The following is a 57671-nucleotide window of genomic DNA, read 5'->3' on the forward strand; positions in this document are numbered from 1 at the left end:
GTAGCCTGAATATAAGCCCGACCATGAGCAATCTGCCGGAGAATTTTGTTTTTCTTCTGTTTACCGGCCTCTGTGGTAGTTTCAGGGCCTGCTGAGATAGGATTTTTTTCAGTTGTTGTTGCTTCGTTTGCCATATTTATGTTTTATGTTTTTTGAGCAGATACTTTTCTGCCGCTCATTAAGGTTATTCTGACATTTCCTCTGACTGTGCGTGAATTAGTCTTTGTTCTTTGGCCTCTGCTAGGCAATCTTTTTTCATGCCGGCTGCCACGATATGATTTAATTTCTTTTAATCTTTTGATGTTTCCCAGGACTTCTCTTTTTAGATCGCCTTCAATTTTATAATTTTTCTGGATAAATTCTCGTAATTTATTTTCTTCATCAGCGGTTAAATCCTTTGTTCTTTTATTTTTATCAATTTTAACCGCAGCTAGAATTTTTTTAGCTGTTGTATTTCCTAAGCCATAAATATAGGTTAAGGAGATTTCTATTCTTTTTTCCTGAGGTATGGTGACACCTCCAATACGGATCGGCATATTGCAATAATTTAAAATTAAAAATTACAAGGTTAGCCTTGTCTTTGCTTATGTTTAGCAATTTTGCAAATTACCCAGACTCTTTTTTTGCGTCTGATCACTTTGCAGTCTTTGCAGATTTTTTTTACTGATGTTCTGACTTTCATGGACTAAAAAAATTAAATACAACTATTTAATTACATGCTACTTAATTTTTAGTTAAAATCTGTAAGTGATACGGCCTTTTGATAAATCATAAGGCGTTAATTCCACTCTAACCTCATCGCCAGGCGATAATCTGATTTTATTCATTCTCATTTTGCCAGACAGAAATCCTAGAATTTCTTGTCCGTTTTCCAGCTTAATTTTAAAGCTGCCCGCTGGTAAAAGCTCTAAAATTCTGCCTTTCATTTCAATAAAATCCTTGCCAGGTTTGGGGGAATTATTGTCGTTTGCTACCATAGTTTAGGTGGTATTTTTTTTATTTTAAACATTAACTAAAAAATAGATTCATTGCAAGAATCTTAGATATGCAAAAAATCAATAATCTTATGACTAATTATATTAGCTTAAATTAGTGATAAATTAATTATATAGGATTTAAAATAAATGTCAAGTTTTTAATAATGCGAATCTGCGAAAAACTTAGAATTTACGAATTTTTATTCAAGTACGGCTTTAATTCGTCGGATGCCGGCACTTGATGATTCTTCTTTTTTTATCTTAAATCTACCCAATTCCCCAGTATTTTTTGCATGGGGTCCGCCACAGATTTCTTTGCTAAAATTACCGATTGAATAGACTTTAACCTTATCTCCATATTTATGCTCAAAAACACCCATGGCGCCTTGTTTTTTAGCTTCTTCAATAGTCATTTCGTCACTAGCTACAGGTATTTTTTGGGCTATTTGCTCATTAACTAAATCCTCAACTTCCTTGAGCTGTTCAGGTGTCATTTTCTTATCATAATTAAAGTCAAAACGAAGTCTTTCAGCCGTGATATTACTTCCCTTTTGGAGCACTTGCAGACCCAAAACCTGCCTTAAAGCCGCCAGCATTAAATGGGCAGCAGTATGTAATTTAGTAGTCTGTTCAGAGGTATCTGCTAAGCCGCCTTTAAACTTGCCTGCTGAAGCAGTGCGGGAAAGCTCCTGGTGTTTTTTAAGTTGGTCATTAAATTTTTTTCGTAACAATTCTTCATCAATTTTTATGCCACTATTTTTAGCTTCTTCAATGGTCATTTCTAATGGGAAACCATAAGATTGAAAAAGGTCAAAAGCATCTCCATTGTAAAGTCTTTGTGCAACTTCATCTTCAAGAGATATAAATTCTCCATTTTTTTGTTTTTTTCGAGCTATGGCTGTAAATTTATCCAAACCAAGTTCTAGGGTCTTTTGAAATTTTTCTTCTTCTTGAACTAATTGGTTTATTATAAATTCCTTATTTTCTTTAACTTCAGGATAAATATCTTTATACATATCAATCACGACTTCCGAGATTTTAAATGTAAAAGTTGTATTAATTCCTAATTGTTTGCCATAGCGGACTGCACGACGAATCAAACGTCGAATTATGTAACCCTGGCCAACATTTGATGGACTAATGCTTTTGTTATCACCCATTATCATTGTGGCTGCTTTAATATGATCAGCAATTATTCTAAATGCTCTTTCATTATCTTGATATTTTTTATTGCTCAATTCTTCAATCTTTTTTAATAAAGGTAAAAAAAGTTCAGTCTGAAAAACATTTTCATATCCATTTAAAACCGTAATTGTTCTTTCCACGCCCATGCCAGTATCAACATTCTGTTGTTTTAATTTTTCATATTTTCCGTCAGCTGTCAGATTAAATTCCATAAAAACATCATTCCAGATTTCAATTAAACGGCCGGTTTTAACTAAATTGCTAAATTTATCATCTAGGGCGCCTGCTTGCGGATTAGTATCATAAAACATTTCAGTATCTGCGCCACAGGGTCCGGTTGCGCCTGCGATCCAAAAATTATCTTCTTTGCCCAAGGGAATTATTCTAGTGGTATCATCAACATGTTCATTTTTAGCAATTTCATGGGTAATCTTTTCTTTTTTAAAAATATTTTCCCAGACTTTTAAAGATTCATCGTCTTTAGGAATGCCTTCTTCACCTTTAAAAACCGTAATAAAGATTCTTTGAGGATCTAAACCCAGCCATTTTGGATCAGTTAAAAATTCCCAAGACCACTGGATGGCTTCTTTTTTAAAATAATCGCCAAATGACCAATTGCCCATCATTTCAAAAAAAGTTAAGTGGCGATTGTCACCAACTTCTTCTATATCAGAAGTACGAATACATTTCTGGACATTAGTTACTTTTTTTCCGCCTGGATGAGTTTCACCCATTAAATATGGCACCAAAGGATGCATGCCAGCAGTGGTAAATAAGACGGTTGGGTCGTTTTCCGGAATTAAAGAAGCGCTGGGTATGACCTTATGCCCTTTGGAAACAAAAAAATCAAGATATTTTTGTCTTAATTCTTTAGCAGTTAACATATGGATATTATATTAAAATAAGCTGGTTTTGACAAGTTTATCTTCTATTGACAGAAATTAAGATTTACGTTAATTTAAGATAATCATTGGTCTTTAAATCTAGAAAGGAGGATGACATGGAAAATCCAGCATCTTTGGCACAAAAATATGGCCAGGTAATCATGGGCTTTTTAACTCAAGCGGTCATAAAACGCGAAGAGTTAAAATCTAAAAAGCCTAAAAATAAGGGAAATCTAATTGTCCCAGCAGGTTTTGAACCAATAATTGGGAAGATTCAGAGCGCCTTTGGCGGCCTGGGTATATCAGATACATTGAGTGAAGAAAAAAACGCGCCTATAATTTCCGCTAAGTCACTTGCTGAACAGATGAGAGAATATCTTCATAAATTTCAGATTGAATTTAATTTTGAAATTTATGAGAATGTCTTAAGGGATTTTTTCAACTTAGGGATTTTAATACCTGAGCAAAATCACTGGCGTGTAAATACTGAATTTTTTACTCACAAAGCAACTGAGCAATCCTGTATTTCACTGCGTCAAGCCTTAGAAACCAGAATGAAGGGTTTTTTGAACAACCATCTTGTTCGGGAAATTATGTTGGCTTTATGCCAATTGGCTGGTTTAACAGCTGAAGAATTAGCATCCATTCCTCTCCATCTGAGGAGATCTGCGTTTTTCAGGAATATTGGAAGAGGAATGTTGCTTTGGAAGGTTAGATCAAAAGGTATCACCTACGATCCTTTTATGAGGACAATGGATAAATTGGTTAGGCAGGATATTTTGATTGAAGGTTGTGATGATACCAACACTGAAATCGTCATGATTAATCCTAGCCTTAAGCCTTTTTCCATAATTGTGGAAATTATTAATAGCCTGGTATTTGCTGAAAAAGCCACAAATGTCGTGGAAATTGAAGTCTCCAATGGCGCCATTACCCCATTTAGCAGCATGGTTAATATGGGTAATCTGGGTAAGGATCCAAGAGATATTTATCTTTTTTCAGGCTTTGAATTCAATTTACAAGGCCTCTAAAATGAAATAAGTCCCGCAACACGGGACTTTTATTTTTAGCAAAATTAAAGCTCCAGACCGCGTTGCAGTGTGGAGCTTTGTTTTTTCTGGCAGAGATTAATCAATAGGGACTCTCGCTAGCACCCAAACTGTTTTGGCATGCTTATTGGGAGACGCCCACGTTTCTCTTTTGAATCCTTTAAGATCCTTTTCTTTTCTTTCAAGAAAGTTAGCCAGGTTTTTTTTGGCATCGGCTTTGGCTGCTTGAAGCGCTTTATGCCTATCATCTTTCTTCTCAGCAAAACCCATGGCATAAAGATAACGATGGCCATTGCATTCGCTGATCAGGATAATAGCCGTATACTGGCCATCTTCTGATTGCAGTTGCTTGGCCACGTTTTCAAAAGGCAGAGGTTCTGCCGGAACTTTGGCAACGACGTAAATCGTTTTGCCATTTTGATATGGGCGAGGTTCATTGCTTATTGGATAAACCTCTTTGCCAAAATAATATTCCAGCTTTTTATGCGCGTCGAACTGGGCCGCGCATATTCCATAAGCATGATCGATAAATTCAGGGGGGCAAATTTTTCTGGGAATGTCTGGGTTGCGTTTTGGGCTTTCAGTTGCTTCTCCCAGAGCGAAAACGTAGTTTTGATTTTCCCTTGTGCCCTGCCAAATGATAGGCACTAAAGTTTTTGCCCCAATTGTGACCATGAACATTTCCTGGGGCTGGTCGCTTAGATCAGTGGCTGATACCAAGCTGGTAAGTAAAAGAACGGTCAGAAATATCATCTTTTTCACGGAATATCCTCCATTTGGTTAAATTTTAGGGTATAGAAGATTATAGCATGGATTGTTAGTTTTGTCAATAATTTTAGGTCAAAATTAAAGCCCCGAGTTTTGCTCGAGGCTTTTATTTACTTTGTTAGCTATTTACTTGAACTGGTTTACAGCCGCATTTACGTTCGCAAGTGGAACGGAAATCAGCACAAAAACAGACGCGGGATCCATTATTCTATGAGGGTTTTCTCTCATTGAAGCATCTGAAAATAAATTTGTTCTGATGTTTGCCTCAATTTTTAAAATGTAGTCTCCCTTTTTATTCTTTGCCTGGCAATAAATGCCGTTTATAGCACCTGCCATGTTTCTTAAGGCATAGCCGCGAGCAGCAGTTTCCCCGCTTGCCCAGTAAGCTTCTCCCTGAAATTTTGGATTTGGGAAAGCAAAGCCAATAGCGTAAAGGGTATCTCCAACCCGAAACACATTGGCAATATAATCCTTTTGTTTAGGCTCTACATTCGGCAGCGGATGATAAAGCGTCCACCAATCTTTGGGAACTGCTTTATGATTTTCATAGTGCTCAATGTTTATTGCGTCAGCTGCTTCTATGGCCTGTGCTTCGCTTATGGTTTGTTCCGGTCTTGTCACAGGATCGGCAGCATAAGTTGGAAGCGGCGGTGGCGGTGGAGCCGGTGGTAAAGCCAGTGCCTGGCCCGAAGGATTGCTTGCCCTTAAACAAGCTCCCAAGACCCAAAGCTGTTGACCATCATGCCAGGTTTCAATAACCTGGAAATCTTTGACTTCAGCCACTTTAAGATGGGTTCTCAAAAGCTGAATTGATTGGGTAGTCGCTTCCATCAACGCATTGATGTAGGCTTCGTCACTTTTTTTGACCATGACGGCTGTGCCCACAGACCAAACAATGTCATCGCCCCACACTGTTTTTTGCAGCCAGGACGGCGCTTTTGTTTCTTCCTGCGCTAAGGCAAAAAGCGCCAACATTGAAATTATCAAACAACCCAAAATCACTATTTTTTTCATGGAATATTTTCCTCCTTTATTAGTTTTCCATGTTTTTTCAACTAAAAAATGGTATCTTAGACTATAACATACCATTTGAGTTCTGTCAAGCTATTTAGTATCTTTTAAGGTTAATATTGGATAAAGACCAATTAGTAAAATCAGGCCTAAAAGGATAAATAAATAATTGAATTGAGAAAAATATGTAAGGATAACAGCCATAATTGGCGCTACTAAATACGCCAATGGGATTGTAGATCTAAAGGAATTAATTATATCAATATTTTCAACATCAACTTTTTTGAAAAAATAGGTTTCTCTCATGATTTCTACTATGCTAGCGCCTGTTCTGCCTAAAAATAAAATTATGCCCCAAAAAATCAAACTCACTCCAGTAAAATATCCCATTATAATAGAAGAGATAGCCATTAAAATCATGCCAATAATTAGCATTTCTTTCTCACCCCAATATTTGTCAGCTAAATACCCGGCAGGATATTCAAATACCACGAATGGGATTAGCATAAAAGTGAAAATAATGCCGATTTGTTCCCAGTTTAAGCCAATATTTTGATTTAAATAAATCGGTCCATAAACAACTTCTACTGCATAAAAAAGCTGAATTAAAAAGGAAACATAAAAAATTTTACGAAAATCTTTGTTTTTTAAGATTTGGGTTAAGGTGTTATATAGTTTGAATTGTTTTTTAGCATAATGATTGCCAAAATCTTTAAAACGTAAATAAACAATGATAAGCAGTACTAGGTTGAGGATTAAACATATATAAAAAAGAGGGATAAAATTAAAATAATGTAAAATTTCGCCGGCTATAAATGGTGAGACAAGCCAACCCAAATTGTAAATAGTAAAATAGGTTCCTCTGGTTATGCCAGTTGTTGAATTTTTGGTAATAGCTTCTAAGAAAATATCCAAATTTATAAAAGTTAATATTAGCGAAACTATAAAAAAAATAAAAGCTAAGCCGATTAAAAGCGGGCTGGCATCAATGATAAAAATAATAAAACAAAATATACGGAGGATAATGCTGACGATTGCGGTTTTAAAATTACTATATTTAGCAATAAGATTTGGATATAAATTGGTAATAATAAAAGTAATTAAATAAGCAATGAAAAAAATCAAGCCAACAAGTGCCAAACTTAGATATTGGTTTAAATAAGTTGATTGCGTATAGGCGAATAAAGCATCGCTGACAGCAAAAATAAAAATAGCCAGATATAATAATCTGAATTTATGATTTGTTCCTATGGTTCGTAATGTCATGTAAAATGATTAAAATTTGTTAATAATCCTACAAAACTACAAATCTATATACAAAAGTTACAAAAAGTAATTTGTGAATTGAGTTATTTTACTAACCCCGAAATTTTTGTATAATTTGTAGATTATTCGTAATTTCGTAGGGTTTTAATAATTATGCCTCCTCCAAGCACTTCCCCATTTTTATAAAAAACAGCTGACTGTCCAGGTGTGATCGCTCTTTGTTTTTTTATAAATTTAACTTGATAAATTTTATTATTAACCTTGGTAAGAATGCCTTTTTCATTTTTATGCCTATAGCGAATCCTAACTTCTAATTTGGCAGGCAATTTTATTTTTTGCAGCCAATTAACTTCTGTTAAATACATTATATCATTAAATAAGGCTGGATGTGTATTTTCTTTGGCAACCACAACTTGATTTTTGGTAAAATTTAAATCAACCACATACCATGGTCCGCCATTTAAATCCAAACCTTTGCGCTGGCCAATGGTATATAAAGCAATGCCTTGATGTTTACCTATTTTTTTGCCTTCAGTGTTAATAATAGCTCCGGATTTTAATTTTAAGTAGCGCTTCAAAAATTCCTCTGGAGTTTTTTCAGGGATAAAACAAATTTCCTGGGAATCTCGTTTGGCAAAAACAAGTAGATTTAATTTTTGAGCGATTTTTCTAATTTGCTCTTTTTTGTACTGGCCAACTGGAAAAAGACAATGTCTTAAAATCTCTGGAGTTAAACGATATAAAAAATATGACTGGTCTTTGACTTTATCCTTGCCTTCCAGTAGATGAAATCCTTTTTTGTCTTTTTTGACCTGGGCATAATGACCTGTTGAAATAAAATCACAACCCAATGCCTTAGCTTTTTCCCAGAATAAACCAAATTTAATAAACTGATTGCAGCGCACGCAAGGATTTGGGGTTAATCCCCTCTTATACTGGTCCAAAAAATCAGTGACAATATATTTTTTAAAATCTTGATCTAAATTAAAAGTGTAAAGCGGAATTTTTAATTTTTCAGCCACTAATCGCGCATCTACCTTGGCATCAACTGAACAGCATTTATTGGCAATGGTTTGTTTTTCAGCATAATGAGGGTCAGACCAAAAATGCATAAAAATACCAATGACATCATAGCCTTGTTTTTTTAATAAAGCGGCGGCAACTGAGGAATCAACACCGCCAGACATGCCGACAGCGACTTTTAATTTATGTTTTGTCATATATTAATTTTATCGGTTTTGTGACTATTTGGCAAAATTTTTAAATAGATTTTTAGATTATAGCGTTATAGATTATAGTTTTTTCTAAAGAAAAAACCGCTGGGCGAACCATGCGGTTTTAGATTTTTATTTTTTGTATGTACCCATAGTAATATGAGCTTGTATAGCGCTTAAAGATCTGGCTGAAAATCCAGAAAAGCAGTTAGCAATTTCCTTTGGGTTACAGCCAGATTTTAATAGTTCGATGGCTTGTTCTTTGGTGATCAGTTCTTTGTCCGTAGTTGGCTTAATTTCTTCAGGTTTTCTCAAAACCTTCTTTTTCCTGACTTTATTTCGTGGCTTCTTTTCTATTTGATTATTATGCTGGGTGTCTTCGAACTCAAGATCTTGATCTTTTTGCATTTGAGTGGAAGAGCCGAGAAAGATGCGCTCGGGAAGTTTATCCATATTTACATTATTACGGAGACAATTTGCCAGGCTTGTGTAAATAATATGATAAACTTTCTTGAAATTTTTAATTTGATTTGTGTTAATTCTTAAAATAGTGTCTTGGGAGTTTTTTTTGATTGAGAATATTTTATGAGCTTTTCTGATGATATGCTCATAATTTACTAGATGATACAAATCAGTTTCCATTGGCGTGCCGTTTGTACTGATGTATTTGTATCGTTCTATGTGATTTACGTAGTATGGACGAACTAATAACAAAATTATGGAATAGATAACATTTTGAATTGCAACGTCATTACCATACCGATTGAATTGGAATTCATTTACAAGATGATATATGAAATTGTCCTGATGATGAGTAATTAGAATTTCGAATGAGCTTGGATCAAGAATATTTTCGCCTTTTTCTTTATATAATGCATCTAATTTTTTTGTGTACTCACTGCTGTCCGGATAGCAAAACAACAAAGGAGTTCCTTGGCAAAATGATCTTCCCCAATCGCCGTAAGATAAGTAGACCATTATAGTTGTCGTAAAGAGATCTCTTGCTTGAGAGATGCTCAAATCAATATCACTTGTGTTGATTATTCGCTCAAATGATTGTAGTAGTTCATTAGATGATCTTAGCCCATTTGTAGATTTTTCTGTCTCCATACACTTTAAAACCTGAGCATTGCTGATTAGCAAATCTTGCTCCCAGCTCTCTCTCCTTCCCAAAGTGTTGATGATAAGAGCAGAATTACCGTGTGCTAAAAGTTGTCTGTTCGCGATTAAGCTAATTGATTTCAAAATATTTGCATTCTTTTTGCATTTATAATCTAAACTTATAATGCGAAAAAATCTTTCATCTGTATCTTGAAAATATTCGTAGTCCCAGCAATTTTCCACTGTTACGCCGAGATTTTGATTTTCAATTCGTTGGGCAACAATTGGGTCTTGTTCAAGTATTGTAATATTTTTTCTTAAGATACCCAATTTATCGTAAACTTCTTTAATTTCAAGTGCTTCAGGCGTTTCTAAACAAACAATTTTTAATTGGGTTGGCTTATATGATGCCTCCTTGATTAAATGTTTGTTAATAAATTCACGAATTTTTTCCCTAGATAATCTCTTGGCAGGATCATCATATGATTCCATAGGTTATATCCTCCTTTTCTTTAGTTTTCAAGGTTCTGCTTGATTAATAAAATTAGCAAAAATGACAAAATTTGTCAATAGAAAAGGCGCTTCGTATGAAGCGCCTGATTTTAGTAAGTTCCCATTGTGAGATGTGCTTTTAAAGCAGCAATTTGCATTATTGTCCAGCCATCGTAACTTTGGGTAATTTCTTTGGGAGAATATCCCATTTTGAGCAGTTTGATTATTCTTTGTTTGCTGGGATAAGTCCCCATTGTTAGATGAGCAGAAAATGCTGCTAATTGCATTTTGGTAAAACCAGTATGCTTCTTTAGAATTTCAATTGGTGTTTTGCCTTGGCGTAAAAGCATGATTGCAGTATTTTTATCAATTTTTGTTCTAGCCATTAATTCCTCCTTTGAATTCAGATATTATATTCTTACATAAAATTATTTTTCTGTCAATTAAAAAACCGCCTCGGCATTATGCTTCGGCGGCTTTGTTTCTAGGCCATAAGACCAGTAGAGTAATTATTCCGCATGGGCAGATAAACATCCAAATCGGATAAATCATGATTGAAAATTTTATTGTTTCAATCGCAAAGATGTTTACCAGATTTCCTGTGGAAAAAAGAGTCCAGGCAAGCTTATCTTCTCCTTCCGGATTTTTATAAGATTTACGCATGGTTGGTAATCCACCTAAAGTATCCATGGAAAGATTGATGAGCAAAGCGATTAGTGGATTTTTAAAACTGATCCAAAGGACGATGCTTAAGGCAGAAATAATCAAACAGTAACGGTCAAAGCGATTCCAGCCACCTTCTCCATAAGGGATTGAAAGAAAAGCAATTGTTAAGGGGCCGATAATATAGCTGACTGGCACCCAAATTGTGTTACGTGCGCCTGAAGAAAAATAACTGGCTCCAAGCATTAAGCCGACTGCTGACCAAATCCACCAGCTGGCGCGATTTGGTTTGGTCTGTTTTCTCAAAATAGCAATAATGTATGGAAGAAACGCGCAGAGTGAAATGATGCCTGCTAATTTCCCAGCTATTACAGATAGATTCATGATTAACCTCCTTTCAAGGAACTTTAATTTTTTACCTTATCATCGTTTTAATATTTTGTCAAACATACTTTGAAATTAAAAACCGCCGCATAGAGTGCTGTGCTAGGTGGCGGTTATTGACAATTGTATGCTATTGTTTTAATTTTCATCTAGGTCAAGCTTAATTGCCTGCAGCAGGTCTTGGGTTAGCGCCAGCGACGACCCTTAAAAAAGAACTGCGAATGCAGACAAACCGTATTCTGGATATTCGGTTGCTTGAACTAAGGTTGCTGGCACAACCCCGCGGATAATCTTTAAAAAAAGATATTGAAGCGGGGTTTTAAATTTCTACTAATTGATAATCATTTTTTGACTTTACGCCAATGCCCAGTTCAACTGCGTGTTTAATTTGAGTTAATGCCCAGGGATCAGTGCCTAGTTTATTATTTGCTTTATAACTTTGAATAATTTTAATTCCTTCAATATCAATGGCAACCATGTCATTTGAGGCCATTAAAACTTTGGGTTCTTCAAGCTTGCCTTTGTCTGGTCCGCCTTCAGTAAAACATTTTCGGCCATCCATGATGATTAGAGAGGGTTTAATAACAGAGGCAACCTCAGCAACTCTTTCCTGTAGATGATTTAAATGTAAGAGGCTTCTTTGTGAAGGCTTGAGCATGCCAATATTTATTTTTAAAGCGCCTGTATAAGCAGCCAAGAAATGAGTTTTTAAACAAGGCAGTAAAATAATCTTATCTACCTCTTGAACTATTTTAGGAATCTTGATGCTTTTAAAATATTTTCCGCCGGGAACATTAACTTTAACCCAATCCCCTGTTTCAAAATTATGCCAAGTGACATTAAATTTTTGCATCACTTCAGGCGCGCCAATATCATGGCAAACCTTTTCAGTATTTAAAAAATAGGTGCATGATTCACCTACTATTAATTCTTTTGGCTTAGCTTCAGAAAATATTTCAATCACAGCTTGAAGGAAATCTATGGATGTTGAACCAGGAAAAGGATCAGAGGTATTGAAATTGGGTTTTAATAAAACTCGGTCAGTGGGTTTGATGAAATCTGAAAGATTGCCGATGATTGGCTGGATTAATTTATGGATGTCGGTCTTAAGTGAGTCTGATGATTTGGTTTTAGTTACTAAATACATGTAAGGAATTTTTAATAAATAATTTTTAATTTTTAAATAATGAACTAATTTATAATGTATTAATTATTATATTAAACATTAAAAATTCACTAAAAATTAATAATAAAAAATTAGAAAATAGTACGTTCTTTTGTCGTTTTAATAATTTTTAATGCTTCTTCAGCAGTATTTACCACAGTAAAAATTTTGCGGTCCTTAGGCATAACTGTTTTGTATTCTTTGATCATTTCTTTATCAATCCAGTTAACAAATGGCTGCCAAAAAGCCTTGCCCACTAAAATAACAGGTATTTTTTGCATTTTACTGGTTTGGATTAAAGTTATTATTTCAGTAACTTCGTCTAAGGTGCCGAAACCGCCTGGGAAAAAAATATAGGCTTGGGCTGAAGCAGCTAACATAACTTTGCGGGTAAAGAAATAATAAAAACCTTTGCTTTTGGCTACATAGGGATTTGTTCTTTGTTCCATGGGTAACTGAATGTTTATGCCCACTGATTTTGCAGGATTAATGCTAAAAGCGCCTTTATTGGCTGATTCCATAATGCCTGGACCTCCGCCAGTAATGACAGTATAGCCGTGTTTTGCCAAAATTTTTCCTAATTGTTCTGCAACTTTGCCCCATTTTGTATCAGTGCCTAAATGAGTGGAGCCATAAATTGTCACTTCTTTATGGAATTGGGATAAAAATTCAAAACCTTCCACAAATTCCGACATAATGCGAAAAATGCGCCAGGTAATATCGCTCATCTTTTGTAAATGAATTTGTTGTTCCATGGGGTGGAGAGGGACTTTGATTTTCTTTTTGGTTGGCATAGGGATTTAGGTTATACAAGGTTTTATTATGTTATATAAAGTTTTATGAGGTTTCTAAACCACTGATTTAAATTCACTGATAACACAGATTCTAATTTTCAATTCAGTGCAATCTGTGAAAAAAATCCGTGGTTCATATCTACATTATAGCATTTTTCTATTTCCTTTTAAAATTTTTGGTAAGCCGGTCTGCTGAAGCTAATATACTAATTGATTACTAATAATACTAATTATTTCACAGGTGATATTAGTATCATTCGTATAGCATTGGTACATTAGTATCATTATTTCCGTTTGAAATTTTTGGCGAGTTGGTCCAAAGTTAATTCCATAATAAATGGCCGGCCGTGCGGACAAGTATTGATTTTATCCATCATGACCATGACATCTTGGAGCAATTTAATCTGTTCAGCTGGCTCTAATTTGTCTTGGAATTTAACCGCAGTTCTGCAGGCAGCGTATTTTATTACTAAATCTTTTTTCTCATCAATTGATTTGGCCGAATTAAAATCATGCTCTTCCAGATCATTAATCAGGCCCAAAATTGTTTGTTTAATATCCAGTTTGTCTAATTCCTGCGGTACGGCATTAACGATAAATGAATTGTTACTAAAAATTTCAATATCAAATCCTAAATTTCTTAAAAATTCTAAGCTTTGATTTAAAATTTCAATTTCGCGATGCGATAATTCAAGAGTTAAGGGCAATAAAAGTTTTTGGCTTTTAATATTATCAGTTGCAAATTCATTTTTAAATCTTTCATACAGAATTCTTTCAGCCGCGGCATGCTGGTCAATGATGAGCACGGCGCTTGGCGCTTCTATCATTAAATAAGAGTTATGTATTTGCCCAATCAAGCGCCAAGCGCCGATCAACTGCGGTTCTTTTTCTTCTGCAAATTCCCCATTTAAAATCTGTTTGGAAAATTCCAAAGCCTGTGAAACCTGGCTGGGCTGGGAACGAATATTTTTAAAAGTCGGCTGATAAGAAATTGAAGGCTTATATGTTTCTTGAGCTTGTGATTTTAAAGTAAATTTCCTGGTAGGAACTGATTTATCCTCAAATTGCTGAGTTAAAATATTTTCAGCCAGACATTTTTGCACTGCTTTCATAACTGTAAGATAAACTTCCTGTAAATTTTGGAATTTGACCTCTGTTTTGCGCGGGTGAACATTAACATCAACTAATTGAGGTGGTAAATTTAAATTTAAAATAAAAGTGGGATAAAGTTCTCTAGGAATTAATGTCCCAAAGCCTTCTTTAACTGCTTTGGCAATTATAAAGTCATCAATGGCGCGTTTATTAACAAAAATAAACTGAGCCTTACGATTGTTTCTGGCAATTTGCGGCTTGCCAATAAAACCAGAAATCTCAATTGTTCCCTTTTGGTTTATAGCCAATAAATGTTTGGCAATATCCTGGCCTAAAATTTGTTTTATGCGTTCTGACCAAACATTTGTTTTGGGCAAATTAAAAATCAGCTTGCTTTTATGAGTTAAATTAAAGCTGATTTGCGGATTAATTAAAGCAAATTGGGTGATGAATTCTAAAATATTATTATATTCAGTGTTGGCTGACTTTAAGAATTTTTTACGCGCCGGTACATTATAGAATAAATCCTTGATAGTAATTTTAGTTCCTTGGGGACAACCACATGGCCCAATCTCTAATTTTGAATCTCTAATTTCTAATTTTGCGCCTTCAATCCCCTCTTTGGTTTTTGTTTCTAAAGAAAATTGCGAGACAGCAGAAATACTGGCCAGTGCTTCACCGCGAAAACCCAAGGTCTGGATATTAAAAAGATCTTCTATTTTGGAAATTTTAGAAGTTGCGTGGCGTTCAATGGCCAGTTTGGCATCATCTGCTGTCATGCCAGAGCCATTATCTAGGATAGATATTAAATCAATTCCCCCGTTTTTTATTTCAATATTTATTTGATCGGCCTGCGCATCAATAGAGTTTTCAACTAATTCTTTGACAACAGAAGCTGGGCGTTCTACTACTTCGCCAGCAGCGATTTTATTGATTAAGTCTTGGTCTAATTTTTTTATTTGCGGCATAGAGAATATAATTTATACCCTGCTTTAGCAGGTAATTTAGCCCACTTCCGCAGTCGCTTACGCTATGGCGGACAAGAAAGTGGGGTATAAATTAAATAATTTTATAATCATACTTTATCAGTTTTTAAACATCAAATCAAATTTAAAAGGACTCTCAGTTGAGAGCCCTTGTGCGTTTAAACAATCGCTTTGGCCAGAGGAGTGACTTTTTGAAATTCCGTTTGATGGAAAATTTTATGTCCTCCAATCTGGGCGGATCGTAGTACTTGTAATTTTTGTGGCGAATCACGAGTGCCAGATATTCACTGGCCACGTAAACTACCAGGCAAATCAGGGCGAAAAACAGATAAGCCTTGATTGCCCAGATCAAACCTCCAATAAACATCTCGACCTCCTTTTGGGTTAAAAAAATTCATTAAGTCTATAGCATTTTGGTCATTTTTTGATAGCGCCAAGTCTTCTCAAATCTTCTAAGGTTGCCACCTCAGGGTTTAAACCGAAGCGCACACATTGTAGTTTAAAAATGCTAGTTGTGTTTGGATCCAGCTTGTTTTGGATGCAACCCAACATTAAAAAAGAAGTTTTTTGAGGATCAAGCCCTCTTTTTTGACATTCCTCTTTAAAATTTCCGTCATATAAGCTACTTGAAATCATGCTCCCTCCTTTTAAAAAAGTTTTGCAATCAGTTCCCTCAGGACGTTTTTTAGATACGGAGCAGTTATGACTGTAACTACTACTGGCCATAATGAGTTTAGTTCATAACCTCTGATTGCCTCGTAAATCCCGAAGATGGCCATGTAGATTATTAAGCCGAAAATTATGGCTAAGTAATCCATCAATGCCAATGCAGTTTTGTCCTGTTTGGGCAAAATTGATTCCTCGTCAATAAACGTTTTTTCAGCCATTTCTACCTCCTCGTTTTTTAAAATAACATGCGTATTGCTTCCAGAGGCAAATTTTTTGCCTGTCTGAAGCTCTCACGAAGCGGACGGCGTTCAACCAGCGATACCATTATTGTTCCGCCAATGATGGCGCTCACGTATACAACCGCGCAAAACCCAGCAACTTCAACGACTGTCAACATAATTTTGTCTCCTTTAGTTTTGATTCATGGAGTTTAGCATATAAATTTCCTTCTGTCAACCCTACAAAACTACAAATCTTATACAAATTTTACAAAAAGTTAAGTATTACTGCGCTTTGGGTTAAAATTTTGCTTACTCATCAGATTCAGTTTTTCTCACCAAAGCGCCTTAAAATTGTATTTTGTATTATTTGTAACTAAATTCGTTTTTGTAGGAGTAAAAAAGCCGCAAGCGGGTGCCTGCGGCGATTTTTGCGTATTTTACTGTTAGTTGATTGGCGCATACACAGATTCAATATTATCAATTGGAATTATCCTGTGATGTTCAAGTTCAACATTTTCATCATCCAATAGTTTTGTTACTTTCCTGATTAATGTAGCGCCACCAAAATATAGTCCCTGATTGCCAATAGGAATAATCATATTGGGTTTAGGTTTAGTTACAACCATTAACGGTATTTCTGACCCACAAAACTTTTTTAGCATACCTCTTATTTCTTTCGGATTATGCGCTTCTTCATTTTTTTCAGACATTTTATCCTCCTTTTTTTGTTTTTTTAGCTTAGCAAGGTGTTTAAATTTTGTCAACCTTATGTACAAATTACAAATTTTTTGCGAATATACAAATCAATCTCCATTAGTAAATTAGTACAAAATTCGTAATTAGTAGAAGTATAAAAAAAGCCGCAAGCGAGGTGCCTGCGGCGGTAGTTGCGTGTTCACATTCCAAGCTGTTCTTTGAAATTATTCTTGGAATAACCATTGGGAAGTAATTGTACGAAATTCTCAGCTTCCCGACGATTACCCGTAATGACAGCACTTTTGATGATTTTTTTTAGATAGGTCTTGCCATCGGGTAAAGCATTCGCTGCCTTAGAAGCAGTTTTCAACCAAGTGCCTTCTATTGGGTGAAAATTGGGCACGTAATCCTCTGCGTTTTTTCTGCAAATTCCTATTATTTTTTTAAGAATTGAAGTTTTTTCTATTGATTCCTGTAGAATTTCAGCTGCTGCTAAAGCACCGTTAAGCCAAAATAATGGTAGCGGTACAATGCATGCCGGTTCATTTGCTTCGTTCGTCATCCTTTCAAAACATGCGTCAATAAAACTTAGTAGACATGTCTGTTTGATGTCGCTTTGTTTAATCCTTACTGCACATCTGAGTGCAGGGATAAGTTTGTGTTCTTCTAGATAGTCTTCAAAGGCAAGAAATCTGTCTGAATCTTCCTCAGTTTGTATCTCATTTAATTTGACAAATTTTTTCCCTTGAATTTGTTGCTTTTCGGATTCTTTTTTTTCAATGTACTTTTGTGTTTCAGGTGAAAGCAATCCAGCCGTTTTTAAGGCCTCTGATATATTCATTATTTTCCTCCTTTGAAAATTTTTAGCTCAATAATTTGAGTATTAATAATATTAACATTTATTTCAGTTCCTGTCAATCCTTTGAGATCTTCAATTCATTTTCCAATTCTGCCAGTATTTCATAAGCTCGGTCAGTTAATGGTTTGGGTAGGCCAGCGAGTTTGGCGACTTCAATGCCATAGGAGCGGTCAATGCCGCCGGGAATTATTTTTCTTAAAAATATAACACCTGTTTCAGTTTCTTTAACTGAAACAGAATAATTTTTGGCCTTATCTAATTTATCTACTAAATCAATTAATTCATGGTAATGTGTGGCAAACAAGGTTTTGGCTTTGATATTTTTATAAATATATTCCACAATGGCCCAGGCAATGGAAACGCCGTCAAAAGTAGATGTTCCCCTGCCCAATTCATCCAGGACAATAAAACTTTTACTGGTTGCATTATTTAAAATATTGGCTGCTTCCTGCATTTCCACCATAAAGGTTGATTGTCCTCGGATAAGGTTGTCTGAAGCGCCTACGCGAGTAAATATGCGGTCTGTAAGGCCTATTTTAGCGCTTTGGCAAGGCACATATGAGCCGATTTGGGCTAAAAGTATAATTAGGGCTGTTTGGCGCAAATAGCTTGATTTGCCGCTCATATTTGGTCCGGTCAGTAAAATTAACTGATGGTCAGTATGATTAAATAAGCCATCATTAGGCACATAGGAGTCAGTTTGTAATTTTTCAATCACTGGATGGCGGCCATTTTTAATTTCAATTGCTTCGCCGTCGTTTAATTCTGGCTTAGAGTAATTATTTAGTAAAGCAATATTGGCAAAGTTTAGTAAAACATCCAGCTGGGCAATAATATAAGCTGTGTTTTGAATGGCTTCAAAATACTTTGCCACTTCATTTCTAATTTCCCAGAATAATCTTTGTTCCAGTTCTATAATTTTTTCTTCAGCGCCTAAAACCTTTTGTTCATATTCTTTCAGTTCTGGCGTAACAAAACGTTCAGCATTAACTAATGTTTGTTTGCGTGTGTAATCAACGGGCACTTGAGCTAAATTAGAATTAGACACTTCAATATAGTAACCAAATATTTTATTAAATTTAACTTTGAGTGAAGAAATGCCGCTTCTTTGAATTTCTTTAGTTTGTAAATCTTTGAGCCAGTCCTTGCCTGAACGACTAATCTTTCTTAATTCATCAAGTTCAGCATTATAACCATCAGCAATCATTTCGCCTTCGGTAATTAAAAGCGGTGGATCTTCAGCAATTGATTTTTGGATTAAATCAACGACTTCTTGGTGTTCGTCTAGATTTTTATGGCAAAGTTTTAGTAGTTTAGAATCACAATTATTAATAATGCTTCTTATTTGCGGCATTAGCATTAAAGAATTTTTAAGATTAACTAAGTCCCTGGCATTTGCTCTTTTACAACCTAGCCTGCCTATTAATCTTTCTATATCCGAGATATTTTTAAATTCGCCTTTCAAATTTTCACGCAAATCCAGATTTCTATAAAATTCTTCAACTGCGTCTAGTCGCTGCTGGACTTTGTCCAAATTAATTAAAGGATGTAAAAGCCAATTGCGAAGCAATCTGCCGCCCATGCCTGTTTGAGTTTGATCAAGGATGGAAATTAACGAACCTTTTTCTTCAAAAAATTGGAATGTATATAAAAGTTCTAAATTTCTGATAGTCGCCTCATCTAAAATCATGTAGTCAGAAAGATTATAAAGAGAAAGCTTATTTATGTGTTCCAAACTTGTTTTTTGGGTGTCTTTTAAATAGTTAATTAAATTTCCAGCAGCTTCAATGCCGGTTAAATATTTTTCAACACCAAAACTTTGCAATGATTTAACTTTAAAATGCTCCAGTAAAGTTTCAGTAGCAGGATGAAATAAAGCAGGATAAAATAAGTTAAGATTGGAAATTTGTTCAAGTTTTGTTTTTAAATTTAAATTTTCATTTAGATCAGGAGTAATAATAATTTCTGAAGGCAAAATTCTATTTAATTCATTAATTAAATCATCCAGTTTATTTAATTCAGATAATTTAAATTCACCGGTTGTCAAATCAACAAACGCAATCCCCCACTTATTATCTTTATTAAATAAAGAGACTAAATAATTATTTCTTTTATTTTCCAAGATATTATTATCCAAAGTTGTGCCAGGCGTAATAATTCTAATTACTGAACGTTCAACCAGGCCGGGTAAATTAGGGTCAGTCATTTGTTCGCAGATAGCAACTTTTTTGCCAGCCCTGGTTAGTTTGGCAATATAACCATCAGCCGCATGGTAAGGAATGCCGCACATAGGGGTTTCATTAACAGTGCCTTTATTACGCGCTGTGAGCGTGATATTAAGTATTTTAGACGCTTCTAAGGCATCTGGACCAAACATTTCATAAAAGTCGCCCAAACGAAAAAAGAGAATGCAGTCTTGGTGCTTTTCTTTGATGGCACGGTATTGTTTGAGCATGGGGGTGAGTTCGGACATAAATATTTTGATAACTGATTGCAGATTACTGATTTCAGCAAAGAATCTTTAATCAGCAATCCGAAATCTGTAATCGTAGATACAATAAATCTACCAATTTTTACCTTTTTTGTAAATAAAAAAGGGCGATGTGATTCGCCCTAGATGTGTCCGCCTTCCCAAGCGCTTCGGTACTCCCCCGAAGTATTACAAGCCCCTTTTTTTGACATGGGTTGGTCAAACTGCAACTTGTTACTCGGGTTTAACCTCATTGACAAGGTTTGGCCTTTGGCCCTCTGGGTAGATTGCAAACTCTATGGCTAAGAGTTTCTCAATACTGCAATTTCCCCATTTTCTACTTTCTCGCTCTGCCTGGCATTCTCGCGTGAAGTACTCGCAATCTCTGTCACAGCATTCCTGGTGGCGAAGGATTTCTTCAGCCAACATTGATTCTCCTTGAAAGTTCTTGAAATGTGCAACTTTTAGGAGGTGGAACTGAGTGCAATTGCGAGTGCAACATGGGCAGGGATCCTCGTTGCACGTGCCGTTTCCGTAACATTCTTTGGGGCATGCATATTGGCTGGGATCAAGCTGGCAAATTCTGCCGGCTTTTTTAAGATCCCCTTCGGGAACCTCTTGTACGGGCAAGCCCACGATTTTGAGGGTTTGAATAAAATATTCGTAACCCCCGTGGCCTATGACTGCTCTGCTTTCTGACATGGCTCTCTCCTTTTCTGGTTAGGGTTTTGGGGTCAATCTGACCTTAGGATTGATTAGGATCTTTTAAATCATGAGTTCGTTTTTCACAGATTTTAAATTTTGCAGATCCCCAATCCAGAAAAGTGCCATCTTAATAAGACAATATAACAAATCTTTGAGAATTTGTCAATAGTTTGCCCAAATAACATAGTTTGCCCAAATAAAAGAGAGAGAATCAGTTGACTCTCTCTCGCCCTCAAGGTAATGCTAGCTTAGCCCCTTTAAATGAGCCACGCTCATTCACCTCGTTTTGCCAAGGTGACTCTTGTTCCTTAAGGGATATAAACTTTTTAGAAACTCGTCGCGAGATCCCCACTAACTTCGACGAAGTGATTTTTTTATAAGAACAACGGAATGATAGATTATTGTCTCAGCTCGTTAGGCCTGGGCATTTAAGGGTTTTACCTTAAACGACAATATGTGTGGGGTTGCCCTGCTTGGGATAACTTCCACGTCACATGACGTGCAACTCTATTTCTAGAGCCTAAAAATAGATTAGCATATCTTTAAAATTTTGTCAAGCCCGTTGTAGATAATTTTTGCCCAAATAAAAGAGAGAGAATCAGTTGACTCTCTCTCGCCCTTAATAAGGGATATAAATTTAGTTTGTCGGGCTGTCTTCCTCAACCGTCTTGAGATCTGGCATCTCACTTAGGCTGATAGCAAGCAACCATCTTGCCTTTTTCCTTAATTTGCGGATACGTGTCGCATCCTTCTCAGAAAGTGGCTTTGACATTAGCTTCCGTAATTCCTCATCATTTAATTTCCTTGTATCCAACATGATCAATCCTCCTTTTCATCATCGGGTTCATTTTTCTCACGTTCCATTTGCTCAAGATTGGAAGCAAGCAAGCCTCTATCGGCTTCTCTTATCTCACGTAACCACTGCACTTCCTCCTTGGACATTGGAGCAAATATCAATTTGCGAAGCTGTTCATGGGTTAATTGTTTCGTTCTACGCATGATTCTCCCTCCTCGTTTTAGGCAATGCACCAAAGATGCACGCCAAGTTAAGGTTGCTGTTTCGGAGCCTACTTTCTCTATTTTTTTTACAGCACCCGAGGAGGTTTTAAAATGGGGGTCAAAGGTGACCCCCGCACAAATTTTTGCCCGAACTTAATCAGGTTCCGATTCGGTTTCCTCGCGATCCATGTCAAAAAGATTACGTGCCAAAAGCCAGCTATCAGCTTTATCAGCTTCGCGTAGTCTCTCCGCGTCCTCTTTAGAAAGAGGCTTAAACAATAATTCACGAATTTGTTCAGCAGTTAGGTTTTTAATATCTGACATTAAGAAACCCCCTTTCAGGCATTTTTTGCCTTGTTAATGGTTGCCGTTTAGAAAACTACTTCTTTTTTTCTTTCGGCTACCGAGGAGGTTTTAAAATGTAATATAAATGTACTTTGTTAAAGCAGTATAGCGCATTTTGAAAAAATTGTCAACCCAGCACTTCGCGAAGAGCTGGGTCAATGGTTTAGCAATTTAAAAAGCGAAAACGCACCTTTGTCCTCACGTCATCCAGAGCGAATCGTGGGATCCTTGAAATCAAGGATTCTTCACTCCGTTCTGAATGACAAGGGGGCGTTTTCGCTAATTTTTAGGCGCATAAGTATAGACATTCCTTGCATTCCAAAGTAAATAGCCATAAGTACCAGCTTGCGAGGCGGCTTTGATTTGTAAATCAACCATAGCCGGCGTATATATTGCTCCCATATTAAAATCTTGCAACCAAGGTCTGATTTTAGCGCGCACGTTTTCCACTACTATAAGGCTTTCTTCACCTTTGGTTAAAGCATAGTTTACAACTTTATAGGGCTCAGCAGCTGGATTTTTTATATTCAAATATCCGCTGGGATAATGAGAAGGATAAACCATAGGGCAAACATAATCAAAATAAAGCGCCGCATCTTCTATTTGCTGGCCAATATTCATATCATCTGTTCTTTCAGTAGTAAAGCCAAATAAATCAGCGGAAATATAGGCCGGTTCGGTTTTTAAATTTTCATACAAATACTTAAAAAATTCTTTCATCACATAAGCCTTTGGCTTGCCGCCAAAGCCGGCAAATTTCATCTGCGCCATTGGACCGTCAGATGGAAAACGGATATAATCAAAATTCACTTCGTCAAATCCGAGAGAGATCGCTTCTTTGGCAATATCTAAATTATATTTCCAAACCTCCTGATTAGTCGGATCAGCCCAGGCCAAACCTTTATAATCGTGCCAGACGCCGCCAGTACTGCTATTCTGAACAGCCCAAGTTGGCTTTTTATTAGTTAAAGCAGGATCTTGAAAAACAGTCTGCCTGGCAATGACATAGATATTATTATCATGCAGTTTTTTTATTAAACCAGGCACATCTTTGATTAAATTACGATCTGTTTGCAATTGGTTGACCAAATCAATTTGGCTATCATAAGCAATTACTCCGGAATAATCTTTTATGTCTATAACCACTGCATTTAATGCGCTGCCTTTCATAAAACTAATAATATTATCAATTTTGGCAGATGACCCCGCACTGTTAGAAGTCAAATAAAGGCCTTTAATTTCTTTGGCAGCTGGTTTGGCTCTTTTTATTTCTTTAACTTTTTCAGTAATTTGCACATTTAAAGTTTTATTAATTTGGTTGCTTGTATTTTGGGCAAAAATTTCTGATCGACTAGTAAAAAAATAAAAGATAGCTGCGCCAATGGTAGCAACTAAAATAACATTTACTAAAATTAAAAATAATTTTCGCATTTATTTTAATCCTTTATCTTCATCAATTGTTATTTGCGCTGGTATAGTTGGGAATTCAAAAACTGTATTAATTGGCTTAATAACTTTATAATTTGTGAAATAAAAATTTTCCAAATTAATGACTTTTTTTTGCCAATCAGCTCCGTAAACTTCAGTTAACAGCGCCTTATCATTAATCGCGCTTATTTGGCCATTACTTACCACTAAATAAATATTTGGATCAGTTGGTGTTTGCATTAAACTGCCTGGCCGCAAAGTAACATTGCCGCCCAAAGGCGTTTCATAAAGCTTATTTAAGTCATACTCCATGATATCCGCCACGCTGATTTGCGCAAACCATGATTTATAGGTCTCAATGGTCGGGAAAATGTATCTCTTGCCATCCGCCCCATAATAGTAGATGTCGTTACTTTCACTCCTTTTAAGCTTATTAAACTCAGCTGAAGCAAATTTATAATTTTGATAATTAGCTGCTTGCTTTTTGGCATTATTAATTTGCTTGGTTTCACTATTTTTACCCAAGGTTAACAGGCCCATAATTCCGATTATACTTATAAAAAGAATTACAACGCCAATAATAAAATATTTATAGAATTTTTTCATAAAATTTTTAATTTAATATGTGCTTATAGTTTAGCAAAAAATACGATTTTTTCAACTCCCTTTTTAAAAAGCCTTGTTTTAACAAGGCCTTTACTGCTCCCTTTTTACAGTTTTTATAATAATCCATTTTTCTAATTTGCGAATATCAGCCAAAAGTTCACTTCTGGTTTTGGCATTTAAAGTAAAGCCAACTACAAATGTGTGGCCGTGTTTTGACAATCCAGCATAATCCCCCACTCTTTTTTCCTGCCTAAATTTGACTAAAGATTTTAATTCTTGGGCTTTTTTCAAACCCTTAATGGCAACTATTTTGCCGGATTTATGCGGCCAGAATTTCATAAAAACTGTCTGTAGATTCTTGGTCTTTTTTAAAACAGGTTTTTTGCCTAAATGGATTAATAAATCATTTAAATTGTGGCATAAGCCAAATGAGTAATAAAGAAGTTCTTCCCGAAACCCGCCTGTTCTGCAGGCTAATTCTATCACTTTCCAGCCTTTGGGCGTTTTCATTAATTCACAATGGACAGTGCAGGAACGCAAGCCAACTGCATGAATGGCTTTAGCCACGACATCTTGTGCTTTAAGCTCTTCTTCTTTCACTAAAACAGAAGGTGTAATTTGAGTGTACATGAATAAATCATCATAACCTGCGTCTTTCCCGGTTTTAATTTCAATGATCGGAGTATTATAAATTCTGCCATAAGAATTAACATAGGCATCAATAGAATACATCTGGCCCTCCATTAATTCCTCAACAATTATCTTAGGCTCTGTTTCAGCAAAATCTTTTTTATAAAGCGTATTTATTTTACGAAAAGCATCTTTTAAATTTTTTTCCAGTTCTTCTTTATAATAGCAATTAATAACCAGTTTGCTTTTGGATAAATTAGTCGGCTTTATAACACAGGGAAAACCGACTCGCTCAATAATTTTTTTTATGGTTACCTCTGTGTATTTTTTTACTCGGATAAATTTAGGTGTAATCTGCGGATAATATCTTTTGAAAGCTTTGCGCATTTCCAATTTATCATTAGCAATCAAAATTGAACGCGACGACGGATTTTTCAAATATGGGAATAATTCTACGACCCTGGCATATAAAGGCATGGGAGCTTCATATTTACAAATAGTAATGGCAATCTGGTTGTGATAATCTACCAAGGCTTTTTCTATCAACTCAATTTCGTCAATTTGGCAACGCACAATCTGGCTTAATAAACCCTGGATTTTGGGCTGGATTTTACGCTTAAGGCTGGTCAGCAAAAAAGGCCTGAATTTTTGGCCTAGCTCTTTTTCTAATTGTTTTACACTTTCAAGAATAGCGCTTGAAACAGTGCCGATAAATAAGATTATATCTTTTTCGCTTTTAATTTTACCATTGCTTGGTTTTGAGCGAGACAAGCCGTTAGGCATAAAATTTGTTTAATAAAAAACTTAAAAAGAGAAGTAATTTTTCTTCTCTCCAGCTATATTTGTTTTATGGTTAAAAAATCTCATATTTTCTTGCAAACACTGAAATTATAGCATTTGATTTTAAGCAAATCAATAAATTTTTGTCAATCCATTTATAACCATTAACGGCCTTAATTAATTTGATATACATAAATAGAAATATCATTTGGCCTGGGCTTATCAATTACAATCGGCTGCCAGCCTTCAACGAGAAACGCATATGAAATAATTTTAGCGCCGGGCTTTAATTCTCTGGCTAATTTTTGTTTCAATTTATTGGCAATAGTCGCAGGTACACCAAAAAAATATACAACGTCAGCATCTGATAAATTTTCTTTAAATAAATTTTTCCGTCTAAAAATTAGATTTTTATTTTTTATAAAAAATTGACGAAATTTACAAATTAAATAAAGAGGCAAAACTCTTTCCAAGCCAATTATCTGAGCTGAAGAATTTTTCTGGATATAAATGCTTACCCTGCCATTGCCGCAGCCAAGTTCATAAAATTTCTCACCAGGCTTTAACTCGGCTAGTTTAAGTATTCTGGGCAGATCTTTTTTCCTGGTAGGCACCCAGGGCGCAAAAGATATTGCTGCCAAGCCAAAAGAAAGAATAATCAAGAATAATACAAAGATAAAAATATTAAATATCAGCATAATCGTTTAATCAGCAGAATTATCATAAAGCCAGGCAGTTGTTTTTTCCTTCCTGAGCAATTTGGCCAGAGTTAAAGTATTTCTGGCAATTTGTTTGGCCTCTTCAATATAAGCCGGAGAAGTTACAATCGGCTTATCTTCGGCCGTGTCTAAAAGAACAGATGACATGGCATACATGTGGCTCCAAGATGGGAAAGCCATGCCATAATTGTTAAAAGTCATGAATAATTGGGAAATTAGCATACTAGCGCCTTCTTCATGGCCTGTGACAAAAATTCCAGCTGCTTTGCCAATAAAACGCTTTAAATATCCGCTGCCAGGAATTTTCGGCTCAGCCATTAATTCAACAAACTTAGTATGCTTAATATTCAATTCCCTATTCTTGGGATTTTTTGGATCAGCAGGTGCCAAACTGCCATCCAAACTAATACAGCGGTCAATAAAGGCCGCCATTAAAGTGGAGATTTTAAAATTATTAACTGGTGTGCCAAAAAGAATAATGTCGGCGCCCAAAACTTTATCATACAAAATATTACTCATATCATCACCTGCTTTGGTTCCTTTGGGATAGCAAGAACAATAAAAATGGCACTGAGTATTTGTTGTGGAATAACAGGCCCGGCAAGGCTGGATATTAAATTTGCGCAAAGGCAAAAGTTCGGTTTTTACGCCTAAAGTTTTTAATTCAGCTAAAGCCTTACTGACTAAAAATTCCGAACTGCTATTTTCTTTGGCCTTATCATTAATAAAACGCATTGAGCCCGTGATCCCAATTGCTTTAATAAATTTTGGATGCTGATTTAATTTTTTTGCCTCAATAATTGTTTTGGCGCGGATGTCTTTAAAGCGTTTAAGAATTTTATCGTCAATTTCTAAAAATGATTTCAAAAAATTATCAGTCAGGCTTGGCTCAATTAATTTTTCCCCGCAATAAGGGCAGAGTTTTTCATCAAGATAAAAAATCTTTTTATCTTTTTGGCAGACTGGCATAATTATAAAATTATTTTTAAAGTTTAAATCTCAAATTTTTTATAAATAAATTTTTTAACAAATTCAACTATTAAGAAATAGATTAAGGCAAAAATTATAATTATACCTGCTTGCCAATATTGCAAGAGCCCAAAATTAAAATAATAACGGATATTGGTAAATAAAATTAGGATAACCAATATGGTTGTAATCAGTGACGCGTAAAATAACATTTTGCTGGGTTTGCTTTGCCAGAACCACTTTTTCGTGCGGATCACAAAAATTAATAAAACTTCAGTTAAATACGACTGCCAAAACCAGCCAGCCTGAAAAACCGGGATAGAGGCATTGATTACAAAAATTAAAAATCCAAAGGTAACATAATCCATGACCGAAGACAATAAGCCAAAATAATTCATGGCTTGCCTGATTTTTTTAATATCCCATTGTTTGGGTTTTTTTAAATATTCCTCATCAACTTCATCAGTAGCGATAGCTAGCATTGGCATATCACTGAAAAAATTCAATAAAATTATTTGAGCTGGCAGCATGGGAATAAAAGGCAAAAATAGTGAGGCGCCAACCACAGTAAACATATTGCCATAATTTGAACTAATCGTGCAAAGAATATATTTTAAAGTATTGCCAAATGTTTTGCGGCCTTCCTTTATGCCTTCAGTTAAAATTCTTAAGCTTTTTTTGAGTAAGATAACATCAGCCGCTTCTTTGGCCACATCAACTGCTGTATCAACTGAAATACCAACGTCAGCAGCGCGCAAAGCAGGCGCATCATTCACGCCATCGCCTAAAAAAGCCACATTATGTTTGGCACTTTTTAAAGCCTTCACAATTCTTAATTTATGTTCAGGCGTTACTTTGGCAAAAATGTCAGTAGCAGCCACTATTTTTTGTAATTGTTCATCACTCATTTTATCAATTTTTTCACCCAAAACAATTGTTGTCAGATTAAGGCCAATCTCTTGGCAAAGTCGTTTAGCAGCCAGATCATTATCCCCTGTCAGAATTTTCACACTCACGCCTAAATCATTAAAAATGCGGATTGACTCTGCTGCGCTTTTTTTAGGCGGATCAATAAAAACCAAAGCGCCCAGCAAAATTAAATTTTGCTCATCTTTAATGGAATATTTTTCTTTAGCAGGGATTTCTTTTTTTGCAATTAAAATCAGACGAAATCCGTCGTCTTCCAATTTGGAAATTTTATTTTTTATTACGCTTAAATGCTTGCTTAAATTTTCTATTTTATTATTTAGTAAAATTGTATCGCAGATTTTAAGCATTTCTTCTATTGCACCCTTGCAAATCAATTCACGCTTGTTATTTTTAGCCAAAATCACACTCATGCGCCGGCGATAAAAATCAAAGGGCAGATTATCAATTATCTTATAGCCGTTTTTATGGCTTAAATATTTCTGGCTATAATCATAGATGGCTTTATCTAAAGGGTTGGAAGCAAGATTTTTTTCTAAGGCATAAGAATTGCACAAACTGCCTAAAAGTAAAATTTCCTCATTTTTTTTATCAGCAAAATCAAAATAATTTTTCAGTTCAATTTTACCTTCAGTTAACGTGCCTGTTTTATCAGTGCAGAGCACATCAGCATTGCCTAAATTTTCAATAGCCATTAAACGTTTAACAATTACTTGTTTTTCCGCCATTTTACGGGCACCGCGCGAAAGATTAATCGTTATAATTATGGGTAATAATTCGGGTGAAATACCTACAGCAATGGCTAATGAAAAAAGAAGCGCTTCCAGCCAGTTGCCTTTAAAAATTGCCAGAATTAGAAAAACAATAAATGAAAAAAAGATTATTATTCTAAATAAAAAATAACCAAAATCAGCAATGCCTTTTTGAAATTCTGATTGAGGCTCAATCTCAGTCATAAGGTTTGCTGTTTGTCCCAAAAAAGTGTTTTGACCAATGGCGACTACAACACCTTTACCAGTGCCTTGAACAATATGACTGCCGGCAAAAACTAAATTGGCAGCTTCTAATGGCTGTAAACATACTTTAAGAGTATCAGCGTTTTTTTCAACCGGAAAAGATTCTCCGCTTAAAACAGCTTGATTTATCGCCAGATCATGGGTTTCAACCAAACGTAAATCTGCAGGCACAATTGAAGTTACTTGTAATAAAACCACATCGCCTAATACCAATTCCGTAGCATTAATTTGTTTTATCTTTCCTTCTCTTATAACTGTTGTTCGTAAAGAAACTTTATTTTTTAATGTCTCAATAATCTTTTCTGAACGATATTCCTGGATAAAGGCTAAAATCGCAGACATAAAAACCATCACAAAAATAATAATGGCTGAAATATATTCGCCTAAAAATCCGGAAATTAAAGTCGCAATCAAAAGAATTATAATCAGCGGATTTTTAAACTGAGATATAAAAATTTTCCAGGCTGGCCTGCTTTTTTGGCCGACCATTTCATTTTTGCCATATAAAATTTGGCGCCTTTTGACTTCTTGGGTATTTAAGCCACGCGGCTCAGTTTTTAAGACGCGATAAACATGTTCTGGCTCAAAGTCAATAAATTTTAGAATATCATTATTGGACATATCTTAAATAATTATAGCAAATTTTGGACATAAATAAAAAACAGGGCAAAAGCATTTCCCTGTTTTTTTAAGTATATAGTAAGGTTAATTATTTAATAAAGCGCGGCTAAGTTTGCAGCCAATTTTGAAACTAAAATTTCTTCTGGTCCGGTGACAATAATCAGATTGTTTGATTTAGTCAAAATTGAAGCCTGGCTGCGGCCTTCAAGATCAATTATTTTCATTTCGCCATTATTGTAGGTCCAGTCTGTGGGCATTTTCCTCATAAAAACTGCAACTAAATTTGCAGTACTTCCCCAGGCAGTGCCTTGGGCGCCTGAAATTTTTTCATTAACCTGGAAATAATTATTTGGGAAATTACCAGTTGGAGAAGCAAAAAGGTCACCGCTGGCTTTGCCTGCTTTAACGCCTGTAAAACCAGCCTTGGTTAAGTCAGCTATTGTTACTTTAAATTCACCGGCAGAATAAGCAGGATAAGCCACTGGGGCAGAGATTAAAATCGGAGTTGCTTCTGTTGGCGCCGGAGTTTGCGCTAAAACTGTAGAGCTAAGCGCCAAACAGGAAAAAATTATTAATAAAATAAATAGCTTTAAAAATTTATTCATACATTTTTTAATTATTTATTAATACTTACATTGTAGCAAAAATTGAGCCTTTTGTCTCTGGAGTTATCAACATTTTAAATATTTTATCTTCCCATGATCTGTATTTTAGCTAGGAGCCGGAAATATTAATTTTAAAGAATTCTTTGCCCTTGCTTGCCCAATTATCCTTGGACAAGTCTTCCATTTCAATAATATAATCAGTAATCACCTTTTCTTTTTCAGCCCGATCTTCTAGTAAATAAATATATTTAGCAACCAGATTATAATGTGCCAGTTCACGCTCATTATCATCTTCAATTTGCAGCCATATATAATTAGTAAAAGCCCAGCGAATAAATTCAGGGTCTGCCATACCCTTGTTTATTTTTTCCAGCAATTCCTGCTGGCTTGCTTCTTTAGTTTCCCCGGTGTAAGCGCCCTCGGGAATAATGCCGGCAATGGGCTTAAGCAGTGAATTTATATTTTCATTCAATTTCTCAGGATTATAACTAATATCTTTAACGTCATAAGCCGGGCGCATTAATAATTGAACGCGTTCAGGATGACTGGCTAAATCAATTTTAACCATTTCTTCTGCCAATTTTTGAGTTTGATTAAAAGTAAGATCGGTATGCAATAGTTTAAAAATCACATAGCCCCAGGGCAAATTTACCTTAGAACTTAATTGCGGAGTAAATTTAATCATCATTTGTTTTATAAAAGTAGAATGGTTCCTTGCACGTTGCGGTTCACCAATGGCATAGCCCTGGCGCAGCCGCAGCCACTGCATGGTTTCAGCGGCCGGCAAATCAAGCTGCCTAAAAATGCCCATGGCCTGGGAAAAACCGATAAAAACCAGATAATCAGCCTTTTGTCCCAGAATTTTTTCAATTTGTTTAACGCCATAATCCAAGCCTCCGACTTCGCATGATTTTGAGACGTAATAATCAGTCGGTTGATGGCCGCTTCCCGGCAACGGCGCATAAGTACCGCGCGGCACTGCTGTAATTGTCACCCTTTGCTTTATTTTATTAATTTCAAGCAGCTGAATGGCATCACAATGTCCATTTGTTTCACCAATGCGGTTATCTAAACCAATAAAAAGTATTTTTACTATCCCATCTGCGCCAAAAGGATCTGTCTTCTCAGAATTTAGGCTTTGCAGTCTGCGTTCGTCAATCATAGCTTGAATTTGCTTTTCTTGCTGGCCGGCTCGTGAATTATTAGTGTGCGGCAAAGAAAAAAAATTCGCCACTTTTTGCCAGATAAAAAATGAGCCTAGAACGGCTAAAATTAAAATTATGATAATAATTAAAATTATTTTTTTCATATCATTCTTGATTATAGTTTAAGCCAGATTCTACCAAAATACAAATTTAAAAAAAGAAAGACCCTGATGAGTTTTTTATTCTTGCTCAGGGGTAAAATTAGTATCCGCTCCAATAATTGACCTGCTAATTAATATTTGATAGAATAACATAATCTTATATTAATCTAGTAGTTATGAATCCAGGCAATGTCATTATTCGTTTCAATGAAGTATTTTTTCACTATGATAAAAATAAACCCATTCTGGCAGGGGTTAATTTTTCTGTGCGCGAAAATGCCAAAATCACCATCATGGGTCAAAATGGCGCTGGCAAAAGCACTATTTTTAAATTAATAATAAATGAATTAAAACCTGGCGAAGGCAATGTATCTGTTACTCCAGGGACAACTATTGCCATTGCCGCTCAAGTAATGAAAAGAGAGAATTTAGCCAAAACTATTGAAGAGTATTTTAGCGAGGCATTTGCTAAAAAAAATTATGATCTGCCGAAGAAAATTAAAAAAGTTTTAGACATAGTTCATTTGGCTGCGCCGCTTGATAGAAAAATTATCCAATTTTCCGGAGGTCAGCAGGCGCGCCTGCTTTTGGCTTATGCTTTAATTCAAGAACCAGACATTTTACTGCTTGACGAACCAACAAACAATTTAGATGCCGAAGGTATCGAGCACCTCACCCAATTTTTAATGGAGTACCCTAAAACATGCCTGGTAATTTCGCATGATGCTAATTTCTTGAATACTTTTACTGAGGGCGTACTTTATCTTGATTCTCATACCCAAAAAGTAGCACAATATACGGGTAATTATTACGATGTGCTGCTAGAAATTGAAGCCCAAATAGAACGCGAACGCGCCCAAAATGCGCAGTTAAAACGCAGTATTCAAGATCGCAAAGACAAAATTAATTTCTTTGCCAATAAGGGCGGAAAAATGCGTAGATTGGCCAGTAAGTTGCGCGATCAAGTTGCAGAAGCTGAAGACACAATGGTTGCTGAAAGACAAGAAGATAAAACCATTAATAATTTTATAATCCCGGCTCAAACAGATATTCCCGGAGTTATTGCCAAAATAAAATCAATTGGCGTAATGATTGATCATCAGCCAGTTAAAAAAACACTTGCCAATCCTATTGAGATCAGAAAAAATACAAAACTACTTATTAAGGGACCAAATGGTATTGGTAAAAGCACTTTATTAAAAGCTTTGGCTGAAGGACAAGAAAAAGGCGCCCAAATCACCAAAGATATCAAAGTTGGTTATTATCAACAAGATTTTTCCGGACTTGATTTTAATAAGACTGCTTATCAGGCTTTGGAAGAAATGATGGAAATACCATTTAACCAGACTATTTATGCGACTGCGGCGCAATTTTTATTATCGTCAGAAATTTTAAGAAATAAAGTCGGTTCACTCTCAGAAGGTCAAAAGGGCTTGCTTTGCTATGCCAGATTTGTTTTGCAAAAACCCGGACTTTTAATTATGGATGAACCAACGAATCATATTAATTTCAGGCACTTGCCGATAATAGCCGAAGCCTTAAATAATTATAAAGGCGCTTTACTTCTGGTCAGCCATGCTTACGAATTTATTGACCAGATAGATATTACGCAAACCCTTGATTTGGGATCACTATAACAAAATTTAAAATCTTAACAAAAAAATCGCCTATGAAAATAGACGATTTTTTTGTAGAATTTTTAACAGACTGCTTATTTATTGAATAATTTCACCAACCAACCGAAAAGGCTGAATTTGCTCTCATTGGTTTTAATGAAATCATTAATCTTTTGCTGTTCCTGGGTCAAGACTTGAATTTGAGCCTGAAGCGAGGCTTTAGTTGCTGGATCAGTTGTTTTAGCTAATAAGGCGGTTAATTGGTTAATCTGATTTTGGGTTGTGACCATTTGGCTGCGCAACATGCCAAGATTTTTATAATCAGAACCTATTAAAAATGTGGTAATTTTACCCCTGCTATTAATTTTATCAATAGCCTGAGCCTCTTGTTCCTTGGTATCATTCTGCGCCTGGGCAATGGCCTTTACCTGGTCGCCAATTCCGCTTTTGTCGTTATTAGCCGCGTTTAAAAGATTTTGCACAAATGTGGCAACTGCGCTGCGATGTTCAGCTCCAGTGACACCTTTGTTTTCGCCCTTGTTCTCATTAACATTTTCATTGGCGTTTTGATTAGAATTTTCATTCAAATTATCATTCTCATTTTCATTGACATTGCGATTTGATTCGTTAAGATTACGATTTTCATTAAGATTTTGATTTGATTCATTTAAATTACGATTTTCATTTATATTAGCTCGTTTTTCGGCATTAATATTAGATTCATTAGATTTCGCATTGCCTGGATCTTCTGCTTTAACTATTATTGCCAGACAAAGAAATGTAACTATTATAAAAAGTGCAATAATTAAGGTAGTAATTTTAAATTTCTTCATATTTTTAAAATTAACTTATTAAAATTGATCGACCTTTCATTATCATTATACGATAAAACCGGCTTTATAATAAGGCAAAATTATGCACAGATATTTAAGCGGTTAAATAAGTATATTTTAATTGATACTATATTAATTAGAGCACACCATTTCTGATGTGCTCTAAATTTGCCAACTTGGAATGTTTCATCCATTTCTCTGGGGCAGTTGGAATGCCCGTGGCATTTTTATACCACCTGTTGTTTTCCACTTGCGTGGATGCTTGGATTGTACATCCGTTGGGGGTACAGCAGCAATTCCCAAAGAAACAACCCCTCATCAGTCTCACGCTTTGAATTCTGACTCGTCTGGCAGAAACCCACGTGAAAGACATTGTTTCTCAACGGATATGTCCACCACAAGCCGGGTCCTTGCTCTGATTTATTTTGGCCTGTCAGAGTAGGTTTTGGTGGTTGGTCCTTAACCGAGGCGAGATTCGTCAGGCCGTTTGAACATTCATAAGCACCTCCTTTTCGCCTTATCACTCGTCAAAATTTACTCTCTGTTATCTACTCCGCAAAAGTGGATTAACATGTTTCTTAAACTCATGAATGGCCTCATCCCATTCTCGCCGCGCCTTTTTGTCCTTGGGTTTATCTAGTTGAAGCGCATGTGCGCGGAATATATACCCGAACATTGATACTAGTTCAATGTCGCCAATCTTGGGAAAATCTTCATTTTGATCTTTGGATTTGGCATTCTCCATGATCTCAATTATTGAACTGTGCAGTCTTTCAAAATCTCTGAACCAACTCTCCAAGGTTTTACCGTCTTTAACGGGTTTGTCTTTCATGATTGTGAAAAAAAGTTTGCCTGATTCAAACGCGATTAGGTTCTCTCGTGTAGCTTTGGTTTCCGTTAAAAAACTTTGTGTAAATATGAGATAAGGACCACTACCCACCCACGGGGATATCATTTGAGGCAATGTGGACATCGGATCATAGTCCTGGATTCTATCACTGAATCGGCAGTCTACATTATTAACAATCCAATCCCTTATTTTTTTGTCCTTTGATGAGCGAAGCGCACCTGGAAGTATTTCTTGTATTTTTTCTTTTGTTGTAAGCGGCACTACTAGAAAGTTACTTCCGATAGGATCCTTCCAATTTTCCCACCTATAGCCATAAGCCGGCCTGAGAAGTCCGTTGCCGTCCCAAACAACATTAGGATGACCCGAGAAAGGTGTTCCCAGAGGAAGCGGCACTACCTGCTGGTTAACATTCAAATCTTTCCAGCAATAGCCATCGGCCGGCCTTAAATGTCCGTCACCGGTCCAAACAACATGAGGATGACCCCATACAGGAGTTCCGTCTGGTTCTGGTAAATCCGAATTATGACTATGACCGCCGTTATCATCATTATCCCCTGACTCTCCATGATAATACCCCGGATTTGGCTCTGGAGAACTTCCTCCACCACCCCCTTCTGGATGCGGAAGACTTCCCCCGCTCCAATTAACTGGACGGCCTGGAAAACGTACTATTTCCTCGTCTAAATCAATTTTAGAATTTAGATGACTTCCTCCCACCTTGCCCAAGTCAATTTTACTAGAAACATGATCCGGGACAGCAACTCGATTGTTAAAAAAGAACACAACAGCCGACACTACCAGTAGAGCAAGAATAGCGACCAGATAAAACACACTCCTCTTTTTCATGATCTTTCCTCCTTTGGTTTGATTTTTAATCAAATCAACTCGACTTGATTAAAAGTATCTTATTTTATTTATCATAGAATGTCAATACTAAAAAGACCCAGACTGAGGCTCTTTTCTAAACTCCGCGGGCAGGATTCTACCCTTGTTTTTTTTTAAGTAAAAACAAGTTTTATGAAATAGTAATTTTGACAGAGCTGGGACGCGAATAGTATGTATATTCCCATCGCCGTTATTTTGTACTAAAACAAACAAAACAAAAAATCGCCCAATTTGCGACTTATTGTTTTCCTGTTTTGAAGCTTGCAAAAAATAAAAATAATTGCTATTATGTAAATAACCGAATTTTCTAATTCTGTTTTTTTATTTAAAACATTCCGGGGTAGCGCCCTCCTTCGCTTCGCTATGGAGGGCAGGCAGTCATGATTATTATTTACAACTTTCGCTGCGCTACCTCATTATAATTAAGTAAATTAAAAATAAAAAATATTCCGGGGTAGCGCAGCGGTAGCGCAGTTGGCTGTTAACCAATTGGTCGTGGGTTCGAATCCCACCCCCGGAGCACAAAAAAATAGTTCTATGTTAGAGCTATTTTTTTATACCCAAGTAGGAATTAGAACTTTATTATGATATAATGAGAATATGAAAAATAATTTTTTTTCAGCAGTTATCAATATAATTATTCTTATCATTGTTATTTTTGCAGTCAGTCTTTATTTTATTTACAATTCTCAATTGATTGGTCTAGTAATTTTAGGATTAGGTGTTTTTTGTCTTATATCATTAATTCCTTTTAAAGTATCAATCAATACAATTTGGCCCGATATTGTTTTTGGATTGATTGATAACGGTATTTTAGCGATTTTAGCGATTTTTGGCGGAGAAGTAGCTGGTGTTATGGGTGCAGTTATAGGTGGGGTCGTTGGCAATTCAATAACAGATGGCATTGCTGGCATATTTGAAGGTTATGTAGCTGAAAAAATGAGAAAAAATAATATTTCTGACCAACGAACAATGCTAGGTTCGGCTATAGGTAAAATGGCAGGATGTCTCTTGGGGGCTGGAATAGTTTTAATTATTGCCAACTTGTTCAATTATTAAATTCGAAGATGTGGAGCAGAACAAAAAAACACTCCAATTATGAAGTGTTTTTTGTTTAGATATTTTTAAAAATCCTTTAATTTATCAATCTGGGCGTGTTGCTTAATCTTTTCCAAAGCTTTGGCTTCAATCTGCCTGATTCTTTCGCGGGTGACATCAAATTCCTGACCAACTTCCTCTAAAGTATGGGCTACGCCATCAGTTAAGCCAAAACGCATTTCTAATATTTTTTGTTCTCTTGGAGAAAGTTCACTGATTACTTCTTTCACATAATCTCGTAATAACTGCAAAGCGGCTACTCTGTCAGGCGTCATATTTTTAACATCTTCTATAAAATCTTCCAAAGTTGAATCTTCTTCGTCTTCGCCGACTGAAGTTTCTAAAGATATAGTTTCCTGAGAAATACTTATTATGTGTCTGACTTTTTCAATATCCTCACCCATTTCAGCAGCAATTTCTTCTGGCAAAGGCTCACGCCCTAAATCCTGGATTAAACGGCGCTGAACCTGCTGGAATTTATTGATTGTTTCTACCATATGGACAGGAATTCTGATTGTTCTGGATTGGTCAGCTAATGATCTGGTAATCGCCTGCCTTATCCACCAGGTCGCATAAGTTGAAAATTTATAGCCTTTTCTTGGATCAAATTTTTCCACGGCTTTAAATAAGCCAATATTGCCTTCCTGGATTAAATCCAAAAGAGACATGCTTTTGCCGACAAATTTTTTGGCAATGGAAACAACCAGGCGCAAATTAGCCTCAATAATCTTTTTTTCAGCTTCCTTGTCCCCTTTTTCTTTGCGCCTCGCCAAAGACATTTCCTCTTCTCCTTTTAAAAGAGGCACCTTGCCGATTTCACGCAAATACATCTGGATTGAATCTTCTGAAATATCAGAAAGATCAAGCCTCTTTTTTTCCTTGGTTATGCCAATTCTTTCCAAAAGTTCTTCTTTTTCTTTGCCCCGGCTTAAAACTCCGCCTTTTAGTTCCACCATTTGAATGCCACAGTGGTCTAATCTATCTATAAAATCTTCGTACAAATCAATATATTCTTCAACTTCGGGAAAAGTATGCAAAACTTCTTGTTCGGTAATAAAACCTCGGCTTCTGCCTTTTTGCAAAAGCGAACATAACTGTTCTTCACTGGGCCTGACAATCTCCTGCTTAGACCTGGAAATTTTTTTATGCTTTTTTTTAATCTGAAACTTCCTTCTTTTTATCGGTCTTTTAAGCTTTTTAACATTTTTCTTCTTTGTTTTTTTCTTTTTAGGCATAAAATGTGTTGGGGCTATAAATTATTTATCTGCTGGGTCAAAACTGAAAAATCTTTGCTTAATTCTTCAATTTGTTTCTGGTTTTTGTCTTTTTCAGCGGCAGATAATAACTTGGCAACTTGTTTAATTTTTAAACTAATATAATTTTTTTTCAATAATTGTATAAGATTAATAATTTCATTTTTAATTTGGCCTTCGCTAAAATCAAAAAAATCTTTATCGGCTAAAAGCAACAAAGTTGATAGCAAGTTAATTAATTTTTCGTCTTGAGTAAATAATAGCTTTTCAAATTGAGTATAATCAAAGTTCTTTATATTATTATAATACAAAATCAGTTCTTTGTAAATTTTCTGCAAGTCCTCCTGCGGAATCATGCCGATTTCCAATTTATCAATGACATATTCAATATTTTGGGGATATTTCAGAATTAAGGCTAAAAGCTGCTCTGCCACCTGCACCTCTCTTTTTTTAATATCCTGTTCCTCAAATTTAATTGGCGGATTTGCGCTTTCTTTGGAACCTGTAACTTTAGAAAAGGTCTCCTGCAAAATACTGACCGGAACATCCAATTTTTGGGCTAATTGATTCAGCCAGTGATTTTGCTCAACTTTATCAACCAGCTTTATTATTTGTTTTAGCAATTTAGCGGCAATTTCTTTTTTTTGCAGCGGATCGTTAATATCAAATTTTTTAAAAGCTTTGGCAAAATAAAAATCCATGATTGAACCGGCTTGCTTAATCGCCTCTTGCCAATAGCTGGCTCCTTGCTTAATGCAATCATCCGGATCTTTAATTGCCTGGCCGTTTAGGACAGGCGGCAATTGAATAACTCTTATGTTCAAGCCTAAAGACAAAGCAATGTCAATTCCCCTTTCAGCCGCTGCTTGGCCGGCCAAATCAGCATCAAATGATAGCGCCAGGTTATTAGTATATCTTTGGATGATTTTTAATTGCTCCTGGGTCAAGGCAGTGCCTGATGTAGCAACTACATTTCTTATCCCTGCTTGATGAGAAGCAATCAGATCCATATTGCCTTCTACAAAAACCGCCAGATTATTTTTTTTAATTTCTTCCTTGGCTTTATCTAAGCCATAAATAATCAAGCTTTTATTATAAATTAAAGTTTGGGGAGTATTTACGTATTTACCGCCCTGATTAGCTTTGTTTTCGTCTAAAATCCTGCCTGTAAAACCGACTGCATTGCCGTGGTGATCAAAGATTGGAAACATTAATCTCTGCCTAAAACGGTCATACAGCCGGCCCTTATCATTTTTAACGACCAAGCCTGCCAGAAAAATATCATTATCTTTGAATCCCTTTTTATGTAAAATATTCAAAATCTTATCCCAAGAATCGGGCGCATAGCCTAATTTAAATTCAGCCACGGTCTTGGGTTCAAGTTGGCGTTTGGCAATATAATCACGGGCGATCTTGCCTTCTTGAGTTTTTAAAAGCACTTGGTGAAAATATTCAGCGGCTAATTTATTTATATCTAAAAGTTTAGTCTTCTGCGAAACCAATTCAGGATTTTCTTTTTTAAGCTTAATCCCGGCCTTATCAGCTAAAATTTTTAAAGCCTCGGGAAATTCCACGCCTTCAATTTTTTGCACAAAGGTAAAAGCATCCCCGCCTTCGCCGCAACCAAAGCAATGCCAGATCTGTTTGTCGCGGGAAACCATAAAAGAAGGGGTCTTTTCATTATGAAACGGACAAAGCGCCCTAAAGTTACCGCCTGCAGGTTTTAGCTGGATATATTCAGATATTACATCCACGATATCAAGCTTTGATTTTATTTCCTCGGTTTGAGAATTTATCATAATGCGAATTTGATAATGCAAATCAACGAATTTATTTAAATATGTACCATAAATTTATCACATTTATTGAAATTGTTCAAAATTTCTGTAAAATAAAGTAAATAGGGCGAAAAACGACTCCTTTGTGTTCAATGTTATAGAGGACTTTAGTCCTCGTAGTCATTCGGAGACTAAAGTCTCCTGTAAATTCCCACAAAGGAGCCGTTTTTCACCTCAAACCTTATGATTTGCAATATTTGCCCACACAACTGCAATGTTGATCGTCAAACCAAATTCGGTGTCTGCCAGGCACCGACTGATTTTAAAATTGCGCATATTCAGCTTCATCAATGGGAAGAACCCTGTATTTCTGGCGTAAGTGGCTCTGGCGCAATCTTTTTTAGCCAGTGTAATTTAAAATGTGTGTATTGCCAAAATCATGAAATTTCTCAAGGCGATTACGGCAAAATTATTAGTGAACAGGAATTTATTAAATTATGCCAAAAATTAAAAGCCCAAGGCGCTCATAACCTTAATTTAGTCTCCCCTACCTGTTATTCATCACTTTTAATTAAAATTTTGCCAGAAATTAAAACTAGAATTAATTTGCCTATTATTTGGAATTCCAATGCTTATGAAAAACCTGAAACAATTAAGCAATTTAATAATTTAATAGATGTTTATTTGCCTGATTTAAAATATTTTGATAATAGCTTAGGGCTTAAATATTCAAAAATACCTAACTACTTCCCTCTTGCCTTAAATGTAATTAAAGAAATGGTAACCCAAGTTGGTATGCCTGAAATTAATAATAATGGTTTGATTAAAAAAGGCGTGCTTATCCGCCATTTGGTTTTGCCTGAACAAATTAATGATTCAATGAATATCCTCAAGTCAATTAAAGAAAATTTTGGCAACCAGGTCTGGGTTAGTTTAATGTCACAATATTATCCTGCTTTTAAATCTGTTAATTATCCGGAAATAAATAGGACCTTAAGCCAGGATGAATATAATGAAATAAGAAATTATTACGAAAGCCTAAATTTTGCTGGCGGTTATTTCCAGGAATTAGATTCAGCTGATAATGAGTATACTCCAAATTTCCAGATTAAAACGATAGAATAAATATAAAGGCCGAGTATAGAACTCGGCTTTTATTTTAAACTGTTTTTGGCAGTTCTTTTTTCGGTTTGCTAAAGGCCAGAATGTAAATAATTTCCAGGATGCCAACCGTGTTAACAATTAACATAACCACAAACCAAGCTTTGTGGCCATTTCTTGCTGATTTCCAGAGCGCAATTCCTTTCCAGATAAGAGACCAGATGACTAGCAGTAAAATCAGCCAATACCATTGATTGATGATTTCAGGTGTCATAGATTTTATAATTAATTATTTAAGCTATCTAATTTCATAAAAAATATACGTCGCGCTCGTCTTTTAATATCGCATTTGCCATCTATTGCCATTGATAGACTACCCTTAAAAAATAAGTTTTCTATTTTTTTATTAAATTTTTTAGTACTTTCAATAGCGCTTTTATAATCACCATCGTTAGATACAAGAATCGCTACGTCATATTCATTAAGAGCCGCCATAGCAACCATATCAGTCGCTAGTTGCGTATCTAAATTTTTTTCTTGCAGGTTGCCCTTGGTCCCCTTCAAGTCACCAAATTTAATCTGGACATTTGTCAATCACTCGTTTAGGATGATCCATATTATTATATATAAATTAAGCACATTTAAATTATATAATTTTAGCACAAAAAAAACAAGAACCCCAAATGGAGCCTCGTTACTTATCGTAGCCGAAGCAAACGATAAGGATTTCTTGTTTATATATTACAGCAAATATAATAAATTGTCAATAGAGAATATACACACCCAAAAATTGGGCTAATTCTACGTCTTTTTTACTAAATTATTTTCTTTGATATAAACCAATTAATTCTGCGTAATCAAGCGTGTGGCCTTGCATTGCCTGATCAAGATTATCTCTGCCGGCATTTGGCGTTAAATCAAGCATTGTATCCAGGGCATAAAGTTTAAATATATAACGATGTGTACCTGAAGGTGGACATGGTGCTACATAACCTGTTTTGCCAGCGCTAGTAGTTCCCTGTATAGCTCCCGTCGGAATAGAGCCCACTGTAATACTAGCAGTTTTTGGATCTATATTCCAGACTAGCCAATGTATAAAAGTGCCTCTAACAGCATCTGGATCCTCAACAATTAAAGCTAAACTTTTTGCTCCAGCTGGCACTCCGCTTATTTCTAAAGGCGGATTAATCCCCTGCCCATCGCAAGTATATTTGTCGGGCAAATTTTTATTCTGTTCAAATGCGCTAGAATATAATTTCATAGAAGTATTATTAGAATTAAAATTCATTTGATAGACAGGAGCTTTCTTAGGGGGATAAGCGCAAGAGACCAAAAATATAAGTAAAAAGATTAATATAAAAATTTTTGATTTCATAATTCAGAGTTCAGAATTTATATTGGAAACTTTATTTATTAGCTGGTTTATCTTACCATAAACGTTTCCAAGCTATTGAACTATTACGCATATATGTTGACAAAATATTTATAATGCTGTATTATATAAGTATAATCACTACGAAAAGCGCCCTTTAAGGCTAGTCCTTACGGGGTTCTTTTCTTTTTATAGGCAATTTTATTCTCTAAATCTGAGACAAAAGCCAAATATTCCGAAGGGAATCTTTTTAAAAGCGCGGAATAACTTGCCTGATTGGGGATTAATAATTTATGGAGCTTTTGTCTTTTAATTAGGTGTTTAACCAGACAATGAAAATCACCGTCCCCGGTAACCAAAACAGCACGGTCAAAATTATCAATCTCAAGCATGGTATGCAGGACTAATTCGGCATCACAATTACCTTTTGTTTTCCCATCCTTATATTCAAGCGTTGGTTTGAAGATACAGATATATCCCTGCTGCTGAAGTGCCGTATATAATTCTTCATTTGAAGCAACGTAACCTAAAAAAATAAAGAATTTAGACACTTTGTATTTATCGGCTAAATATTTTCTAAATTTACCATAATCAATTTTCCAACCCAAAGACTTTATACTAAGGTATAAATTTTGTCCATCAATAAAGGCAAAATTGTTTTCTTTTTGTTTCATAACCTAAAAATGATTCTCAATTTTTAATTTTTCTTACCAACTCCCTCCCCCTCCTCCGCCGCCACCTCCGCCAGAGAATCCTCCGCCGCCAAAGCCGCTGGAGCCTGATGAAGCGCTGGCCGGCATTGAAGCTAAGGTTGAGGCGCTTGAGGATTGAAAATTAGTCATTGAGCTGATCAGCCATAAAGATGAAAAATTATTTGTGGTTGGATCATCATACCAGCTTGGCTTTTGATTATAAATATCTTTAAATTGTCCTGCCCATTCTTTTTCAACGCCTAAGACCATGGCTACTGGCAGAAATTTTTCAAACTGTTCCGGGTTTTTAGCTGGCGCATTAAAAAATTTAATTCTGTCTTTTTCAGCCACTGTTAAATAAATTTTTAAGCCCAAAATAGCTTCACGGGCCAAAACACCTTTTTTTGTCCTGGCTGGCATAAAATAGCCAAAGATAGCAACCAAAATTCCGGACAAAACTGCGCTAAATATCCAGTAAGCTCCTAAAACGCCTAAAAAGAAAAATCCAAGGAATAAAACTGCACCGGCAATAGTATAATAGGAAATCCTTTGCTTTTGCGGATTTTGTAAAAAATAACCTTTTTTAATCACGTCAGCATAAACGGCCTCTTTTATTTTGGCTAAGTCTTTATAAAATTCTTCGGCCAAATCCGAGAGTTTAATAGTCAGACTGGAATCAAATAAGGCATTTAGCAATTGCTTGTCAAATTCATTAACCAAGGTGTCAGTGGTTTTTAATTTGGTTAATTCATAATCATTGCCTTTTTCCAGCTTTTTTATTTTTAAATAACCATTAATGGCTAAATAAATAATTTGGGCAGAGATATCCTTATTATCAACTTTTTCATGGATAACTGCGCCAATTTCAGCTGGACTTAAATTATCTGGCGCTTCAAATTCAGCAATAATTGTTTTTCTGCCTTCTGGATCACGGCCATGCTTGTACCAGCGCCAAAATAAAAATATAAAAACAAAAACTGGTATCAACAATATCCCATTATCTTTTATCGCATCTAATATCGATTGCCATAGAGTTGGTTTTTGCACTAATCCAACTGGCCAGCCAATCACTATTGTTAAGCCTTCACCCGGATTTAATTTACTCTGTTTAAAAATAGCAGCAGAAAACAAATTATCATTTCCTGGAACCAAATCAATAGAACTGCAAGAAGTTGTACTGCCAAAAATTCCGCTAAAGCATTCGGTCTTAATATCTTTTTGCTCTAATTTTTGAGGTAAAGTAATTGTAGCTCTTGATTCTAAAATTGAAACTGGCGGATCCCATTCTGTGCCTGTGACATTCCAGTATAGTTCATCGTGATCATTAAAATAGTTAATAGCTCGCTTAATCGTATAGTTAATTACATAAGTATGTTTGCCTGTAATCAAAATATCCGCATCGCCTATTTTTATATTCACATCACTGCCAGGATAAGAAATGTCAGTGGTTAAAGCGCTGCCATTTTCATCAGTCACATAAATGTCGAAAATTCTAAAATTAAAATTACTGCCTCTGGCCTTATATTTGATCGGAATATAGCGGTAAATGCCATGATGTTCAGTCTCACCGAAATCATATTGGATTTTTTCTAACACATTAATGCTGGCATCTGAATTAATTTTAATTGTCACGTCAAAACTATCAATTTGTTCTGGGTTTACTTGGGCTGTTGTATCAATATTGTCATTTTGAGCCCAAACCAAAGAACCAAAAGTACAGCTTAATAAAATAGCCCCTAAAATTAGATATTTTCGCCCGCCAGAGGCGGACCCCGCTTCGCGGGGCATATTCATTAGATTCATAAAAAAATTATTATTAATCTTATTTATATAATACAAGTTTTCAATTAAAAAAGCCAAGGGTAATGTTCCCTTGGCTAATATATTTACTTTATTTACAAGCCTGCGGCTTTTTTCATAACAGCAGCAACTTGTTCTTTTGAAATTTTCTTTTTTGCCAGCTCTTGGCCATGGAGCAGCCAAAATGCTTCAACGCCTTGATTCACTACCATGAGAATGCCATTGAGCGTGTCAAAACCAGCTTGTTGAGCTGATTTAAGAAGCGGAGTAGGCTTTGCAGTTAAAACTATATCGCTGATGATTGCCTGTTTGGAAATAGTCTGCAATACTTTCTCAGCTTCATTTAGGTTGGCCCGGATGTTTTCTGCTGTGTCTGGCAAATTGGCAGGGGCTAAAGAGCAATATTTTTCCATATTACCTGAAGCGCCTTTGGTTGAGACATTGATTATGACATCAGCGTCTTTCACCTCTTTGCCAATTTGATCTTCACTGCCAAAGCGGACCTTGTGTTCATCCACCAGTTCATAGCATTCATTAATGCCATGGCAGAGAGTTTCAGCTTTAACCACTGTCCTGTTGAGAATCACGATTTTCATACCTTTTGCAGCTAAGGCAAAGGCAATTGCATTGCCTGTTCCACCAGCACCCAGAATAACTGCTTTTTTGCCTTTTAAATCCTCGCCTTTGGCTTTGAATTTTTCTTCCAAGCTTAATGCATAACCAAGGCCATCAGTATTATAGCCTTTAAGCTTGCCTTCCGGTGTTTTTAAGACAAAATTGATTGAGCCAATAAGCTTGGCAGTCGGATCAATTTCATCCAAATATTTGATCGCTTCGTCCTTAAAGCCCACGCCAGCACCACCACCAAAGTATTTTTTATCTTGGCGCAAAACATCTAAAATAAATTTACTCTGGCTAGGATCTCCAACTAGCATAATATTCCCTTCCTCAAATCCGAATTCCTTATAAACGGAATTCCACATGATTGCGGTTTTAGCCGGGTAATCATGCTCAATTAAAGGAATGGTATATTTTTTGAATTCAATATTGCGTGGATTAGCCTGTGGCAGAGTGGCAAATCTTAAAATTTTGCATCTAATTAGATCTTCTACAGTGCGAATATTATCTCTATATTCAAAATTTATGACTGACACATATTCTGAATCAAAAATCTTTCGCCTGTAGAATTCATTAAGCTTGTGCATTAATTTGCCTTTTTTGTTTTGACTGGGCAGACTAGAGACCAATTCCTTGTCATTTAACTGAGAAATTGGCTTTAGTTCATTGTCAATGATTACAATTTCGGTCTGCCATTTATCAAACCTTTTCTGTTCAGGGATATAAATCCTGAGTTCAACAAATGTTCCAGGCAGATAACAGCCCTTGCCTTCGCATTTGCCATTTTGCCTATTTCCTAACCTAACTGTTGTGTGAACTTCTTTTTTTTGTAAAAGTGCTTTATCTTCTGGCCTAAACCAGATTTCATTGGCAAAATTATGATCGGCTTCTTTTGTGGCCATATTTTCCCTCCTTGGATTTAATTGAGATTTTGTCTCAAATTTATTCATAATATTTAGATTCTAAACTAAAAATTAGCAATTGTCAATTTTTACGTATTTGAAAATTTTTCTGAAAAAGTCTATTATTATATTACAGAGTATTCAAACATCAAAAACAACGGAGGAGGAGAAAATGAACATTTCTGCTGCTTCAAGGAAAACCTCTTTAGTCTGCATTGAGATGCCCACTTCAGCCTGTCTGGTTTTAGTCGCCGCACTCAAAAATATGCAAAAATATCTTTGGCCTTCATTATTAGAAGGAGAATTTTACCAAAACTTTTGCAGAGATTGCGGCTATCACGAGAACCAAACAAAAATCGTAGCTGACTTCACGCAACGTATCCAGGATATTTTGAATAACAACAGGGAAGAGTCAGTAAAATTAAACTTCAAAGAAGTTGAGTGGGAATTTATTTGGGAATTGATTGACAATGTGCTTAAAGCCGCAGCGGAGCAAAAAATAAAAAATTTTACAGAAATTGCTGGCTTTCTGCGACCAATCAAAGAGGAAATTGACTTAAATTTGGTTGGTAGTCCCCCAAACATCGCGCTAAACTAAAAGGCCCAACCGGGCCTTTTAAAATTGTAAATTGACTTCACTACGGGAAATTGTTAACCTTTTATTAAGTACGCACTTTTAAGGAGGCAAATCATGCTGATTCAAACAAGCGTTGATTCTATGGCAAGAGTAGAATTAGACTGCGAAGACTTCAATGTCCTAGTTACCACGCTTGAAGAATTTCAGGCCAAATATTTTGCCCTGCTTTCAAGCGACATTTGGCTAAATAAATGCCGCGAAAATTGCGGCTACCCTAAAGATGAAGCCAACAGGATAATCGCCGACTTAATTGAAGATATAAAAGCGAATTCAACCGCAGATATGTTGACTGATTCTATTGCGATAGAACTTATTCCCCCTGACTGGGAACTAATCTGTGAAATATTTGAATGCCTGATCAATCTATTTGCCACCCAGCCAGATCTAGATGGCATAAACGCTATGGCGGCAGATACGCTTGAATTAATTAAGGAGCAAATTGACCTTCATATCATAGGCCTGCCTGATGAAAAACCAAATTAGCTTGGCAACAAAATCACTACGACTAAAAAGGCCCCAAAACGGGCCTTTTAAAATATAAAAAAAATTAAATAGACTTGATTATTTCTATTAAAAATGTAAGCTTAGAGCTAAAGAAAGGAGGGAGAAATGGATAATATCTTTAGAATAATGGAAATCAACGTCCCGGGCTGGGACATGATTAAAACCGCGCTGGAATTATATAATATCTACTATCTGGATGAATTTTTAAGGGATCCTGGATATCTGGAAATTTGCAGAGATTGCGGTTTGCAGGGCAATGAAAAAAGAGCAATTGCTCTTACGATCAGCGAAATTGAAGCCCAGAAAAATGGCTCGTCTCGGCCCGCTTCGCGAGGCGAGCCGAAGCCGGACAATGAGATATTTAAAATTTCCTTGCTCTTGCCGCAATGGACGCTCATCTGCAATATTATAGAAGATTTCTATGAAAGCGTGTTAGCCAATGCAGAGTCAGAGGCTGGCAAAACCATAACCCTGGACATTAAAGAAGAAGATTGGGACGCTTACTTATCAAACCTGGAAACTCTTCTAGACGCGCTTATTTGCCTAACAGAAGGCACTCAAAACGCTTCTAATCTAAATTAAAAAGGCTCATTAAAAAAATGAGCCTTTTCTAATTTAAAAAAAATTACAAATCAAAATTACGCTGTAAAATTGCTCGAAAAATATCTTCTCGGCTGACAATTCCGATAAGCTTGCCCTTTTCTACCACTGGCAAGCGGTGAACATGTTTAGCAATCATTAAGGCGCCAGCGCGCATAATTGGCGTCGCAGGTTCAACTGTGATAATGTCATTGCCCTTGCTCATGAATGTTTCAATTTTATGGTCTTTAATGTCATTGGCCTTGCCTTCCCTGTTTTCAGAATCCAAATACAATTCCGGATGATCATAATAGCTTTTGTAAAAAGGATAAAGCACTTTAAATAAATCTTTTTCTGAAAGCATGCCGATTAACTTATTATCATCATCCACAACTGGCGCGCCGCTGATCTTATTGCCATACAATATCTTGGCAGCGTCGTAATAAGTAGTGCTGGCTTTAATGGTTATGACATTTTTCTCCATGATGTTTCTGACAATCATAGATTTGGCTTTAAATAATAAAAAGTATATTAAAATTGAATTACATACAAACCTTTTCTCTGTATTTCTTTTCCCTGGCCAAAATCATTGAGCTTAAACTTTAAAATGTAATTAACTTTTTTTCTTAATTCCCTGCCAGTATATTTTTTTGTTTTAGCATTCCATTCTTGCAAAATCAAAGTGTCCCCTGCTTTAATTTTAAAATCAGATAGGCGCAGTTCAAATCTTTTCTTGCCAGACTTAACTAAGTTAAAATATAAAGGATTAATTTTCTTTTTGATTATAGCCATAAATTATTGATTATTAGACTTTTTTACCTTTCTTCTTTCCAACAAACGGTTCAAATTATCGCAAGTATTCCAATCATACTTTTGCGCAAAATCTAAAAATAATTGAAAAATTTTTATTTCTTGTTGCAAGGTCTCAAGACGACCATTATTAGCTTGCCCGGAATTTAAAAAGGATTCAAGCTGGGTTTCCCTTTGTTTTATATGCAACTTTAAATCAAAAACCGTATTATCTTTACTGGCGGTAAAAAAATTATGAAAGTTCAGGATAAATAAATTCTTGGGGAATTTGGATAATTCTTCAATTATTGAAAAATCTTCAGGCCTAATTTTCCTGAACTCAATCATGTCTTTAAAATCTTCATCTGCTAAAACAGAAGGTTCTTTTGTTTTAAACTCTGGCTTTATATTTTCCATAAAGTTAATCAGCTAATTTTAGAGCCACAGCATTAATGCAATAGCGTTTGCCCGTTGGTGGCGGACCATCATCAAAAACATGTCCCAAATGAGCGTCGCAACGAGCGCATTGCACTTCTACACGCTTCATGCCAAAGCTCTTATCTTCAACCAACTTAATGTTTAATTCAGAGATTGGATCAAAAAAACTGGGCCAGCCAGTGCCTGATTCAAATTTTGTCTCATATTTGAATAAATCAGTGCCACAGCAAATACATTGGTAACCGCCTGACTTTTTAGGCGGTACAGGACAAGTTTTAGAAAAAGCTAATTCAGTCCCACCCTGGCGGGCAATGTGAAATTGTTCAGGAGTTAAAACTTTACGCCATTCTGCCTCGGTTTTTACAATTCTTTCAACTTCTTCAATTTCCCCTGTTTTAGCATTAAAAATTTTAATTTTTTGTTCCATTTTTAAATTATAGCATAATTAAGCAACTTTCATGCCTGCTGAGTAAGTTTATCTGGATACATCACTACTAACTTTTAAATGGTTAATTACTGCTCTGATCTCCCCATAACTTACATCTTCGCCAAGCGCTTCTTTTAAAGGAGCCAATGGATATTGCCCCTGTTCTTTAATAGCGGCAGTAATTCGCGGAATCTTGTCTAGTGGGACAAGGTCTGTTACTTGTAATTTACCCCCCAAAATGTAAAAAACAAGATGGCTTTCAATAGTTGAAGGATTGAGTCCGCGAATTTCGGCAATTTCCAGGATTGTTTTGCCATTTTTAAAAAGATCGTAAGAAATATTTTTAGTTTCAGTCTCAACTTCGCGCTCTGCTTTTCGCTCTCGCTTAGGTATTTTTTCAGAAATTTTGGAAGCCAAACCATGCTTTGCGCAATAAGCGACAAGAACATTAAGAAAAGGCTGGCCATATTTAGCAAGTTTAACATCGCCAAAACCAGAAATTTTTCTGATTTCCTGCTCAGTTTGCGGCAAATAAGTTGCGAGTTCAAGCAAGGTGGCATCAGAAAAAATAATGTAGGCCGGAACATTTTCTTGCCGCGCCCATTTATTGCGGATTATTTTAAGTTCATCTAATAATTCTTTTTCATAGGGTTTTTCTGACAAGACTGAATCTTTTTTTGAAATAGTTTTGACCAAAAAAACCAGTTCTTTTCCCTGGAGAACAAGCTGACTTTTTTCTGTATGCCCAAGAATTGGATACTCACTCCCCGTCTGGTTAAGATAACCCAAAGAGATCAAATCATGAAAGTATCCAAACCAATTCTCTTTGGATATATCATTGCCAAGTCCGTAAGTTTTTAACTTTTTATGCGCTTCTTTTATTTTCTCTGACTTGGAACCGCGTAAAAAATCAACCGTATAACTAAGACCATACCGACTTCCCAACTCAGCCACGGCTGAAAGCGCTTTTTGCGCAATCATCGTGCCGTCAAATTTTTCACGGCTCGAAAGGCAAAAATCGCAACTGTCACAATACTCAGGAGCTTCTTCGCCAAAATAATTAAGTATTGTTTTGCGCCGACAAGCGCTTACCTCGCAGAGTGAGGCCATTTGGGACAGTTTTCTCAGCATGATCCGTGATTGTTCAGGGTTGCCTTCCACCATGGCAAATTTTTTAAGTTTAACAACATCGCCGCCGCTATAATACAAAATAGCGTCGCTTTTCAGCCCATCACGGCCTCCGCGGCCGGTTTCCTGATAATAACTCTCAATATTTTTAGGTAAATCAGCATGAATTACAAAACGCACGTTGGATTTGTTGATGCCCATGCCAAAAGCAATTGTGGCCACAATGATTTTTATTTCATCTTTAGCAAATAAATCCTGGCATTCCTGGCGGGCTTCATTGGTCAGGCCTGCGTGATAAGGCTTAGCAAAAAAACCATCAGAGCTAAGTTTAGCGGCCAAATTTTCTGTTGAATTTCGTGATAAAACATAGATTATCCCTGAATCACCGCGATGTTGAGCCAGGTAATTAATTAGATGCTCATACATGCCGCGTTTTTGTTCCACAAAATAATGAATATTTGGCCTGTTAAAACTGGAAATAAAAACTTTGTCAGTGTCCAGCTGTAATTTATTTAAAATATCATCGCGAGTAAGCTTGTCAGCAGTGGCTGTTAAAGCGATAATCGGTACGGTAGGAAATTCTTTTTTTAGAGAAGAGAGCATTCTATATTCCGGGCGGAAATCGTGCCCCCAATGAGAAATACAATGGGCTTCATCAATGGCAAACAATGACACCTTGATGGTTTTTAAAAAATCCATAAATTGCCCATTATTATGAAACAATCGCTCAGGCGCAATATAAAGCAATTTAAGCTCTCCTTGTTTGAGTTGTTCATATACGGCAGAATATTCAGCCTCTGTTAGTGAAGAATTCAAATATGAGGCTTTGATGCCATTGACTCTTAAAGCATCTACCTGGTCTTTCATTAAAGATATTAAAGGTGAAATAACAACTGTAATTCCAGGCAATATCAACGCTGGAATCTGATAGCAAAGGGATTTCCCGCCGCCAGTCGGCATCAGGACAAACGCATCCTTATTCTTTAAAATAGTATCAATAATTTCCGCCTGATTAAACCGAAACGAGTCATAGCCGAATTTATCTTTTAAAATTTGCGATGGTGAAATCATGGGATTGTTGAAGTAAATTTAATTTTTTAATGCTCTTAACGTTTCGCGATATCCGACGTTTCAATAAAGCGAAGCGAATTGAAATGTGGCTTTAGCCCTTGCGGATTTCGCGTGTTATCTGATGTAATTTTTTTCGTCGTGGTGACAGCACTTTACATTATTATTTCATTACCGCCACCCAAGAGCTGAACTTCTCCGTCTTGAATAAGTAACGCCTGGTCGTCATTTAAAATTCTAAGCGGATATTTAAGATCCTTGGCTTTCTTATCTAACATTTTTTTCATCTCAGGTGTGTAATGAGCTTTAATTAAAAAAGGCACTAAATTCATAGCTGTAAAATCTGTAATTCCAAATCTATCAAAGCCGCGTTCTGAAAAAGTTGTTACTATAATTGATGGACATGCGATGTAAGAGCCGGCGCTAGAACCAATGTAAACTACACCTTTCGTTATTAATTCCTTGATTATATTCTCAAAGCCACTTTCACGGACAGCTTTTAATAAATAGTAAGTATTTCCACCTTCCACAAACACAATATCATACCCAGTAAGTGCCTTTCTTAATTCGTTTTCATTTAAACCAGCTATGTCAATATCAGTAAAGGAGAATTTCAACTCATTCATTTTTTGCTGATGATTTCTTGCATAGCTATCATCAAAAACTTTTTTAGAGGCTGTGCTAATGTAGGCAATTTTACAATCGGCTATTTTTTTTGGCAAAAAACCATCAATATTATTGGCGGTGATAAATTTACCACTTGATGCAAGGATTAATGTTTTCATTGGTATTTAATTCTCTTTATTTAAGTTGACCCGCATAATTTCAATTTAGGAAGCAAAGGTCTAAGAAAGTTGTTTTAAATATTTTTTAATTCTCTCCTTGTCTTCATTTTCTTTAGCGCCCTTAAAATATATCTCAATAAAAACGACTTTACAGATTAAACTATGAAAGGCGTAGATAATTCTAATTCCGCTTTTCGAACCTCGTCCCTTTAAGCTTTTGCATTGAAATTTTTTAATTTTAAAAAATTTCAATTCCTTGTTATTGCCAACACGCTCTATTTCAAAAATACTCCTATTGTCAATTTTTTGAATATGAAAAAGCTCAATGCGGAATTTTTTGGTAATTTCTATATCATCGTTCAATGACGGAAACTTTTTAAGTAGCTTATTAAAATCACGGGTGAATTCGGCAGTTTCGTTATAGTTCATCGTCATATTGTCTTACGGAAAATTCCGGTGTGCGGCAAAAAACCGCCTCATAGCTAATCGGATGCATATATTCCGTGCCAATCCACGGCACATCTTTATGCGAGTATTCTTCAATCCTGCTTGCGTTAAAATCTTTAAATTTTTCTATTTCCGCGTCAATTAATTCCTTTTCGCGGGCGGAAAAAATAGATAGATCTGCTTTTCGGAGCGGCAGATATTTTTTTTGATCATATTGAAAATATTTTTTTACCACCCGAACTAGTTCGTTGTTACGTTCCATTTGCATAATAATTTCAGTAAAAGCTGCCGGAGTGGGTCCGTGATGATTTTTAATATAAGTAGCGCCAATAAGTTGTTCTTCGTATTTTTCATAATAATCAAAGTCAATGAAATACAAGATTTTACAAATCACTGCCTCGCCGATATTCGGCAATGCTCCAATTTTTTCCAGAATATATAAAAGCGTTTCTTTTAACTTTATAATGTTTTCTTGAGGCACAGAAATGCGCATTTCCTTTTTAGCTTTTTTAGACTTTATCTTCTTACCTAGTTCTATTTTGGGTGACGGACTTTCTTTGCCATCAATAAAATCTTCAATAACTATACCAAAAGTATCCGCAAGCTTTTTTGCTTCGGTAATAGTCAGATCTCGCTCACCTTGTTCTATCTGAAGATAGGTCGGGCGGGAAATGCCAATTCTAGACGCTAAAAATTCCTGCGTCAGATTGTTTTTTTTGCGTTGTTTAAAAATAAAATCACCAAGCATATTGCTTCCATTATAATCATTGTAAAAATACTTGTCAAGACAAATGTAAAAAAGTTATACACAACTTACTTTCACTTCCTAAATACGGAGAGGGTGGGATTTGAACCCACGAGACTGTTTCCAATCTACCGCTTTTCGAGAGCGGCCCATTCAACCACTCTGGCACCTCTCCAGGTTTTAACAATAACTAATAAGTATAACCATGACTAACAATATTTTTTATTTCATCACAAAAAATATAATACTTTTATAAACCATATCAAGAGCAAAATAAATTAGTAAATCACTACGGCTTTATCAGCAAGCATGTCCCAATTTTTTTGAAAAGCGCTGATTGACATTCTTATCTTGCCATATATTGGATCTAAAAGTATCATTTGTTTTGGATTATTAGAACTGCCAGTAAACCCAATTAAAGTGCGAGCGTGTTCATCTAGTTTAGCCACAATAACTTTTCCAGCTGGAGTTTTCCAGGAGATATCCTTTCCTTTCCCAATTACTCCCCAAACTACAATAGGATTATTATTAGATAATTCCGTAATTAAATCTGTGATTGTGGCATTACTCATAATTTTAGCTGAACGATATTTTGTGGCTAAATCAAAAATTGGTTTTTCATAAACACCATAACCAGTATTTGGCATTGAACCATTGATATTGCCGACAAATCCTAAATTAGGATCACCCCAGATATTGCCAGACTGGCGAGGGCCAGGATCAGACACGGGCAACTGGTTAATTAATTCATTTTCAGTAACTTTTACTCCCTTATAATTTAAAGCCATGGTTAAAGCAGCAGCTTCGCAAGAAAGTGAATGCTGCTGACGATGAAATGGTACGGACAATTCAATTGCTGGACTGATTGGAATCATGGCAGCGGCTGCCTGGTAATAAATTATTTTGGCCACGCTTTTAACCGCATTTTCTTCACCTTTAGAATCATCAATTGTTAAATCAAAAATTAGCCAGCCAAAAAATGCTACTAAAGCAATTATAGCAATAACCCTACTAACCAAAATATAATTTTTACTAATTTTCATAAGTTTTTAATTAAATTTAGTCTTATAATTTAGGTTTTTTAACTAAATTTGCGACATTATCATAACTACCGATCAAGGCTAATAAATGTTTATATTGCCAATCTCGTTCTTTGGCAACAGCCAAATTAGCCTTAGATAATTTTGTTGCCCTAAAGATAGCTTGCTGGGCATAAAGCGCAGAGCCAAGTGAATGCGTGCGTACATGGGCTGTTGCCACTGCTTGGCCGCAAGCGCGGGCAGCAGAGCGGGCGGCATTATCCTCCCCTACATCACGTGCAGCAGCATGTGAATCAAGTGAGGCTTTACGAATAACAGCCATTTTAAATACTCCTGTATTAATCCAAGCTTGAAGTGTTTCTAATGCATGTCTTGGCCGAAGGTCTTTTGGATATTTTTCTTCAAAGTAAGGCAAAACACGCAAGGCACAATCAATTGCCCAGACAGCCAATATTTTTTTATCTGTTTTTTTCACCAGCTCAACCATTGGCTTGTCTTTGAGTGTAAGTGTAAATTTTGTTTTTTTCATTTCGGAAGGTGTGGGATTTGAACCCACGAACCCTTGCGGGTAACACGCTTTCCAAGCGTGCGCCATAAGCCACTAGGCGAACCTTCCATTTTTAATACCTTAATAATTGATTAGTTTTCTTTTTTAATCTCATTGTATTATTAAACAATCCTAACAATCTTTTAAAGAATAAGCCACCTTTATATCTTTTAATTTCTAATTCCCTTTTATAGGCATCCGATTTAGTTTTACATTTTTCTGTATATTTAACTTTCCAAGGTAAATACGGCTTAGTTGATTTTACTTCCCCGTTATTATGCTGGCGCAGACGATTTTGTATATCTGCAATATGACCAATATAGTATCTGCCATTCTTTAAGCTTTGTAAAATATAAACGATATAATTCATAATTTTTCACCTAATTTTAATGCTTTCTGCCGCGCAGCGGCATTCCGCTACGCAGAACAAGCGTGCGCCATAAACCGCTAGGCGAACTCTCCATTTAAACTTTCTAATTCCCCCATATTTCAGCTTTCAGATTTCAGCATTCAGAATTCTATTTAAACAAGTAATCCAATATCATCCAGTCAGTCAAATGTTCAATTGGCGCCTTATCATCTGTGAGATATCCAAAATTATTATCATAACTTACTTTAACCGCAGAATTAACTGCATTATCAATGATTGGTTTTAATTCCTCAATCTTATTCAAATTTTCCATTTTAGTAAAGTCCAAATCATTATCACTGGCCAAAACCATATAATTCAATGAATCAGGCACAGGCACAAGGTAAACATTTTTAAAAACCAGATTCATGGTATTAGTAATGTTTTTTAAAAGTTCTGAATCCGGAGAACTGGCATTAACATTCATGGTCACTACGCCATCCATAACTAAATGTTTTTTTACCAAATCAAAAAATTCTTTGGTTGTGAGCTGAAAGGAAATATAAAGCTGATTAGCATAAACATCAATCACCATGGCATTATACTGCTTATTATAATAATCCAAAAAATTGCGGCCGTCTAAATTATACACGGTTAAAGAAGGATTATTTAAGTCAAAATATCTCTTGGCCAGGTCAATTATTTTCTGATCTATTTCCACGCCATCAATCTGCACATTATAATCTTGGGCAAAAAAATGGTTTAACTGTGTGCTGATTGTGCCGCCAGCCAAACCCAGAATTAAAATTTTCTGCTCTTTGCCATTGCCATCCAAATACGGCAGAAGGTTGTAATAATCAAAATACGAATCAGTTAAAACATTACTTATATCTTGATTTAAAATAGAAAAAACAGCCATGCCCTCATTTATGCTCAGATATCTAAAATTGTTTTTATCATGAACTTGAAAGTATTGATACACAGATTCACCTTCAGTGACTACTCCTTGTGCAGTTTTAATCTGTGGCATTTTCATAAAAAAAATGGGCATAAATAAAATTAAAAAAATTGCCAGCCATTTTCTTTTAATTAATCCCAGTAAACAAACACCTAATAAAACCAAGCTAAAAGCAATTATTGTTTTCCTTGTGCCTAAATATGGAATAAAAATTAAAACTGGCAAAAAGGTGCCAAAGATACTGCCTATCGTGGAAATGCTAAAAACCAAGCCAGCGTCTTTGCCGAGCTGTGCATCTAAATTTGACAATAATTTGATAATAAAAGGGCTCACAATGCCCAAAAGTAAAATTGGCAAAATAAATAAAAGGCTGACAATAATCAAAGATCCGCCGAAAATTAAAAGGCTGGCAGATTTAAAAACTATTATATTTTTATTCAGCCATTCAACCAATGGGCTGGCAATAAAAGGAATTATTAGTAAAATCAGGCAAGCGCCTAAAATTATTTTAAGTAAAATGTTTAGCTCTGGCCTGGCATCAGCTAATTTTCCGCCCAAGTAATAGCCTATTGCCAGAGCAATCATAATCACGCCAATCACATTGGTCCAGACAAAAGTTGAGGTCCCAAAATAAGGCGCAATTAAACGCGAAGCTGAAATCTCCACGGCCATGATAGTCATGCCGCTGGTGAAGGCTAGAACTAACAGATAGAGCCTCTTAAATTTTTCACTTGTAATCCTCATAGTTTTAATAACCAATAATCAAATTTCAAGTTCCAAATAAATCCCAAATTCCAAATTCTAAATCTAAAATTTTGTAATTTGGGATT

The 57671-nt window shown here is 35.8% G+C and carries 63 protein-coding genes and 3 tRNA genes (1 of these 66 only partly in view); 9 read left to right on the top strand and 57 right to left on the bottom strand.

Going from position 1 to position 57671, the window contains the following annotated elements:
• The 5 genes from rpsK to WC460_03325 all read right to left on the bottom strand — a co-directional run.
• Nucleotides 1-134 carry the start of a 30S ribosomal protein S11 gene (gene rpsK / locus WC460_03305; protein ID MFA5188363.1) on the bottom strand. Its footprint begins 313 nt before the window's first position, so the window shows 134 of its 447 coding nt (coding positions 1-134); its start codon is at nt 132-134; its stop codon lies beyond the left edge, outside the window.
• Nucleotides 135-143: 9 nt separating this feature from the next.
• Complete coding sequence (gene rpsM / locus WC460_03310) at nt 144-536, bottom strand: 30S ribosomal protein S13 (protein ID MFA5188364.1); 393 nt, start codon at nt 534-536, stop codon at nt 144-146.
• A 32-nt stretch (nt 537-568) separates the two neighbouring features.
• Complete coding sequence (rpmJ, locus tag WC460_03315) at nt 569-682, bottom strand: 50S ribosomal protein L36 (GenBank protein MFA5188365.1); 114 nt, start codon at nt 680-682, stop codon at nt 569-571.
• A gap of 52 nt (nt 683-734) precedes the next feature.
• The gene (gene infA / locus WC460_03320; protein ID MFA5188366.1) at nt 735-977 is read right to left on the bottom strand and encodes a translation initiation factor IF-1; all 243 of its coding nucleotides are present in this window, start codon (nt 975-977) and stop codon (nt 735-737) included.
• 200 nt (nt 978-1177) lie between these two features.
• Nucleotides 1178-3046, bottom strand: a complete 1869-nt coding sequence (locus WC460_03325; protein MFA5188367.1) for an alanine--tRNA ligase — start codon at nt 3044-3046, stop codon at nt 1178-1180.
• A gap of 116 nt (nt 3047-3162) precedes the next feature.
• Here WC460_03325 and WC460_03330 point away from each other — a divergent pair, with 116 nt between their 5' ends.
• Nucleotides 3163-4077, top strand: a complete 915-nt coding sequence (locus tag WC460_03330; GenBank protein ID MFA5188368.1) for a hypothetical protein — start codon at nt 3163-3165, stop codon at nt 4075-4077.
• A 96-nt stretch (nt 4078-4173) separates the two neighbouring features.
• Here the strand turns inward: WC460_03330 and WC460_03335 are convergent, their stop codons facing one another.
• The 13 genes from WC460_03335 to WC460_03395 all read right to left on the bottom strand — a co-directional run bounded on the left by WC460_03335 (nt 4174) and on the right by WC460_03395 (nt 15918).
• Nucleotides 4174-4857: a hypothetical protein gene (locus WC460_03335; protein MFA5188369.1), complete on the bottom strand. Its 684-nt coding sequence runs from the start codon at nt 4855-4857 to the stop codon at nt 4174-4176.
• A gap of 132 nt (nt 4858-4989) precedes the next feature.
• Nucleotides 4990-5877 (bottom strand): hypothetical protein, encoded by an 888-nt coding sequence (locus WC460_03340; protein MFA5188370.1) that lies wholly within the window; start codon nt 5875-5877, stop codon nt 4990-4992.
• Nucleotides 5878-5967: 90 nt separating this feature from the next.
• On the bottom strand, nt 5968-7140 hold the full coding sequence (locus WC460_03345) for an MFS transporter (GenBank protein ID MFA5188371.1): 1173 nt from the start codon (nt 7138-7140) through the stop codon (nt 5968-5970).
• 122 nt (nt 7141-7262) lie between these two features.
• The gene (mnmA, locus tag WC460_03350; GenBank protein ID MFA5188372.1) at nt 7263-8360 is read right to left on the bottom strand and encodes a tRNA 2-thiouridine(34) synthase MnmA; all 1098 of its coding nucleotides are present in this window, start codon (nt 8358-8360) and stop codon (nt 7263-7265) included.
• Between the two features lie 126 nt (nt 8361-8486).
• Nucleotides 8487-9947 carry a hypothetical protein gene (locus WC460_03355; GenBank protein ID MFA5188373.1) on the bottom strand — a complete coding sequence of 487 codons (1461 nt, stop codon included), beginning with the start codon at nt 9945-9947 and terminating at the stop codon, nt 8487-8489.
• A 110-nt stretch (nt 9948-10057) separates the two neighbouring features.
• Nucleotides 10058-10333, bottom strand: coding sequence for a hypothetical protein (locus WC460_03360; GenBank protein MFA5188374.1), 276 nt, complete (start codon nt 10331-10333; stop codon nt 10058-10060).
• A 76-nt stretch (nt 10334-10409) separates the two neighbouring features.
• A complete protein-coding gene (locus tag WC460_03365) occupies nt 10410-10994 on the bottom strand; it encodes a hypothetical protein (GenBank protein ID MFA5188375.1) in 585 nt (194 codons plus the stop codon).
• Nucleotides 10995-11313: 319 nt separating this feature from the next.
• Complete coding sequence (locus WC460_03370; GenBank protein ID MFA5188376.1) at nt 11314-12141, bottom strand: DUF362 domain-containing protein; 828 nt, start codon at nt 12139-12141, stop codon at nt 11314-11316.
• Between the two features lie 110 nt (nt 12142-12251).
• The gene (locus tag WC460_03375) at nt 12252-12953 is read right to left on the bottom strand and encodes a TIGR00730 family Rossman fold protein (GenBank protein MFA5188377.1); all 702 of its coding nucleotides are present in this window, start codon (nt 12951-12953) and stop codon (nt 12252-12254) included.
• 284 nt (nt 12954-13237) lie between these two features.
• Complete coding sequence (gene mutL / locus WC460_03380; protein MFA5188378.1) at nt 13238-15013, bottom strand: DNA mismatch repair endonuclease MutL; 1776 nt, start codon at nt 15011-15013, stop codon at nt 13238-13240.
• Between the two features lie 154 nt (nt 15014-15167).
• Nucleotides 15168-15398 (bottom strand): hypothetical protein, encoded by a 231-nt coding sequence (locus WC460_03385; GenBank protein MFA5188379.1) that lies wholly within the window; start codon nt 15396-15398, stop codon nt 15168-15170.
• A gap of 50 nt (nt 15399-15448) precedes the next feature.
• Nucleotides 15449-15667: a hypothetical protein gene (locus WC460_03390; protein ID MFA5188380.1), complete on the bottom strand. Its 219-nt coding sequence runs from the start codon at nt 15665-15667 to the stop codon at nt 15449-15451.
• A gap of 11 nt (nt 15668-15678) precedes the next feature.
• Nucleotides 15679-15918 (bottom strand): hypothetical protein, encoded by a 240-nt coding sequence (locus WC460_03395; GenBank protein MFA5188381.1) that lies wholly within the window; start codon nt 15916-15918, stop codon nt 15679-15681.
• 27 nt (nt 15919-15945) lie between these two features.
• Here WC460_03395 and WC460_03400 point away from each other — a divergent pair, with 27 nt between their 5' ends.
• The gene (locus WC460_03400) at nt 15946-16134 is read left to right on the top strand and encodes a hypothetical protein (GenBank protein MFA5188382.1); all 189 of its coding nucleotides are present in this window, start codon (nt 15946-15948) and stop codon (nt 16132-16134) included.
• A 230-nt stretch (nt 16135-16364) separates the two neighbouring features.
• Here WC460_03400 and WC460_03405 read toward each other — a convergent pair whose 3' ends face one another.
• The 15 genes from WC460_03405 to WC460_03475 form a co-directional block, all read right to left on the bottom strand.
• Entirely contained in the window at nt 16365-16631 is a 267-nt protein-coding gene (locus WC460_03405; GenBank protein MFA5188383.1) for a hypothetical protein, read from the bottom strand.
• Between the two features lie 185 nt (nt 16632-16816).
• Nucleotides 16817-17458: a hypothetical protein gene (locus WC460_03410; GenBank protein ID MFA5188384.1), complete on the bottom strand. Its 642-nt coding sequence runs from the start codon at nt 17456-17458 to the stop codon at nt 16817-16819.
• A gap of 73 nt (nt 17459-17531) precedes the next feature.
• Nucleotides 17532-19931 carry a DNA mismatch repair protein MutS gene (gene mutS, locus WC460_03415; protein MFA5188385.1) on the bottom strand — a complete coding sequence of 800 codons (2400 nt, stop codon included), beginning with the start codon at nt 19929-19931 and terminating at the stop codon, nt 17532-17534.
• A gap of 249 nt (nt 19932-20180) precedes the next feature.
• Nucleotides 20181-20648, bottom strand: a complete 468-nt coding sequence (locus WC460_03420) for a hypothetical protein (GenBank protein MFA5188386.1) — start codon at nt 20646-20648, stop codon at nt 20181-20183.
• Between the two features lie 640 nt (nt 20649-21288).
• Nucleotides 21289-21468: a hypothetical protein gene (locus WC460_03425; GenBank protein MFA5188387.1), complete on the bottom strand. Its 180-nt coding sequence runs from the start codon at nt 21466-21468 to the stop codon at nt 21289-21291.
• Nucleotides 21469-21470: 2 nt separating this feature from the next.
• The gene (locus WC460_03430) at nt 21471-21650 is read right to left on the bottom strand and encodes a hypothetical protein (protein ID MFA5188388.1); all 180 of its coding nucleotides are present in this window, start codon (nt 21648-21650) and stop codon (nt 21471-21473) included.
• Nucleotides 21651-21803: 153 nt separating this feature from the next.
• On the bottom strand, nt 21804-21974 hold the full coding sequence (locus WC460_03435; protein ID MFA5188389.1) for a hypothetical protein: 171 nt from the start codon (nt 21972-21974) through the stop codon (nt 21804-21806).
• Nucleotides 21975-22274: 300 nt separating this feature from the next.
• A complete protein-coding gene (locus WC460_03440; GenBank protein MFA5188390.1) occupies nt 22275-23426 on the bottom strand; it encodes a putative glycoside hydrolase in 1152 nt (383 codons plus the stop codon).
• Complete coding sequence (locus tag WC460_03445; protein MFA5188391.1) at nt 23427-24029, bottom strand: hypothetical protein; 603 nt, start codon at nt 24027-24029, stop codon at nt 23427-23429.
• Nucleotides 24030-24119: 90 nt separating this feature from the next.
• Nucleotides 24120-25442, bottom strand: coding sequence for an ATP-grasp domain-containing protein (locus WC460_03450; GenBank protein ID MFA5188392.1), 1323 nt, complete (start codon nt 25440-25442; stop codon nt 24120-24122).
• Nucleotides 25443-25612: 170 nt separating this feature from the next.
• Nucleotides 25613-26137, bottom strand: coding sequence for a hypothetical protein (locus WC460_03455; GenBank protein MFA5188393.1), 525 nt, complete (start codon nt 26135-26137; stop codon nt 25613-25615).
• A gap of 6 nt (nt 26138-26143) precedes the next feature.
• A complete protein-coding gene (locus WC460_03460; protein MFA5188394.1) occupies nt 26144-27127 on the bottom strand; it encodes a flavodoxin family protein in 984 nt (327 codons plus the stop codon).
• Between the two features lie 23 nt (nt 27128-27150).
• Nucleotides 27151-29691, bottom strand: a complete 2541-nt coding sequence (mgtA, locus tag WC460_03465) for a magnesium-translocating P-type ATPase (protein ID MFA5188395.1) — start codon at nt 29689-29691, stop codon at nt 27151-27153.
• 92 nt (nt 29692-29783) lie between these two features.
• On the bottom strand, nt 29784-30296 hold the full coding sequence (locus WC460_03470) for a hypothetical protein (GenBank protein MFA5188396.1): 513 nt from the start codon (nt 30294-30296) through the stop codon (nt 29784-29786).
• A 109-nt stretch (nt 30297-30405) separates the two neighbouring features.
• A complete protein-coding gene (locus tag WC460_03475) occupies nt 30406-31605 on the bottom strand; it encodes a hypothetical protein (GenBank protein ID MFA5188397.1) in 1200 nt (399 codons plus the stop codon).
• Nucleotides 31606-31778: 173 nt separating this feature from the next.
• Here WC460_03475 and WC460_03480 point away from each other — a divergent pair, with 173 nt between their 5' ends.
• Nucleotides 31779-33239 (top strand): ATP-binding cassette domain-containing protein, encoded by a 1461-nt coding sequence (locus WC460_03480; GenBank protein MFA5188398.1) that lies wholly within the window; start codon nt 31779-31781, stop codon nt 33237-33239.
• Nucleotides 33240-33313: 74 nt separating this feature from the next.
• On the opposite strand, the gene WC460_03485 is transcribed toward WC460_03480, so the two are convergent.
• On the bottom strand, nt 33314-34051 hold the full coding sequence (locus tag WC460_03485) for a hypothetical protein (protein MFA5188399.1): 738 nt from the start codon (nt 34049-34051) through the stop codon (nt 33314-33316).
• Nucleotides 34052-34595: 544 nt separating this feature from the next.
• Nucleotides 34596-35747: a hypothetical protein gene (locus tag WC460_03490; protein MFA5188400.1), complete on the bottom strand. Its 1152-nt coding sequence runs from the start codon at nt 35745-35747 to the stop codon at nt 34596-34598.
• 487 nt (nt 35748-36234) lie between these two features.
• Between WC460_03490 and WC460_03495 the strand changes: the two genes are divergently transcribed.
• Together WC460_03495 and WC460_03500 are read left to right on the top strand one after the other, a co-directional pair.
• Nucleotides 36235-36306: transfer RNA gene (locus tag WC460_03495), tRNA-Asn, on the top strand.
• Nucleotides 36307-36386: 80 nt separating this feature from the next.
• Nucleotides 36387-36845 (top strand): hypothetical protein, encoded by a 459-nt coding sequence (locus WC460_03500; GenBank protein ID MFA5188401.1) that lies wholly within the window; start codon nt 36387-36389, stop codon nt 36843-36845.
• Between the two features lie 65 nt (nt 36846-36910).
• Here WC460_03500 and WC460_03505 read toward each other — a convergent pair whose 3' ends face one another.
• Nucleotides 36911-38119, bottom strand: a complete 1209-nt coding sequence (locus tag WC460_03505) for a sigma-70 family RNA polymerase sigma factor (protein ID MFA5188402.1) — start codon at nt 38117-38119, stop codon at nt 36911-36913.
• A gap of 14 nt (nt 38120-38133) precedes the next feature.
• Nucleotides 38134-39936, bottom strand: coding sequence for a DNA primase (dnaG, locus tag WC460_03510; GenBank protein MFA5188403.1), 1803 nt, complete (start codon nt 39934-39936; stop codon nt 38134-38136).
• 222 nt (nt 39937-40158) lie between these two features.
• On the opposite strand from dnaG, the gene WC460_03515 reads away from it, so the two are divergent.
• Nucleotides 40159-41040, top strand: a complete 882-nt coding sequence (locus WC460_03515) for a radical SAM protein (protein MFA5188404.1) — start codon at nt 40159-40161, stop codon at nt 41038-41040.
• Nucleotides 41041-41074: 34 nt separating this feature from the next.
• Here WC460_03515 and WC460_03520 read toward each other — a convergent pair whose 3' ends face one another.
• The 6 genes from WC460_03520 to WC460_03545 form a co-directional block, all read right to left on the bottom strand.
• Entirely contained in the window at nt 41075-41290 is a 216-nt protein-coding gene (locus WC460_03520; GenBank protein MFA5188405.1) for a DUF5652 family protein, read from the bottom strand.
• An 11-nt stretch (nt 41291-41301) separates the two neighbouring features.
• Nucleotides 41302-41610, bottom strand: coding sequence for an NYN domain-containing protein (locus tag WC460_03525; protein MFA5188406.1), 309 nt, complete (start codon nt 41608-41610; stop codon nt 41302-41304).
• 226 nt (nt 41611-41836) lie between these two features.
• Nucleotides 41837-42277 carry a YbhB/YbcL family Raf kinase inhibitor-like protein gene (locus WC460_03530; GenBank protein ID MFA5188407.1) on the bottom strand — a complete coding sequence of 147 codons (441 nt, stop codon included), beginning with the start codon at nt 42275-42277 and terminating at the stop codon, nt 41837-41839.
• A gap of 281 nt (nt 42278-42558) precedes the next feature.
• Entirely contained in the window at nt 42559-43062 is a 504-nt protein-coding gene (locus WC460_03535; GenBank protein MFA5188408.1) for an NYN domain-containing protein, read from the bottom strand.
• Nucleotides 43063-43095: 33 nt separating this feature from the next.
• Nucleotides 43096-44883, bottom strand: a complete 1788-nt coding sequence (locus WC460_03540; protein ID MFA5188409.1) for a DUF2207 domain-containing protein — start codon at nt 44881-44883, stop codon at nt 43096-43098.
• 92 nt (nt 44884-44975) lie between these two features.
• Nucleotides 44976-46400 carry a hypothetical protein gene (locus WC460_03545; protein ID MFA5188410.1) on the bottom strand — a complete coding sequence of 475 codons (1425 nt, stop codon included), beginning with the start codon at nt 46398-46400 and terminating at the stop codon, nt 44976-44978.
• Nucleotides 46401-46572: 172 nt separating this feature from the next.
• Between WC460_03545 and WC460_03550 the strand changes: the two genes are divergently transcribed.
• The 3 genes from WC460_03550 (at nt 46573) to WC460_03560 (ending at nt 48123) form a co-directional block, all read left to right on the top strand.
• The gene (locus WC460_03550; protein ID MFA5188411.1) at nt 46573-46998 is read left to right on the top strand and encodes a hypothetical protein; all 426 of its coding nucleotides are present in this window, start codon (nt 46573-46575) and stop codon (nt 46996-46998) included.
• 93 nt (nt 46999-47091) lie between these two features.
• Nucleotides 47092-47520 carry a hypothetical protein gene (locus tag WC460_03555; GenBank protein MFA5188412.1) on the top strand — a complete coding sequence of 143 codons (429 nt, stop codon included), beginning with the start codon at nt 47092-47094 and terminating at the stop codon, nt 47518-47520.
• 126 nt (nt 47521-47646) lie between these two features.
• Nucleotides 47647-48123, top strand: coding sequence for a hypothetical protein (locus WC460_03560; GenBank protein MFA5188413.1), 477 nt, complete (start codon nt 47647-47649; stop codon nt 48121-48123).
• A 43-nt stretch (nt 48124-48166) separates the two neighbouring features.
• Here the strand turns inward: WC460_03560 and WC460_03565 are convergent, their stop codons facing one another.
• From WC460_03565 to WC460_03630, 14 genes are all read right to left on the bottom strand, one after another.
• Nucleotides 48167-48622, bottom strand: a complete 456-nt coding sequence (locus WC460_03565; GenBank protein ID MFA5188414.1) for a CBS domain-containing protein — start codon at nt 48620-48622, stop codon at nt 48167-48169.
• A 29-nt stretch (nt 48623-48651) separates the two neighbouring features.
• Nucleotides 48652-48912: a DUF3850 domain-containing protein gene (locus WC460_03570; protein MFA5188415.1), complete on the bottom strand. Its 261-nt coding sequence runs from the start codon at nt 48910-48912 to the stop codon at nt 48652-48654.
• A 3-nt stretch (nt 48913-48915) separates the two neighbouring features.
• The gene (locus WC460_03575; GenBank protein MFA5188416.1) at nt 48916-49326 is read right to left on the bottom strand and encodes a hypothetical protein; all 411 of its coding nucleotides are present in this window, start codon (nt 49324-49326) and stop codon (nt 48916-48918) included.
• 4 nt (nt 49327-49330) lie between these two features.
• Complete coding sequence (msrB, locus tag WC460_03580; protein MFA5188417.1) at nt 49331-49774, bottom strand: peptide-methionine (R)-S-oxide reductase MsrB; 444 nt, start codon at nt 49772-49774, stop codon at nt 49331-49333.
• Nucleotides 49775-49822: 48 nt separating this feature from the next.
• Complete coding sequence (gene recQ / locus WC460_03585) at nt 49823-51973, bottom strand: DNA helicase RecQ (GenBank protein MFA5188418.1); 2151 nt, start codon at nt 51971-51973, stop codon at nt 49823-49825.
• A gap of 152 nt (nt 51974-52125) precedes the next feature.
• Nucleotides 52126-52755 carry a Type 1 glutamine amidotransferase-like domain-containing protein gene (locus WC460_03590; GenBank protein ID MFA5188419.1) on the bottom strand — a complete coding sequence of 210 codons (630 nt, stop codon included), beginning with the start codon at nt 52753-52755 and terminating at the stop codon, nt 52126-52128.
• Between the two features lie 60 nt (nt 52756-52815).
• Entirely contained in the window at nt 52816-53184 is a 369-nt protein-coding gene (locus WC460_03595; GenBank protein ID MFA5188420.1) for a hypothetical protein, read from the bottom strand.
• Nucleotides 53174-53950, bottom strand: coding sequence for a type II toxin-antitoxin system antitoxin SocA domain-containing protein (locus tag WC460_03600; protein ID MFA5188421.1), 777 nt, complete (start codon nt 53948-53950; stop codon nt 53174-53176). The genes WC460_03595 and WC460_03600 overlap by 11 nt, the downstream gene beginning before the upstream one ends.
• Nucleotides 53951-54035: 85 nt before the next feature.
• A tRNA-Ser gene (locus WC460_03605) sits at nt 54036-54122 on the bottom strand.
• A 103-nt stretch (nt 54123-54225) separates the two neighbouring features.
• On the bottom strand, nt 54226-54990 hold the full coding sequence (locus WC460_03610; protein ID MFA5188422.1) for a C39 family peptidase: 765 nt from the start codon (nt 54988-54990) through the stop codon (nt 54226-54228).
• Nucleotides 54991-55012: 22 nt separating this feature from the next.
• Nucleotides 55013-55516 carry a putative immunity protein gene (locus WC460_03615; GenBank protein ID MFA5188423.1) on the bottom strand — a complete coding sequence of 168 codons (504 nt, stop codon included), beginning with the start codon at nt 55514-55516 and terminating at the stop codon, nt 55013-55015.
• A gap of 2 nt (nt 55517-55518) precedes the next feature.
• Nucleotides 55519-55603, bottom strand: a tRNA-Ser gene (locus tag WC460_03620).
• A gap of 4 nt (nt 55604-55607) precedes the next feature.
• Nucleotides 55608-55904, bottom strand: coding sequence for a GIY-YIG nuclease family protein (locus WC460_03625; protein MFA5188424.1), 297 nt, complete (start codon nt 55902-55904; stop codon nt 55608-55610).
• Nucleotides 55905-56052: 148 nt separating this feature from the next.
• Nucleotides 56053-57585 carry a fused MFS/spermidine synthase gene (locus tag WC460_03630; protein ID MFA5188425.1) on the bottom strand — a complete coding sequence of 511 codons (1533 nt, stop codon included), beginning with the start codon at nt 57583-57585 and terminating at the stop codon, nt 56053-56055.
• Between the last annotated feature and the right edge of the window lie 86 nt (nt 57586-57671).

The organism is Patescibacteria group bacterium, assembly GCA_041651155.1.
In the GTDB taxonomy this organism is placed as follows: domain Bacteria; phylum Patescibacteriota; class Patescibacteriia; order CAIXNZ01; family CAIXNZ01; genus JAPLYF01.

Coding starts and splice junctions, on each gene's coding strand:
- rpsM (MFA5188364.1), bottom strand. CDS start 536: ATGCCGATCCGTATTGGAGGTGTCACCATACCTCAGGAAAAAAGAATA.
- rpmJ (MFA5188365.1), bottom strand. CDS start 682: ATGAAAGTCAGAACATCAGTAAAAAAAATCTGCAAAGACTGCAAAGTG.
- infA (MFA5188366.1), bottom strand. CDS start 977: ATGGTAGCAAACGACAATAATTCCCCCAAACCTGGCAAGGATTTTATT.
- WC460_03325 (MFA5188367.1), bottom strand. CDS start 3,046: ATGTTAACTGCTAAAGAATTAAGACAAAAATATCTTGATTTTTTTGTT.
- WC460_03330 (MFA5188368.1), top strand. CDS start 3,163: ATGGAAAATCCAGCATCTTTGGCACAAAAATATGGCCAGGTAATCATG.
- WC460_03340 (MFA5188370.1), bottom strand. CDS start 5,877: ATGAAAAAAATAGTGATTTTGGGTTGTTTGATAATTTCAATGTTGGCG.
- WC460_03345 (MFA5188371.1), bottom strand. CDS start 7,140: ATGACATTACGAACCATAGGAACAAATCATAAATTCAGATTATTATAT.
- mnmA (MFA5188372.1), bottom strand. CDS start 8,360: ATGACAAAACATAAATTAAAAGTCGCTGTCGGCATGTCTGGCGGTGTT.
- WC460_03355 (MFA5188373.1), bottom strand. CDS start 9,947: ATGGAATCATATGATGATCCTGCCAAGAGATTATCTAGGGAAAAAATT.
- WC460_03360 (MFA5188374.1), bottom strand. CDS start 10,333: ATGGCTAGAACAAAAATTGATAAAAATACTGCAATCATGCTTTTACGC.
- WC460_03365 (MFA5188375.1), bottom strand. CDS start 10,994: ATGAATCTATCTGTAATAGCTGGGAAATTAGCAGGCATCATTTCACTC.
- WC460_03370 (MFA5188376.1), bottom strand. CDS start 12,141: ATGTATTTAGTAACTAAAACCAAATCATCAGACTCACTTAAGACCGAC.
- WC460_03375 (MFA5188377.1), bottom strand. CDS start 12,953: ATGCCAACCAAAAAGAAAATCAAAGTCCCTCTCCACCCCATGGAACAA.
- mutL (MFA5188378.1), bottom strand. CDS start 15,013: ATGCCGCAAATAAAAAAATTAGACCAAGACTTAATCAATAAAATCGCT.
- WC460_03385 (MFA5188379.1), bottom strand. CDS start 15,398: ATGTTTATTGGAGGTTTGATCTGGGCAATCAAGGCTTATCTGTTTTTC.
- WC460_03390 (MFA5188380.1), bottom strand. CDS start 15,667: ATGATTTCAAGTAGCTTATATGACGGAAATTTTAAAGAGGAATGTCAA.
- WC460_03395 (MFA5188381.1), bottom strand. CDS start 15,918: ATGGCTGAAAAAACGTTTATTGACGAGGAATCAATTTTGCCCAAACAG.
- WC460_03400 (MFA5188382.1), top strand. CDS start 15,946: ATGCGTATTGCTTCCAGAGGCAAATTTTTTGCCTGTCTGAAGCTCTCA.
- WC460_03405 (MFA5188383.1), bottom strand. CDS start 16,631: ATGTCTGAAAAAAATGAAGAAGCGCATAATCCGAAAGAAATAAGAGGT.
- WC460_03410 (MFA5188384.1), bottom strand. CDS start 17,458: ATGAATATATCAGAGGCCTTAAAAACGGCTGGATTGCTTTCACCTGAA.
- mutS (MFA5188385.1), bottom strand. CDS start 19,931: ATGCTCAAACAATACCGTGCCATCAAAGAAAAGCACCAAGACTGCATT.
- WC460_03420 (MFA5188386.1), bottom strand. CDS start 20,648: ATGTCAGAAAGCAGAGCAGTCATAGGCCACGGGGGTTACGAATATTTT.
- WC460_03425 (MFA5188387.1), bottom strand. CDS start 21,468: ATGTTGGATACAAGGAAATTAAATGATGAGGAATTACGGAAGCTAATG.
- WC460_03430 (MFA5188388.1), bottom strand. CDS start 21,650: ATGCGTAGAACGAAACAATTAACCCATGAACAGCTTCGCAAATTGATA.
- WC460_03435 (MFA5188389.1), bottom strand. CDS start 21,974: ATGTCAGATATTAAAAACCTAACTGCTGAACAAATTCGTGAATTATTG.
- WC460_03440 (MFA5188390.1), bottom strand. CDS start 23,426: ATGCGAAAATTATTTTTAATTTTAGTAAATGTTATTTTAGTTGCTACC.
- WC460_03445 (MFA5188391.1), bottom strand. CDS start 24,029: ATGAAAAAATTCTATAAATATTTTATTATTGGCGTTGTAATTCTTTTT.
- WC460_03450 (MFA5188392.1), bottom strand. CDS start 25,442: ATGCCTAACGGCTTGTCTCGCTCAAAACCAAGCAATGGTAAAATTAAA.
- WC460_03455 (MFA5188393.1), bottom strand. CDS start 26,137: ATGCTGATATTTAATATTTTTATCTTTGTATTATTCTTGATTATTCTT.
- WC460_03460 (MFA5188394.1), bottom strand. CDS start 27,127: ATGCCAGTCTGCCAAAAAGATAAAAAGATTTTTTATCTTGATGAAAAA.
- mgtA (MFA5188395.1), bottom strand. CDS start 29,691: ATGTCCAATAATGATATTCTAAAATTTATTGACTTTGAGCCAGAACAT.
- WC460_03470 (MFA5188396.1), bottom strand. CDS start 30,296: ATGAATAAATTTTTAAAGCTATTTATTTTATTAATAATTTTTTCCTGT.
- WC460_03475 (MFA5188397.1), bottom strand. CDS start 31,605: ATGAAAAAAATAATTTTAATTATTATCATAATTTTAATTTTAGCCGTT.
- WC460_03480 (MFA5188398.1), top strand. CDS start 31,779: ATGAATCCAGGCAATGTCATTATTCGTTTCAATGAAGTATTTTTTCAC.
- WC460_03485 (MFA5188399.1), bottom strand. CDS start 34,051: ATGAAGAAATTTAAAATTACTACCTTAATTATTGCACTTTTTATAATA.
- WC460_03490 (MFA5188400.1), bottom strand. CDS start 35,747: ATGAAAAAGAGGAGTGTGTTTTATCTGGTCGCTATTCTTGCTCTACTG.
- WC460_03500 (MFA5188401.1), top strand. CDS start 36,387: ATGAAAAATAATTTTTTTTCAGCAGTTATCAATATAATTATTCTTATC.
- WC460_03505 (MFA5188402.1), bottom strand. CDS start 38,119: ATGCCTAAAAAGAAAAAAACAAAGAAGAAAAATGTTAAAAAGCTTAAA.
- dnaG (MFA5188403.1), bottom strand. CDS start 39,936: ATGATAAATTCTCAAACCGAGGAAATAAAATCAAAGCTTGATATCGTG.
- WC460_03515 (MFA5188404.1), top strand. CDS start 40,159: ATGATTTGCAATATTTGCCCACACAACTGCAATGTTGATCGTCAAACC.
- WC460_03520 (MFA5188405.1), bottom strand. CDS start 41,290: ATGACACCTGAAATCATCAATCAATGGTATTGGCTGATTTTACTGCTA.
- WC460_03530 (MFA5188407.1), bottom strand. CDS start 42,277: ATGAAATTATATTCTAGCGCATTTGAACAGAATAAAAATTTGCCCGAC.
- WC460_03535 (MFA5188408.1), bottom strand. CDS start 43,062: ATGAAACAAAAAGAAAACAATTTTGCCTTTATTGATGGACAAAATTTA.
- WC460_03540 (MFA5188409.1), bottom strand. CDS start 44,883: ATGAATCTAATGAATATGCCCCGCGAAGCGGGGTCCGCCTCTGGCGGG.
- WC460_03545 (MFA5188410.1), bottom strand. CDS start 46,400: ATGGCCACAAAAGAAGCCGATCATAATTTTGCCAATGAAATCTGGTTT.
- WC460_03550 (MFA5188411.1), top strand. CDS start 46,573: ATGAACATTTCTGCTGCTTCAAGGAAAACCTCTTTAGTCTGCATTGAG.
- WC460_03555 (MFA5188412.1), top strand. CDS start 47,092: ATGCTGATTCAAACAAGCGTTGATTCTATGGCAAGAGTAGAATTAGAC.
- WC460_03560 (MFA5188413.1), top strand. CDS start 47,647: ATGGATAATATCTTTAGAATAATGGAAATCAACGTCCCGGGCTGGGAC.
- WC460_03565 (MFA5188414.1), bottom strand. CDS start 48,622: ATGATTGTCAGAAACATCATGGAGAAAAATGTCATAACCATTAAAGCC.
- WC460_03570 (MFA5188415.1), bottom strand. CDS start 48,912: ATGGCTATAATCAAAAAGAAAATTAATCCTTTATATTTTAACTTAGTT.
- WC460_03575 (MFA5188416.1), bottom strand. CDS start 49,326: ATGGAAAATATAAAGCCAGAGTTTAAAACAAAAGAACCTTCTGTTTTA.
- msrB (MFA5188417.1), bottom strand. CDS start 49,774: ATGGAACAAAAAATTAAAATTTTTAATGCTAAAACAGGGGAAATTGAA.
- recQ (MFA5188418.1), bottom strand. CDS start 51,973: ATGATTTCACCATCGCAAATTTTAAAAGATAAATTCGGCTATGACTCG.
- WC460_03590 (MFA5188419.1), bottom strand. CDS start 52,755: ATGAAAACATTAATCCTTGCATCAAGTGGTAAATTTATCACCGCCAAT.
- WC460_03595 (MFA5188420.1), bottom strand. CDS start 53,184: ATGAACTATAACGAAACTGCCGAATTCACCCGTGATTTTAATAAGCTA.
- WC460_03600 (MFA5188421.1), bottom strand. CDS start 53,950: ATGCTTGGTGATTTTATTTTTAAACAACGCAAAAAAAACAATCTGACG.
- WC460_03610 (MFA5188422.1), bottom strand. CDS start 54,990: ATGAAAATTAGTAAAAATTATATTTTGGTTAGTAGGGTTATTGCTATA.
- WC460_03615 (MFA5188423.1), bottom strand. CDS start 55,516: ATGAAAAAAACAAAATTTACACTTACACTCAAAGACAAGCCAATGGTT.
- WC460_03625 (MFA5188424.1), bottom strand. CDS start 55,904: ATGAATTATATCGTTTATATTTTACAAAGCTTAAAGAATGGCAGATAC.
- WC460_03630 (MFA5188425.1), bottom strand. CDS start 57,585: ATGAGGATTACAAGTGAAAAATTTAAGAGGCTCTATCTGTTAGTTCTA.